This window comes from Methanobacterium alcaliphilum, from assembly GCF_023227715.1.
Taxonomy (GTDB): Archaea; Methanobacteriota; Methanobacteria; order Methanobacteriales; family Methanobacteriaceae; genus Methanobacterium_E; species Methanobacterium_E alcaliphilum.
Genome location: NZ_JALKIF010000005.1, coordinates 1 through 57,478, shown reverse-complemented (window position 1 = coordinate 57,478; position 57,478 = coordinate 1). Strand labels below are relative to the sequence as shown.

General features: G+C 32.8%; 64 protein-coding genes (1 of these 64 cut by a window edge). 30 read left to right on the top strand and 34 right to left on the bottom strand.

Annotated elements, in window-relative coordinates:
- Both MXE27_RS04705 and MXE27_RS04700 read right to left on the bottom strand, forming a co-directional pair.
- Positions 1-119, bottom strand: the beginning of a protein-coding gene (locus MXE27_RS04705; RefSeq protein WP_248611256.1) for a sodium:solute symporter family protein. 1,465 nt of this gene lie to the left of the window's left edge; 119 of the gene's 1,584 nt are visible here — the first part of the coding sequence; the start codon lies at positions 117-119; its stop codon lies beyond the left edge, outside the window.
- 4 nt (positions 120-123) lie between these two features.
- A complete protein-coding gene (locus MXE27_RS04700) occupies positions 124-318 on the bottom strand; it encodes a symporter small accessory protein (RefSeq protein WP_248611255.1) in 195 nt (64 codons plus the stop codon).
- A gap of 402 nt (positions 319-720) precedes the next feature.
- On the opposite strand from MXE27_RS04700, the gene MXE27_RS04695 reads away from it, so the two are divergent.
- Positions 721-2,022, top strand: coding sequence for a phenylacetate--CoA ligase family protein (locus tag MXE27_RS04695; protein WP_248611254.1), 1,302 nt, complete (start codon positions 721-723; stop codon positions 2,020-2,022).
- Positions 2,023-2,080: 58 nt separating this feature from the next.
- Positions 2,081-2,512, top strand: a complete 432-nt coding sequence (locus MXE27_RS04690; protein ID WP_248611253.1) for an ACT domain-containing protein — start codon at positions 2,081-2,083, stop codon at positions 2,510-2,512.
- 38 nt (positions 2,513-2,550) lie between these two features.
- On the opposite strand, the gene MXE27_RS04685 is transcribed toward MXE27_RS04690, so the two are convergent.
- Together MXE27_RS04685 and iorA are read right to left on the bottom strand one after the other, a co-directional pair.
- Positions 2,551-3,183 (bottom strand): indolepyruvate oxidoreductase subunit beta, encoded by a 633-nt coding sequence (locus MXE27_RS04685; RefSeq protein ID WP_248611252.1) that lies wholly within the window; start codon positions 3,181-3,183, stop codon positions 2,551-2,553.
- Between the two features lie 5 nt (positions 3,184-3,188).
- Positions 3,189-5,108 (bottom strand): indolepyruvate ferredoxin oxidoreductase subunit alpha, encoded by a 1,920-nt coding sequence (gene iorA, locus MXE27_RS04680; RefSeq protein ID WP_248611251.1) that lies wholly within the window; start codon positions 5,106-5,108, stop codon positions 3,189-3,191.
- Positions 5,109-5,605: 497 nt separating this feature from the next.
- On the opposite strand from iorA, the gene tfrB reads away from it, so the two are divergent.
- From tfrB to glyS, 4 genes are all read left to right on the top strand, one after another.
- Positions 5,606-7,093: a fumarate reductase (CoM/CoB) subunit TfrB gene (gene tfrB / locus MXE27_RS04675; RefSeq protein WP_248611250.1), complete on the top strand. Its 1,488-nt coding sequence runs from the start codon at positions 5,606-5,608 to the stop codon at positions 7,091-7,093.
- A 43-nt stretch (positions 7,094-7,136) separates the two neighbouring features.
- A complete protein-coding gene (locus MXE27_RS04670) occupies positions 7,137-7,862 on the top strand; it encodes a TrmJ/YjtD family RNA methyltransferase (protein ID WP_248611249.1) in 726 nt (241 codons plus the stop codon).
- 304 nt (positions 7,863-8,166) lie between these two features.
- Positions 8,167-8,763 (top strand): dCTP deaminase, encoded by a 597-nt coding sequence (gene dcd, locus MXE27_RS04665; protein ID WP_248611248.1) that lies wholly within the window; start codon positions 8,167-8,169, stop codon positions 8,761-8,763.
- Positions 8,764-8,904: 141 nt separating this feature from the next.
- Positions 8,905-10,623 (top strand): glycine--tRNA ligase, encoded by a 1,719-nt coding sequence (glyS, locus tag MXE27_RS04660; RefSeq protein ID WP_248611247.1) that lies wholly within the window; start codon positions 8,905-8,907, stop codon positions 10,621-10,623.
- A 57-nt stretch (positions 10,624-10,680) separates the two neighbouring features.
- Here glyS and MXE27_RS04655 read toward each other — a convergent pair whose 3' ends face one another.
- Both MXE27_RS04655 and MXE27_RS04650 read right to left on the bottom strand, forming a co-directional pair.
- Positions 10,681-11,517 (bottom strand): helix-turn-helix transcriptional regulator, encoded by an 837-nt coding sequence (locus MXE27_RS04655; protein WP_248611246.1) that lies wholly within the window; start codon positions 11,515-11,517, stop codon positions 10,681-10,683.
- A gap of 9 nt (positions 11,518-11,526) precedes the next feature.
- Positions 11,527-12,378 (bottom strand): helix-turn-helix transcriptional regulator, encoded by an 852-nt coding sequence (locus MXE27_RS04650; protein ID WP_248611245.1) that lies wholly within the window; start codon positions 12,376-12,378, stop codon positions 11,527-11,529.
- A gap of 100 nt (positions 12,379-12,478) precedes the next feature.
- Between MXE27_RS04650 and MXE27_RS04645 the strand changes: the two genes are divergently transcribed.
- Positions 12,479-13,237: a TatD family hydrolase gene (locus MXE27_RS04645; RefSeq protein WP_248611244.1), complete on the top strand. Its 759-nt coding sequence runs from the start codon at positions 12,479-12,481 to the stop codon at positions 13,235-13,237.
- Between the two features lie 19 nt (positions 13,238-13,256).
- On the opposite strand, the gene MXE27_RS04640 is transcribed toward MXE27_RS04645, so the two are convergent.
- The 5 genes from MXE27_RS04640 to MXE27_RS04620 form a co-directional block, all read right to left on the bottom strand.
- Positions 13,257-14,102: a carbohydrate kinase family protein gene (locus MXE27_RS04640; protein ID WP_248611243.1), complete on the bottom strand. Its 846-nt coding sequence runs from the start codon at positions 14,100-14,102 to the stop codon at positions 13,257-13,259.
- Positions 14,103-14,158: 56 nt separating this feature from the next.
- Positions 14,159-14,938, bottom strand: coding sequence for a cell division ATPase MinD (gene minD / locus MXE27_RS04635; protein WP_248611242.1), 780 nt, complete (start codon positions 14,936-14,938; stop codon positions 14,159-14,161).
- 120 nt (positions 14,939-15,058) lie between these two features.
- Positions 15,059-16,120, bottom strand: a complete 1,062-nt coding sequence (locus MXE27_RS04630; protein ID WP_248611241.1) for a DUF2226 domain-containing protein — start codon at positions 16,118-16,120, stop codon at positions 15,059-15,061.
- 62 nt (positions 16,121-16,182) lie between these two features.
- On the bottom strand, positions 16,183-16,542 hold the full coding sequence (locus tag MXE27_RS04625; RefSeq protein ID WP_248611240.1) for a cell division protein SepF: 360 nt from the start codon (positions 16,540-16,542) through the stop codon (positions 16,183-16,185).
- Complete coding sequence (locus tag MXE27_RS04620; RefSeq protein ID WP_248611239.1) at positions 16,542-17,594, bottom strand: N-acetyltransferase DgcN family protein; 1,053 nt, start codon at positions 17,592-17,594, stop codon at positions 16,542-16,544. Before MXE27_RS04620 ends, MXE27_RS04625 begins: the two co-directional genes overlap by 1 nt.
- A 135-nt stretch (positions 17,595-17,729) precedes the next feature.
- Here MXE27_RS04620 and MXE27_RS04615 point away from each other — a divergent pair, with 135 nt between their 5' ends.
- From MXE27_RS04615 to MXE27_RS04605, 3 genes are all read left to right on the top strand, one after another.
- Positions 17,730-18,077 carry a roadblock/LC7 domain-containing protein gene (locus MXE27_RS04615; protein ID WP_248611238.1) on the top strand — a complete coding sequence of 116 codons (348 nt, stop codon included), beginning with the start codon at positions 17,730-17,732 and terminating at the stop codon, positions 18,075-18,077.
- A 122-nt stretch (positions 18,078-18,199) separates the two neighbouring features.
- The gene (locus MXE27_RS04610; protein ID WP_248611237.1) at positions 18,200-19,195 is read left to right on the top strand and encodes a 3H domain-containing protein; all 996 of its coding nucleotides are present in this window, start codon (positions 18,200-18,202) and stop codon (positions 19,193-19,195) included.
- Between the two features lie 91 nt (positions 19,196-19,286).
- Positions 19,287-19,856, top strand: coding sequence for a ZPR1 zinc finger domain-containing protein (locus MXE27_RS04605; protein ID WP_342765993.1), 570 nt, complete (start codon positions 19,287-19,289; stop codon positions 19,854-19,856).
- A gap of 60 nt (positions 19,857-19,916) precedes the next feature.
- Here the strand turns inward: MXE27_RS04605 and MXE27_RS04600 are convergent, their stop codons facing one another.
- Both MXE27_RS04600 and nadC read right to left on the bottom strand, forming a co-directional pair.
- A complete protein-coding gene (locus tag MXE27_RS04600; RefSeq protein WP_248611235.1) occupies positions 19,917-20,381 on the bottom strand; it encodes a hypothetical protein in 465 nt (154 codons plus the stop codon).
- 223 nt (positions 20,382-20,604) lie between these two features.
- Positions 20,605-21,444 (bottom strand): carboxylating nicotinate-nucleotide diphosphorylase, encoded by an 840-nt coding sequence (nadC, locus tag MXE27_RS04595; protein ID WP_248611234.1) that lies wholly within the window; start codon positions 21,442-21,444, stop codon positions 20,605-20,607.
- A gap of 321 nt (positions 21,445-21,765) precedes the next feature.
- Here nadC and rnz point away from each other — a divergent pair, with 321 nt between their 5' ends.
- From rnz to nadA, 5 genes are all read left to right on the top strand, one after another.
- Positions 21,766-22,674 carry a ribonuclease Z gene (rnz, locus tag MXE27_RS04590; RefSeq protein ID WP_248611233.1) on the top strand — a complete coding sequence of 303 codons (909 nt, stop codon included), beginning with the start codon at positions 21,766-21,768 and terminating at the stop codon, positions 22,672-22,674.
- 35 nt (positions 22,675-22,709) lie between these two features.
- A complete protein-coding gene (locus MXE27_RS04585; protein WP_248611232.1) occupies positions 22,710-23,462 on the top strand; it encodes a mechanosensitive ion channel family protein in 753 nt (250 codons plus the stop codon).
- Positions 23,455-24,051, top strand: coding sequence for a class E sortase (locus tag MXE27_RS04580; protein ID WP_248611231.1), 597 nt, complete (start codon positions 23,455-23,457; stop codon positions 24,049-24,051). Before MXE27_RS04585 ends, MXE27_RS04580 begins: the two co-directional genes overlap by 8 nt.
- 255 nt (positions 24,052-24,306) lie before the next feature.
- Positions 24,307-25,542, top strand: a complete 1,236-nt coding sequence (locus tag MXE27_RS04575) for a roadblock/LC7 domain-containing protein (protein WP_248611230.1) — start codon at positions 24,307-24,309, stop codon at positions 25,540-25,542.
- 270 nt (positions 25,543-25,812) lie between these two features.
- Positions 25,813-26,730, top strand: a complete 918-nt coding sequence (gene nadA / locus MXE27_RS04570) for a quinolinate synthase NadA (protein WP_248611229.1) — start codon at positions 25,813-25,815, stop codon at positions 26,728-26,730.
- 11 nt (positions 26,731-26,741) lie between these two features.
- Here nadA and MXE27_RS04565 read toward each other — a convergent pair whose 3' ends face one another.
- Together MXE27_RS04565 and MXE27_RS04560 are read right to left on the bottom strand one after the other, a co-directional pair.
- Entirely contained in the window at positions 26,742-27,881 is a 1,140-nt protein-coding gene (locus MXE27_RS04565) for a DUF362 domain-containing protein (RefSeq protein ID WP_248611228.1), read from the bottom strand.
- 15 nt (positions 27,882-27,896) lie between these two features.
- Positions 27,897-28,463 (bottom strand): M48 family metallopeptidase, encoded by a 567-nt coding sequence (locus MXE27_RS04560; RefSeq protein ID WP_248611227.1) that lies wholly within the window; start codon positions 28,461-28,463, stop codon positions 27,897-27,899.
- A gap of 159 nt (positions 28,464-28,622) precedes the next feature.
- Between MXE27_RS04560 and MXE27_RS04555 the strand changes: the two genes are divergently transcribed.
- Positions 28,623-29,387 carry a hypothetical protein gene (locus MXE27_RS04555; protein WP_248611226.1) on the top strand — a complete coding sequence of 255 codons (765 nt, stop codon included), beginning with the start codon at positions 28,623-28,625 and terminating at the stop codon, positions 29,385-29,387.
- Between the two features lie 109 nt (positions 29,388-29,496).
- The gene (locus MXE27_RS04550; RefSeq protein WP_248611225.1) at positions 29,497-29,904 is read left to right on the top strand and encodes a ferritin-like domain-containing protein; all 408 of its coding nucleotides are present in this window, start codon (positions 29,497-29,499) and stop codon (positions 29,902-29,904) included.
- 174 nt (positions 29,905-30,078) lie between these two features.
- Here the strand turns inward: MXE27_RS04550 and MXE27_RS04545 are convergent, their stop codons facing one another.
- Entirely contained in the window at positions 30,079-30,972 is an 894-nt protein-coding gene (locus MXE27_RS04545; protein ID WP_248611224.1) for a UbiA family prenyltransferase, read from the bottom strand.
- Positions 30,973-31,128: 156 nt separating this feature from the next.
- Between MXE27_RS04545 and MXE27_RS04540 the strand changes: the two genes are divergently transcribed.
- A complete protein-coding gene (locus MXE27_RS04540; protein WP_248611223.1) occupies positions 31,129-32,856 on the top strand; it encodes a histidine kinase dimerization/phosphoacceptor domain -containing protein in 1,728 nt (575 codons plus the stop codon).
- On the opposite strand, the gene MXE27_RS04535 is transcribed toward MXE27_RS04540, so the two are convergent.
- Positions 32,857-33,330 carry an HIT family protein gene (locus MXE27_RS04535; RefSeq protein ID WP_248611222.1) on the bottom strand — a complete coding sequence of 158 codons (474 nt, stop codon included), beginning with the start codon at positions 33,328-33,330 and terminating at the stop codon, positions 32,857-32,859.
- Between the two features lie 100 nt (positions 33,331-33,430).
- On the opposite strand from MXE27_RS04535, the gene MXE27_RS04530 reads away from it, so the two are divergent.
- Positions 33,431-34,216 (top strand): Fpg/Nei family DNA glycosylase, encoded by a 786-nt coding sequence (locus MXE27_RS04530; RefSeq protein ID WP_248611221.1) that lies wholly within the window; start codon positions 33,431-33,433, stop codon positions 34,214-34,216.
- A 56-nt stretch (positions 34,217-34,272) separates the two neighbouring features.
- Positions 34,273-35,664 carry an MFS transporter gene (locus MXE27_RS04525; protein WP_248611220.1) on the top strand — a complete coding sequence of 464 codons (1,392 nt, stop codon included), beginning with the start codon at positions 34,273-34,275 and terminating at the stop codon, positions 35,662-35,664.
- Here the strand turns inward: MXE27_RS04525 and MXE27_RS04520 are convergent.
- The 4 genes from MXE27_RS04520 to MXE27_RS04505 form a co-directional block, all read right to left on the bottom strand.
- Positions 35,661-35,939, bottom strand: coding sequence for an efflux RND transporter permease subunit (locus tag MXE27_RS04520; RefSeq protein ID WP_248611219.1), 279 nt, complete (start codon positions 35,937-35,939; stop codon positions 35,661-35,663). The two genes, MXE27_RS04525 and MXE27_RS04520, sit on opposite strands and share 4 nt — an antisense overlap.
- Positions 35,940-35,977: 38 nt before the next feature.
- Positions 35,978-36,256, bottom strand: a complete 279-nt coding sequence (locus MXE27_RS04515) for a DUF5750 family protein (protein WP_248611218.1) — start codon at positions 36,254-36,256, stop codon at positions 35,978-35,980.
- A gap of 96 nt (positions 36,257-36,352) precedes the next feature.
- Complete coding sequence (locus MXE27_RS04510; RefSeq protein WP_248611217.1) at positions 36,353-37,333, bottom strand: alpha/beta fold hydrolase; 981 nt, start codon at positions 37,331-37,333, stop codon at positions 36,353-36,355.
- A gap of 70 nt (positions 37,334-37,403) precedes the next feature.
- The gene (locus MXE27_RS04505; protein WP_248611216.1) at positions 37,404-37,643 is read right to left on the bottom strand and encodes a ferredoxin; all 240 of its coding nucleotides are present in this window, start codon (positions 37,641-37,643) and stop codon (positions 37,404-37,406) included.
- 94 nt (positions 37,644-37,737) lie between these two features.
- Here MXE27_RS04505 and MXE27_RS04500 point away from each other — a divergent pair, with 94 nt between their 5' ends.
- Both MXE27_RS04500 and MXE27_RS04495 read left to right on the top strand, forming a co-directional pair.
- Positions 37,738-38,127, top strand: coding sequence for a hypothetical protein (locus MXE27_RS04500; protein WP_248611215.1), 390 nt, complete (start codon positions 37,738-37,740; stop codon positions 38,125-38,127).
- A gap of 92 nt (positions 38,128-38,219) precedes the next feature.
- Positions 38,220-38,657 carry a nuclear transport factor 2 family protein gene (locus tag MXE27_RS04495; protein ID WP_248611214.1) on the top strand — a complete coding sequence of 146 codons (438 nt, stop codon included), beginning with the start codon at positions 38,220-38,222 and terminating at the stop codon, positions 38,655-38,657.
- 3 nt (positions 38,658-38,660) lie between these two features.
- On the opposite strand, the gene MXE27_RS04490 is transcribed toward MXE27_RS04495, so the two are convergent.
- A complete protein-coding gene (locus tag MXE27_RS04490; RefSeq protein WP_248611213.1) occupies positions 38,661-40,085 on the bottom strand; it encodes a M48 family metallopeptidase in 1,425 nt (474 codons plus the stop codon).
- A 241-nt stretch (positions 40,086-40,326) separates the two neighbouring features.
- Here MXE27_RS04490 and nucS point away from each other — a divergent pair, with 241 nt between their 5' ends.
- Positions 40,327-41,076 carry an endonuclease NucS gene (gene nucS, locus MXE27_RS04485; RefSeq protein WP_248611212.1) on the top strand — a complete coding sequence of 250 codons (750 nt, stop codon included), beginning with the start codon at positions 40,327-40,329 and terminating at the stop codon, positions 41,074-41,076.
- A gap of 70 nt (positions 41,077-41,146) precedes the next feature.
- Here nucS and MXE27_RS04480 read toward each other — a convergent pair whose 3' ends face one another.
- Both MXE27_RS04480 and MXE27_RS04475 read right to left on the bottom strand, forming a co-directional pair.
- Entirely contained in the window at positions 41,147-42,295 is a 1,149-nt protein-coding gene (locus MXE27_RS04480; protein WP_248611211.1) for a VWA domain-containing protein, read from the bottom strand.
- A 19-nt stretch (positions 42,296-42,314) separates the two neighbouring features.
- Positions 42,315-43,169, bottom strand: a complete 855-nt coding sequence (locus MXE27_RS04475) for an AAA family ATPase (RefSeq protein WP_248611210.1) — start codon at positions 43,167-43,169, stop codon at positions 42,315-42,317.
- 131 nt (positions 43,170-43,300) lie between these two features.
- On the opposite strand from MXE27_RS04475, the gene MXE27_RS04470 reads away from it, so the two are divergent.
- A complete protein-coding gene (locus MXE27_RS04470) occupies positions 43,301-44,134 on the top strand; it encodes a carbon-nitrogen hydrolase family protein (RefSeq protein ID WP_248611209.1) in 834 nt (277 codons plus the stop codon).
- Between the two features lie 17 nt (positions 44,135-44,151).
- Here the strand turns inward: MXE27_RS04470 and MXE27_RS04465 are convergent, their stop codons facing one another.
- Positions 44,152-44,718 (bottom strand): HEAT repeat domain-containing protein, encoded by a 567-nt coding sequence (locus tag MXE27_RS04465; RefSeq protein WP_248611208.1) that lies wholly within the window; start codon positions 44,716-44,718, stop codon positions 44,152-44,154.
- A 239-nt stretch (positions 44,719-44,957) separates the two neighbouring features.
- Here MXE27_RS04465 and MXE27_RS04460 point away from each other — a divergent pair, with 239 nt between their 5' ends.
- Positions 44,958-45,713, top strand: coding sequence for a metallophosphoesterase (locus MXE27_RS04460; protein ID WP_248611207.1), 756 nt, complete (start codon positions 44,958-44,960; stop codon positions 45,711-45,713).
- Between the two features lie 43 nt (positions 45,714-45,756).
- Positions 45,757-48,345, top strand: coding sequence for an ATP-dependent helicase (locus tag MXE27_RS04455; protein WP_248611206.1), 2,589 nt, complete (start codon positions 45,757-45,759; stop codon positions 48,343-48,345).
- 12 nt (positions 48,346-48,357) lie between these two features.
- Here the strand turns inward: MXE27_RS04455 and MXE27_RS04450 are convergent, their stop codons facing one another.
- From MXE27_RS04450 to MXE27_RS04435, 4 genes are all read right to left on the bottom strand, one after another.
- Complete coding sequence (locus MXE27_RS04450) at positions 48,358-49,038, bottom strand: TMEM175 family protein (RefSeq protein WP_248611205.1); 681 nt, start codon at positions 49,036-49,038, stop codon at positions 48,358-48,360.
- A 42-nt stretch (positions 49,039-49,080) separates the two neighbouring features.
- Positions 49,081-49,449, bottom strand: coding sequence for a class I SAM-dependent methyltransferase (locus tag MXE27_RS11920; RefSeq protein WP_342765992.1), 369 nt, complete (start codon positions 49,447-49,449; stop codon positions 49,081-49,083).
- A 9-nt stretch (positions 49,450-49,458) separates the two neighbouring features.
- The gene (locus MXE27_RS04440) at positions 49,459-49,773 is read right to left on the bottom strand and encodes a class I SAM-dependent methyltransferase (protein ID WP_248611203.1); all 315 of its coding nucleotides are present in this window, start codon (positions 49,771-49,773) and stop codon (positions 49,459-49,461) included.
- A 374-nt stretch (positions 49,774-50,147) separates the two neighbouring features.
- Entirely contained in the window at positions 50,148-50,777 is a 630-nt protein-coding gene (locus MXE27_RS04435; RefSeq protein WP_248611202.1) for a tetratricopeptide repeat protein, read from the bottom strand.
- 117 nt (positions 50,778-50,894) lie between these two features.
- Here MXE27_RS04435 and MXE27_RS04430 point away from each other — a divergent pair, with 117 nt between their 5' ends.
- Entirely contained in the window at positions 50,895-52,226 is a 1,332-nt protein-coding gene (locus MXE27_RS04430; protein WP_248611201.1) for a glutamine synthetase family protein, read from the top strand.
- Positions 52,227-52,237: 11 nt separating this feature from the next.
- Here the strand turns inward: MXE27_RS04430 and MXE27_RS04425 are convergent, their stop codons facing one another.
- Complete coding sequence (locus MXE27_RS04425; protein ID WP_248611200.1) at positions 52,238-53,098, bottom strand: alpha/beta fold hydrolase; 861 nt, start codon at positions 53,096-53,098, stop codon at positions 52,238-52,240.
- 85 nt (positions 53,099-53,183) lie between these two features.
- Here MXE27_RS04425 and MXE27_RS04420 point away from each other — a divergent pair, with 85 nt between their 5' ends.
- On the top strand, positions 53,184-53,654 hold the full coding sequence (locus MXE27_RS04420) for a flavodoxin family protein (RefSeq protein WP_248611199.1): 471 nt from the start codon (positions 53,184-53,186) through the stop codon (positions 53,652-53,654).
- 2 nt (positions 53,655-53,656) lie between these two features.
- Here the strand turns inward: MXE27_RS04420 and tsaA are convergent, their stop codons facing one another.
- The 4 genes from tsaA to MXE27_RS04400 all read right to left on the bottom strand — a co-directional run bounded on the left by tsaA (position 53,657) and on the right by MXE27_RS04400 (position 55,936).
- Positions 53,657-54,064, bottom strand: coding sequence for a tRNA (N6-threonylcarbamoyladenosine(37)-N6)-methyltransferase TrmO (gene tsaA / locus MXE27_RS04415; RefSeq protein ID WP_342765990.1), 408 nt, complete (start codon positions 54,062-54,064; stop codon positions 53,657-53,659).
- A 22-nt stretch (positions 54,065-54,086) separates the two neighbouring features.
- Entirely contained in the window at positions 54,087-54,761 is a 675-nt protein-coding gene (locus MXE27_RS04410) for a cyclase family protein (protein ID WP_248611198.1), read from the bottom strand.
- A 178-nt stretch (positions 54,762-54,939) separates the two neighbouring features.
- Positions 54,940-55,443: a PRC-barrel domain-containing protein gene (locus tag MXE27_RS04405; RefSeq protein WP_248611197.1), complete on the bottom strand. Its 504-nt coding sequence runs from the start codon at positions 55,441-55,443 to the stop codon at positions 54,940-54,942.
- Positions 55,444-55,582: 139 nt separating this feature from the next.
- Positions 55,583-55,936, bottom strand: a complete 354-nt coding sequence (locus MXE27_RS04400) for an ArsR/SmtB family transcription factor (RefSeq protein ID WP_248611196.1) — start codon at positions 55,934-55,936, stop codon at positions 55,583-55,585.
- A gap of 143 nt (positions 55,937-56,079) precedes the next feature.
- Here MXE27_RS04400 and MXE27_RS04395 point away from each other — a divergent pair, with 143 nt between their 5' ends.
- Together MXE27_RS04395 and MXE27_RS04390 are read left to right on the top strand one after the other, a co-directional pair.
- Complete coding sequence (locus tag MXE27_RS04395; RefSeq protein ID WP_248611195.1) at positions 56,080-56,325, top strand: hypothetical protein; 246 nt, start codon at positions 56,080-56,082, stop codon at positions 56,323-56,325.
- 198 nt (positions 56,326-56,523) lie between these two features.
- Positions 56,524-57,003 carry a DUF308 domain-containing protein gene (locus tag MXE27_RS04390; RefSeq protein ID WP_248611194.1) on the top strand — a complete coding sequence of 160 codons (480 nt, stop codon included), beginning with the start codon at positions 56,524-56,526 and terminating at the stop codon, positions 57,001-57,003.
- Positions 57,004-57,478 lie beyond the last annotated feature (475 nt).

Sequence of the window (57,478 nt, the reverse complement as noted above, 5' to 3'; positions counted from 1 at the left end):
GTTCGTCCTGCAACCATGAAATCTTCTGCAGATTCAGTTCGTTTCCAGGCAATATAACCAGTGTAACCAATGAGAATGAGATAAATCAGTACAATAAAAGACAATAATAACGTATCCATAAAATCACATTCCTAATTCCTTCTCTTCCATCTCTCGCTCTTTCTTTTCCCATTCGAGCTCTTCTTTGATTTGTTCTTCTTCTTCCTCTTCACCTTTGTTCCAGTTTAAGACACCGTAAATAACACATAGCAACATAGCAAGAATGCTTAAGATATAGGCACTCCAAACCCACGGATCAGGTATTCCTAATACTTCCATAAAGGCACCTCCATTCTAATTTTGTTACAATTTGAAAAATGCAACAATTGTTAATATTTAATCATTAATATTGGTAGAGTTATCTTATTTAAAAATTCCCAAAAAAGAAAATTCTAAATGCAAATCTTATACTTTAAAATGTATTTAATTTTCAGCAACTCCTCATCAAAAATAAACTATAGATGAAATGTAAACAATAAAAATCTTATAAAATATGTATTATATATCTCCATTAAATCCACAGTTAACAAATAAACAGTAAACATTTATTTAATTAATTTAATAAAAAATCGAACTAAGTTCGTGCAAATATATTTACTAAATATAAGTACTAAACAATTAGAATATCATTTATTAATATCCATTAAAATCAAAAACAAAAAATAATAAATGGCGATAACTATGATCTGGAACAAAGAAGCAGAATGCATGTCTTCAGAGGGAAAAAAAGAAATACAATTGGAAAGACTCCAAGAAATAGTCAAAAAAGCCTATGAAAACGTTCCTTACTATAAAAAAAGATTAGATGAACATGATATAAAACCAGAGGACATTAAAAATTTAAAAGATCTCGAAAAGTTACCATTTACTACTAAAACTGACTTAAGGGATGCTTATCCCTTTGGTATGTTTGCCGTGAGTGATGATGAAATTATAGAAGTCCATACTTCATCAGGAACAACAGGAAAACCAACAGTATCTGGTTACACTCAAAAAGATATCGAAATATGGGGAGAAGTAATGGCTCGAGCACTTTCAATGGCAGAGGCAGGTAGATCCGATCGTATCCAAAATTGTTACGGCTATGGATTATTTACTGGAGGTTTAGGAGTTCACTACGGTACTCAAAAGATAGGGGCTACCGTAATTCCCATATCAGCAGGCAACACTAATCGCCAAATAGAAATAATAAACGATTTTGAAACAAGCATACTGACTTGTACACCATCATATGCCCTTTATTTAGCCGAAGTGTTGGAAAAACAGGGTATTGATATTGAAAAACTCAATTTAAAAGCAGGAGTATTTGGTGCCGAAATGTGGACCGAAGAGATGAGAGCTGAAATTGAAAAACGTCTTGGAATAGATGCATTGAATATCTATGGACTCACCGAGATTATTGGGCCGGGTGTTGCCCAAGAATGTATGGAAAAGAATGGGCTGCATATATTTGAAGATCATTTCTATCCAGAAATCATTGACCCCAAAACTAAGGAAACATTAGAAGAAGGAGAAAAGGGAGAATTAGTCCTTACCACACTCACAAGGGAAGGGATGCCCATTATCCGATTTAGAACTAAAGACATAACAGCTCTGAGAAGAGAAAAATGTGGTTGTGGTCGTACACTAGTAAGAATGGATAGAATTACCGGTAGAACAGACGATATGCTTAAAATAAGGGGAGTAATTGTTTTCCCATCCCAAATCGAAAGAGCGCTGTTAAAAATAAAAGATCTACACCCCCAATATCAAATCATTGTCACCCGCCCAGAACATTTAGATGAACTTGAAGTTCAGGTAGAAGCTTCCCCTGCACTATTTTCTGATGAAGTAAAGCACGTGGAAGAAGTAAAAAAAATGATTGAAAAACAAATTCACAGCGAAATTGGTTTAAGGGTGAATGTCTCATTAGTAGAACCAGAAAGTCTTCCTCGAAGTGAAGGAAAAGCCATACGAGTTATAGACCAGCGAAATTTTGAATGAATAAATATTTAATAAAAATAAATAATAAAAAAAATGAAACCAAAATAAAGGGGATTGTATGAAACTAAAACAAATATCCATATTTCTTGAAAACAAAAAAGGAAGATTGAAAAAAGCAATAAATATTCTTTTTCAGGCAGATATAAATATTAGGGCACTTTCTATTGCAGATACTGCTGATTTTGGAATTTTAAGATTAATTGTTCCCCATACAGATGAAGCTAAGAAAGTTTTAGAAGAAAACAATTTCGTGGTTAAAGTTAATGAAGTAATTGCTGTTGAAGTTCCGGACCAACCCGGTGGTTTAGATGGAATACTAGGGGTTTTAACAGAATCTGATACTAATGTAGAGTACATATATGCATTTGTAGAAAAAAACAGTGATAATGCAGTAGTAGTGATTCGAACAGAAGATATAGATGAAGGGATTAAAGTTTTAGAAGAAGGGAATATTCATATCCTATCTTCTGAAGAAGTTAATCTCCTTTAATATATCATTCTTTTAAAACTTCTAAATTAAATAAAGAATTATTTTTGATTTATCTGGCTTTTAACAGCATCATATCCCTTTAAAAAAGCTTTTAAGTTAATTTTCATTGATTTAGGTGGTAAATTATTCCCCATTGCATCAATAATAGTTTCTTTATTTAGTATGAATCCAGGTATGGCAGTTGCCCCACCAAGCAAAACCATGTTTAGTGATAAAATATGTCCGGCTTCTTTGGCCATATTTTCAGCATCCAATGCATAAATATGATTAGAATGTTTATTTAATTCATCACTAATAGTTTTAATTTCAGGATATGGGTGTTCGCTGCCCAGTATATTAAATGGCATTATTGGGGACGTATTTATTATAATGGAAGTTTCTTCATGGGTTTTTGATAAAGCACGAACTGCTTCCAATGGTTCAAATGCAAGTAAAACATTTGCAGTTCCTTCTTGAATAATTGAACTTTTAGAAGATCCAATTTTAATTTCAGTGGAAACTGATCCTCCTCTTTGAGCCATTCCATGAATTTCACTCATTACCACGTCTAATCCATTGTCCATAGCAGCTTCACCAATTATGATGGATGTTTTTATGATTCCCTGACCACCTACTCCGCAGATAAAAACATTATATGGAGGTTTTTTGTAAGAATATTCTTTAGTTTCCATGAAAATCACTTCCTGGCCCTTATTGCCTTTTTAGAACACATTTGAACACAAATTGTGCATCCTTTACATGCTAATGGATCAATTTCAATTTTCCCTTCATTATTTAAAGATATCGCAGGACAAGCTAGTTCAGAAGCACATTCCATGCACCCCTCACATTTTTCATCTTTTACATCCATCACTGCTTTAGACGGTTTTTTATCTTTAATCAGAACACAAGGATATTTAGAAATAACAACAGAGACACCATCATATTCTAAAGCTCTTTTATAAACATCCACAGTTTTTTTAAGACTTAATGGGTTTATGGTTTCTACAAACTCTGCACCGGTTGCTCTGACGATTTTTTCTATGGATATTTCTGGTGCAGTATCCCCCATCCCATCAACAGGAAGGCCAGGATTTGGTTGGCCTCCAGTCATAGCAGTGGTCCTGTTATCCAAAACAGTTACTACTAATTTATGTTTGTTGTGTACCGCGTTGATTAAAGGAGGTATTCCCGAATGGAAAAATGTCGAATCCCCAATAAAACAAATTATATACTGATCAGTGGCTCTAGAAAATCCACAGCTCGTCCCTATACTAGAACCCATAGCCAATAGATAATCTGCAGCATTATAAGGTGATTCTATCCCTAAAGTATAACATCCAATATCTGTGGGGAAAATTAAATCTTTAAAATCAATACCTAACTCTTTTCTAGCGTTTTTAATAGAGTAATAGATAGCACGGTGCGGACAGCCTGGACAGAGAGTTGGAGGCCTGTTCGGAAGTTTTAAAGCAGAGGATTCAACAAGTGTTGGTGCTTCACCAGAATCATGAATTTTAGTTACACCATTTAAAACATTTTTAAATGACTCTTCAACAATATCTTGATTAAATTCATAAATTAAAGGAAGAGTTCCGTCTAATTTACCATGGACGCCCATTTGAATTTTGTTTTTCCCCAAAACAGCGAATAGCTCTTTTTCCATGATAGGATCTACTTCTTCAACAATTATGACCTTGTCTAAATCCTTGAGAAAATTTAAAACTAGATCTTCAGGGAAAGGATAAGTGAAACCAAGCTTAAGTATAGGTAAATCCCATTCATGCTCATTAACTACATCACACACATAATTAAAAGCACTTCCACTTGATATAACTCCTATTTTAGAATTTGATGCCAGTTCTAATAGATCATCTTTCTGAATTTCCTCATTTTGATAATAAATCTGGTTTAATGGAGAATTATTAGCAATAGATAATAACTTTTCCATTTTTTCAACAAGTTCTTTGTGCATAATTCTAGCAGTGGCAGGAACTGGAACAAATTGTTGGGGATCTTTCTGGAAAAATCCATTGTTTTCTTGCTCAGGAATATCATTTAATTCCACAATCCCTCTCATATGAGACACCCGGGTAGTGGTTCGAAGCAGAACGGGTATCTGGAATTTTTCTGATATTTCGTATCCATATTTCATAAATTCTTTTATTTCCTGAGGATTGGAAGGTTCAATAGAAGGTATATTTGCAATTCGAGCATAGTGCCTATTATCCTGTTCATTTTGTGACGAAAACATGGAAGGATCGTCTGCAGACAATATTATCATCCCCCCACGAACTCCAGTATAAACTGTGCTCATGAATGAGTCAGAAGCGACATTCAATCCCACATGTTTCATAAAAGTCAAAGAACGTAATCCTGAGGCAGATGCAGCAGCTGCCACCTCCAATGCAACTTTTTCATTTATTGAAAATTCAAAATAAACACCGGCATCTTTGGCTATTTTGGAGAATACATCCCCAATCTCAGATGACGGAGTTCCAGGGTATGTGGCAGCAACCGAAACGCCGGCTTCTAAAGCCCCCCTTACAGTAGATTCATTGCCCAATAGAAAGAGTTTATCTCCTTTTTGACCATTAATAATCTGTTTGATATTCATTTGCTCACCTGATCTTAAAATTCCTACATTAACAATCGCGTATTTATAATTCTCAAAAAAAGTTGATTATCCCAAAATATAGTATATGTGATTGATTATTCAAATCCAATAATTAGTTTAAATAACACCTTTAACTTTTTTAACCATTAGGAAATTATTTATTATTTATTTTTTATTGGTATTTCAAGATTATATTGTTTTTTATTGGGCAATCCAAATTAGAAATATTAAATTTATAGTAAATATTATTATTCGAGATAAAACTGAGGCAAAAAATAGATTCGCATATCTTTATATTATATTTAAAACAATACTAATTTGTTATTTATACTAATTTTCAATAAAATATCATGCTACATTTAATTGATTATATATTATTTTAGAGGATATGAGGAAAAATTAGTCCAAAAACAATTAAATAATAAAAATTAAAGGAATTAAAAATTTAAAGATATAATTAATTTTAAAAATATTATAACTTCGTACTGGAGATAAAAATGATAACTATCAGGGTTTTGAGATGTGATGGGGAAAAAGGTTCCCAAAGCCATATTGAAACATATGAAATAGAAGAAAATGAAAAAATGAAGGTTTTGGATGCCCTTAATTTGATTAATGAGGAACATAATGCTAAAATTGCCTTTAGAAGTTCTTGTAGGGCAGGTCAGTGCGGTTCATGTGCTGTTAAAATGAATGGCCAGGTTGTTTTAGCTTGTAAGGCAGAAATTGAGGATGGCGCCTTTATTGAACCACTTGATTTCCCAGTAATGAAAGATTTAATAGTTGATAGGGGCGAAATTGAAGAAAAAGCTTTAAAAATGAAGTTATTTTTAGAAAGAAGTTGTGAAGATAACACCTGCCCTGAAATGATTTCTCCAGATGAATGCATTGATACAAAAAAAATTCGGAGTTGTATTGAGTGTTTTTCATGTTTATCTGTTTGTCCTGTAATTAAAGAAAGTTCCGAATATGCAGGACCATATTTCATGAGATATTTATCTAAATTTGCATTGGACCCCCGAGATAAATATGATAGGGCGTTAAAAGGGTTTGAAGAAGGATTATACTGCTGTACTACTTGTGGAAAATGTAAAGAAGTTTGTCCTAAAGAAATTAGCATTCCAGGCGACGCCATCGAAAAATTAAGAGCCCTAGCTTGTAAAGAAAGTGTAGGTCCCTTGGAGGTTCATAAAGGAATTAAAAAACTCATATCTGAAACCGGGAGATCTGTAGATTATTTAGGAGACAGTTTAATAAAGACAGTTTCCTCAACAAAGTCAGGTGAAAAGAGATCTAATGTGGCATTTTTCACAGGATGTTTAGTAGACTACAGAATGCCCCATATAGGATTAACGCTACTTAAAATTTTAGAAGATCATGGTATTCACGTGGATGTTCCCCCGGGACAGGTTTGCTGTGGATCCCCCATGATTAGAACCGGTCAATTGGATATTATCGAGGATCTTGTGAAAAAGAATCAAGAAGCTTTGAAAGGATACGATATGATAATCACAGTTTGTGCTGGTTGTGGGGCCACTTTAAAGAAAGATTATCCAAAATATGGTGCTAAATTGAATGTTATGGATATCAGTGAATTTCTAGTTCAGAATATGGATTATACTAAATTAAATCCATTGAACATGAAAGTAACCTATCACGACCCCTGTCATCTAGCTCGAAGTCAGGGCATTAAGATCGAACCTCGAGAAGTTTTAAGTAATATTCCTGGGCTTGAGTTTGTAGAAATGGAAGAACCAAATAGCTGTTGTGGGTCTGGTGGTGGCGTTAAAGCAGGAAAACCTGAAATAGCTGCAAGTTTAGGTAAAAAGAAAGCGGAAATGGTTAAAAAGCTGGATGTTGATGCATTAATAACCATTTGTCCATTCTGTCAAATTCACATCAAGGATTCACTGGAAAAAGAAGGTTTAGGTGATATTAAAGTTTTAAATATATTGGAACTACTAGATATGGCCTATAACCAATAATACCATGATTAAGTTAGTATATCTCTAATTTTTTAATGATAAAATGAATTCCACCGACTTTTTAAAAAAAAATATTTCAGTTGTGTTTGTTGAACCTGAATCTCCAGGAAATATTGGTTTTTTAGCCAGGGCTATGAAAAATTTTGGTATAAGTAATTTAATACTCATAAATCCATGTAATTTAGAAAAAGAAGCTTATTATCAAGCCAGTCACGCGCGGGATGTAGTATCTAATTGTCAGATATACAAATCCATTGCAGAATTTTTAAGTGAAAATCCCGTTGATTTTTTAGTGGGTACCACAGGTACACCTGGTGGAAGCTATAATTTAGCAAGGATCCCCATAAAACCCATGGAACTAGGAGAATCACTTAACAATATTAACGGCAAAATAGCCCTATTATTGGGAAGAGAGGGAAATGGTCTGTCCAATGATGAGTTAGCACTATGTGATATTACAGTTAGCATACCTACAGATAAAAATTATCCCATTATGAATATTTCTCATGCAGCGGCCATAATTTTTTATGAAATATTTAAAAATAGACATCAATTTAATTTAGAAGGAATAGAAGAAGCTTCATTAGTAGAAAAAGAATATCTAATTAAGGATATGAGTGAAATTGTATCTAAAATAAATCTTCCACCACATAAACAAAAAACAGCACTTAAATCCTTTAAAAATATATTAGGTCGGGCTTTTGTTACAGGTCGAGAAGCACATACCCTCAAAGGAGTTTTAAGGCGAATAAATAATAAATTAAAATAATAATCAATATTCTAAGACTTAAAATCTAGACAAAATTTATTGGATTTATGAAACAAACTAGTTAAGTTGTGCTATCCACCCAATAAAGTAATATAGAATGAGTTCTTGATTTTTGCTGAATTCTAAAATTCTAAAAAACACAAGAAGTCTTTGAGAAAAAGTCTATTAAAATATCAGGAAATTAATTATTTTGTAGTAGGAAAAATTTTTTTGTAATAATTAATATTAATAGTGATAATTCTCAAATACAGATAAAAAAAATATAAAAGATTCATTAAGCGATTCTAAAAATAGGGGACAATAAATGGCCATTCTAAGTGATATTGATATTAAAAAATATTTGGAAGATGAACTGATAATAATTGATCCTTTAGAAGATCCTGAAAGACAAATTCAGCCATCTTCTGTAGATTTAAGAATAGGTAGTGAGTTTAAGGGTTTTAGAATTATCCGAAAGCCGTGTATAGATCCTAAAGATAAATCAGATATGGAATCGTATATGGAATCGTTCCATATTGAAGGAGATGAATCATTTATTATTCATCCCGGAGAATTTGCTTTAGCTACAACTTATGAAACCGTGCGGCTGCCTGCAAATCTTGTAGCGCGAGTAGAAGGAAGATCTTCCATGGGGCGGCTGGGAATTACCATGCACGTTACAGCAGGATATATAGATCCGGGTTTTCATGGCAAAATAACTTTAGAAATATCCAATATTGGTAAAATGCCAGTAGCTCTTTATCCCGGGCAGCGCGTCTGTCAAATAGTATTTGAAACTATGACTTCCCCTTCTGAAAAACCGTATGGCCATCCAGATAGAGATAGTAAATACATGGGACAGACCCGACCTGAAACAAGTAGAATTAAACACGATTATGAGTTAAAAAATGGTAAAATTTAATCGATTAAACGGATATTATCTAATTAAACTATTATTCTAAATATCCATTATTTATATTTAAATCAAAATTTTTTCAATTTATAAAGAGGAATATTTTATTTGTTTTTAAAAAAATATTAATATAGTTACGGAGATGATTTAATGAAACATGATAAGGTCATGAATATCGCTAAAAAGCGAGGATTCTTGTGGTCTTCATTTGAAATATATTCCGGAGTCGCAGGTTTCTTTGATTACGGTCCTTTAGGAGCTATTTTAAAAAATAATATTATGAGTAAATGGAGGGACTTTTATGTGGTGGGAGAAGGTTTTTATGAAATTGAATCCCCCACCATAATGCCCGAAGAAGCCCTCAAAGCATCAGGTCACGTGGATCACTTTACAGACCCCATGACAGAATGTAAAGACTGTGTGGATGTTTACCGAGCAGACCATATTATTGAAGAAGTTTTAGATGCTGATGTAGAAGGCCTTGAAAATCAGAAACTCAGCGAAATCATTTCTGAAAATCAGATAAGATGCCCAAAATGTGGAGGTCATTTGACCCATGTTTGGAGTTATAATCTCATGTTCCAAACTCTCATCGGTGCAAAAGGAAAAAAAACAGGATATATGCGTCCAGAAACCGCCCAAGGAATATTTATTCCTTTTAAAAGATTATTAAGATTTTTTAGGAATAAACTTCCATTTGGAGTAGTGCAGTTAGGTAAAGCTTATCGAAATGAAATTTCTCCAAGACAGGGAGTCATTAGATTGCGTGAATTCACCCAGGCAGAGGCAGAGATATTTGTTAACCCTCAGGATAAATCTCACCCCCGATTTTCGAAAATCAGTTCAGAAATACTTAATCTTTATTCTTCTAACAGTCAAATAAACAAAACGGAATCATTAAAGGTTACCGCTCAAGAAGCTTTAGATCAAAACATAGTGGCCAGCGAAATGCTGATTTATCAGCTTTATCTTGCCCAAAAATTCCTTAGAGAATTAGGAATACCCGATAATGCATTAAGATTTAGACAACATTTACCTACTGAAATGGCCCATTATGCAATTGACTGCTGGGATGTAGAGGTTTATCTTGATCATTATGGCTGGATTGAAATCATAGGAATTGCAGATAGAACTGATTATGACCTTAAATCCCATAGTACTTACAGTAAAGAAGATTTAAGAGTATTTATTGAGTATCCTGAGCCTAAAAATATTAAAAAAAGCATAGCAAAAGCTAACATGAAAACATTTGGCCCTGCATTTAAACAAGACGCGCCAGTATTAATAAAAGCCCTTGAAGAAACAGATGCATCAATTATCCAAACATCATTTAATGAGAAAGGCTATTTTGAAATTGAACTTGAAACTACCCATCGAATACTCCCAACCCATGTCAAATTTGAAGAAATAGAAGAAGTGATTAGAGGAGAAAAAGTATTCCCCCATGTTATTGAACCATCCTTTGGAATTGATCGTATTGTATACTCCGTTTTAATTCATTCATTCTATGATAAAGATGATACAAACTACTTCAAACTTGCCAAAGATATTGCCCCTGTGCAAGCTACAGTCTTGCCCCTCATGAATAAGAAAGAATTAGTGGATGTAGCTATAGATATACGGGAAAATTTAAGAGAAAATGGTTTTATTGCAGAATATGATTCATCTGGAACTATTGGTAGACGTTATGCACGTGCCGATGAAATCGGTGTTCCTTACGCCATAACAGTTGATTATGAGTCTATCGAAGATCAAACTGTGACCATTAGAAATAGAGACAACTCACAACAAAGTAGGATTGCAATTTCTGATATAAGCAATATTTTAGAGAGTCTCATGAATTCTAAAATAAAATTTGAAGATTTATAAATCCAACAAGGATTATATATTTCTTTTTTAATTAAATAATATTTGAATGACTTATTTTTAATTATTCTTCTTCAAAAGAGATTTATAATTTACTTTTTGTGCTGACTGTAAATGATATGCAAATAAATCGTTACCCCATTCTAAAATCTCATTATCCTGACCCATAAGAAGTTTAGTAGAATCGTATTCTCCATTTTCAAAAAATAAACCTATGGACATGAATTTTTCAGATATTACATAAGCAATGTCCAGTCGTGCAATTAGAAATATTTTTAAATTTCCTTTTTTTAAATATTTTTTCAGTTCCATATAGCCGCAATGATCAATTAAAGTTTCAAATATTTCACGAGTTAAAATTAGATCTACTTTACCTCCTCGATTCAAAGTAAGTTTAATATTATCAAGGTGCCGGGGAAAACAAACAGGTAACGCAGCTTTAATATTATTTGCATTGGAAAGCATATCCAGATATGTGGTAAATGGTTTTTCAACATTTTCCAATATAGATTCAATCAAATATGCATTTTTCAGCCTATGAAATCTATTTTTAAGATGCTTAGGAATTCCATCCAAACAATGATCCTTCCAAAAGATATCATGCCTATTCAAAATAGTGAACGTCTCAATCAAATTAATCAATTTTAAAGCAACCAAACTACCTTTAGATGATAAAAAAGATAAATCCCCACGCCGTGAAACTAAATTTCTCTTTTCAAGTTGAGTTATAGCATGTAAAACAGTTGAGGATGAAGTAAATGTTTCTTCCCTTAAATCAGCTGACTTTTTTGGAGAGTCATATAAACTCAACATTATTTTCATTCGAATATTGGAAACCAATAAAAATTTAACATCGTCATATGTTTTTTCTAACAGGTGCGACTCTTTATTTTTCAACACTACCACCTATGATACTAAAATTTTTGCAAGAGTTTTGACATTTAATTTTTCAGATTTTTTATAGTATTCCCTATATAATCTCATTCCCCAATCCACTGCTCGGGGATCATAACTCACCAAGTCACGATTTTGATCATAAATACCGTCTGATCCAAATAGGCCTATTGAAATAAATTTATCAGTAACTGTAAAAGCTATATCCAGATTGCCCCCTGCATAACGTCGAATATTAAGGTTTTTATTGGTAATAGCCTTGCTGAGATCTCTAAAATCGGCGGAAATAACTGTTTTTTTTATTATTTCATCTGATAAAATTAGTTCAATATCGGTATCACTCTGGATCAATTCGTCGAATAATTCAATGAAATCTGGATGAGAGATTGGAGAAACACCATAAATCACAGTAGATCCTATGACAATGTCTTTGTAAGTATTATGGGGTTTGTAAATATCAACTGCAGTAGATCTTACAAGTTCAGCCGTCATGAAAACATCGATTTCATTTAAAAATTTATCAGGAATACCCTTTAAATTATGGTTTAACCATAAATCTTCGAAATTATTAGCGACATACATATATCTATGGAAATCCCAAATTCGATCTAACTTCAGGACCCCCATTTGTGATAATTTATATTTATCATCAAATTTTTGAACGAGACCTTCTTCTTGTAGACGTTTCATGTTATTAGAAAGTGTAGCAAAGCTCAAATCATACTCTTCTTTGATTTCTTTCATACTTTTTAAACCATCACTTAAGCTAACTAATATTTTGAGCCTGATCCCTGATTTTACCATGAATTTCAAGTCTTCTTGAACAAAATCATACAAATCAAAGAGATTATCATGTTCACTCATATTTTAACCCCGAATTGAATAGATATATTTTCTATTAATTACTTAAAAAGGATAGTACAAAAACTCTTCTTAAATGCATAAAAATGTTAAAAGTGATAATATGATTGATGGACATATACATGCCGACACCAGGCCATATGAAGATTTTGAAAAAATGGCAATCTCCGGAATAAATGCTGCTATTTCTTGTGCACATGACCCTCTAAAAATGAGCACGTCTGCAGTTATTTTCGACCATTTTGACAGGTTAGTTAATAATGACCGAGAAAGGGCTGCAAAAAATGGATTAACATTATACTTTGCCCTGGGTATTCACCCTAGAAGCATATCATCTGATTTCGAGAAAGTGCTTCATAAATTACCGAAAATTTTAAAAAATGAACGCGTAGTGGCAATTGGAGAGATTGGATTAGAAACCACGTCACCAAAAGAAATCGATGTGTTTATCCAACAATTAAGAATTGCAGATGACTTAAAAGCAAAGGTTATTGTACACACACCTCGTACTAACAAAAAAGAAGTAACTGAAATTACCAAAAACATTTTACTTGAAAATATAGAACCGAAAAGGGTTTTGATTGATCATGTAGATTTCACTATTGTAGATTCATTAATAGATGAACAATTTACACTTGGGTTAACAGTACAACCTCTGAAAATGAGCCCTAAGGATGCTTTTATTCTTTTAAATGATTATGGTCTTGAAAAATTCGTTTTAAATAGTGATATGAGTTCATCACCATCTGATCCATTATCCGTGCCTAAAACGGTCCATGAACTCAGGATGAATGGATTTGATGAAAAAGATATCCAATTAGTTTCTGAAACTAATGCCGCTAAATTCTTTAATATATCTTAAAGAATTAATAGTTGTAGTATCACAGCGGCCCCATTTTACCAACACATTTTTTTGCATAGTCATTGGCAAAATGTAAACACTCAACCCATGGTTTATTACTAATCCATTTAGCTACAAATCCTGCTGCAAAAGCGTCTCCGGCACCAGTAGTATCTACTACTTTTGCTTTGCCTACAGGATCATGAATTTCCTTATTTTCAACAAAAAGTGTAGCGCCATTAGCGCCCTGTGTAATTATAACTGCGGAAACTCCTTCATCTATCAGGAGTTTAGATCCTTCCATAATATTATTCCCTGTTAAAATTTCAACTTCTTTCTCATTTAAAAATAATATATCTGTGTTTTGAAGCACGGGTTTTAATTTTTCAATTCCATAAGAAGAAAGTAAAGCACCCGGTGCAAAAGAAAGTTTTTTAGCATATTTTGCAGCTTTTTGTGCTACTTCCCAGTATATTCCAGTTAAATGCAGCATTTCAGAAGATTTTATATACTCAGTATCCTCAGGAGTTAATTTAAGTTTTTCATTAGCCCCTAGAAAAGAATAAATAGAACGTTTTCCACTGTTATCCACACTTATGAAGGCCTTACCTGTGGGATATTCTATTTTTTTAAGGCGTTTGCTATTTATTCCCCTATTTTTCAAATCATTCTGGATGATGTTTCCCCAATAATCATTCCCAATCCATGTAATCAACCCACTGGGCAGGCCCAGTTTAGACATATTAGCCGAAAAATTAAATGCAGACCCTCCAGGTGACGTCTGGAGATTTTCAATATACATTTCCCCATCTACTTCTACAAAATCAGGAACTTTCATAATAAAGTCCATATTGCAAGTTCCTAAACTTACAATTTCTAAAGGCAACGAATCACATCTTTAAATAAAGAATTAAAAAGAAATAAAAAAAATAATTAAATTAATTATCTTCGACCCATTAAACCACTAATGAGTTTAGTAATAACTCCTTTCTTATCCGGTTCAATTGGTTGATATTCTTCACCAATTAAATCAGCGGCCAGCTTCATGATTGCATTGGTGGTTGGAGATTTTGGATTTTTAAGAACAATAGGTTCTCCAAATGCAGCAGCACGGCTTACCTCATGATCATCAGGAACCACTGCAATTACTGGAACTTCCAGAATAGTTTCAATTTCATCGACAGTTAAGAATGTTTTATCGTGTTGTTCCCGATTAATTACAACACCAATAATATTTACCCCTAATTTAGATGCGATAATCTTGGTTTTTAAGGCATCACTAATTGAAGGAACTTCAGGAGTAGTGACTAACAATAATTCATCAGCCGCTGCCAAAGCAGATAGTGCATCTTTTTCCAAACCCGCAGGAGCATCTATTAATAATATATCTGTGTCTTCAACTAATTTTGAAAGTGCTTCTTCTAAACGATCCATTTTGACATTTCGAAGGCCTTCTAAAGATATACCTGCCGGGACAACTCTAACCCCACTGGGTCCTTCGTAAATTGCATCTTCAATTGATGCTTCGCCAGCTAGAACTTCATGTAAAGTAACGGATTTACCTTCCATACCTAGAATAAGTTCTAAATTAGCCATAGCAATATCTGCATCAAGCACTACAGTTCGCTCACCATAAGTGGATAAAGATACTCCTAAATTAGCCGTTATAGTCGTTTTTCCGACTCCTCCTTTTCCTGAAGCAACAGTGATAACTCTGGTCATTTAATACCTCCTAAAATAGATCCTACAATAAATCTGAAATTCTAATTATTATTATTTATTATAATAAATTTTGTTTATTATAAATATAATTATTTATGTCCCCTATATTAAATTATATTATTAATGAATTTCTATACTGATATCAAAATTGTCTACAATCTGAGGGTATTCCCTGAAGCTCTTTCTAATTTCCATTTCAGAAATTTCTAAAATTTGATATCTCAAATTTTCAACAGCTTTTGAATCGCCCATTATTCTGGAAAAAATACCTTTTCCTTCGTATTCGCAGATTATTTTTATTTTTCCACCTAACTCACGATTATTTTCTAAAAATACAATGACTTCCGTGCCTCTGATTTTTGGAATACCCATAACAGATTTTTTAACTCTATTCATAATCGTTAATTCAATTCCTTCCAGTTCAGAATTACTTACTGTACCGCCTTTATATGTTTCAAGAACTTTATCTGCATCTTCTTCTTCAAAGTCTTTCAAACCATATTTTTTCATAAGCTCTAAACGATCAACGGGTACTGTGAATTCTTCTTCATCCATAACCTCTTCCGATTCAACCTCAAGTTCGGGTTCAAGAGTAGGCTCAGGCTCAGGCTCAGGCTCAGGCTCAGGCTCAGGCTCAGGCTCAGGCTCAGGTTCAGGCTCAGGAATAGGCTCAACCTCAACAACAGGTTCTACTTCAACTGGAGTTTTTTCAGCAATTCTCTTTTTATAAGCTAATTCCTCTTCAGCTTTAAGTTCTTCAACTGATTTTCTATAGCTGGCTTCTTTAGGATTAAAGTAAGTATCCTCGTAGCCCCCATAATCATCTTGTATTTCTTCTTCCCTAACTTGTTCAGTAATATCAAAGATAGGATCCAGTTTGTATGCCTTGTTTAAATCAATAAGATAATCAACTTGAGAAGGTTTTAATTCGAAAACTTCGAGAAGAGTATCGCTTTTGTCCATTGAATCAATAATGCTTTCCAATGCATCATTTTTGATATGCCGATCATATGATGCAGCAACCTGAGATCCCTCTTTAAATAGAAGATATCCCTCTTCAGAACCATGAGTAATTCTGATAAACCCATTGTATTCCTTCTCAGACATTTTCTCCATAAGTTCTGAAAATTCCAGTTCATCTGCATATGAAACTTGAGAAGGTTTAGTTATTGGTAATTCCATTTTACATACCTCAAACAAGGCCTGTTCGACTAAAATAGTAATATATTGAATAAAAAATTATTTTAATCTTTTCTTATTAGTTTAATCTCAGGAGGAGTTATTATAACAATATTTTTTCCATTCTGACATAGCAATATTGCTTCTACACCTTTTTCTTTACGAAGAGCTTTGAGTTTTTCACCAGCTATACGTAAATCATCTGGTGACTCATTTTCTAAATAACTAAGATCTAAAATAATAGGATTTTTTTCTTCTGTGATTTGAGCAATTGCGTAATCAATATCCTCGGAATTTTTTGCTTTCATTAACACTATTTCATAAAATGAATGTTCTGGAACTATAATTGGTTCTTGTTCTTCTTTTTGTTCTTCATCTTCATCAAGACCCAGGTTTTTCTTTACAAAATCCATTACGTCTTTCATCAAATCTCCCCTATATAATCCTTAATTACTTTAAGTAATCTTGAAGAACCCCCATTCCTCACATCTGCAGTTGGAAGCCCGTATTTAGACTCATATTCTGCGATTAAATTATTTCCTTCCACATTTCTTAAATTCAACGAAATCCCTAATACTTTTGTGGGTTCAACTGATTCTATTGCATTAATTTCATCCAGTATTCCTCTTGGTTTCCTATATGGATGATTGGGCCTGTGACATAGAATAGTTGCATCAGGTGATGAACCAATAAGTATGGATGCAGATAAACCTCTGGGATGAGGATTTCCCAGTTCTGTTAAACTGGATTGGCTTTCCACAAAAATTATATCGGGGTCTCTCTCTTCTTCCATATAACGTATTGAACCCATCAGGGCAGACGCAACATCCATTACTGAGAGACTACCTGCGCGAAAATTCAAATCTACTGGTTGTTCTAAACCCATTTCATCAGTAGAGATAACAGCTACTTCCAATCCCTCTTCTTTTGCCTGTTTACCAAGTAATCGAGTAGTTGTCCTTTTTCCACATTCTTGTGATGTTCCACCGACATATATTACTGGATTTTTATGTTTATAATCAATTTTAGGTAATAGTTCACAGCATTTCGATGGAGCTATGCCAAAAATTTTGTCGATATTATCCAATCTAGGACTTATCTCCTTGATTGAAACATTTTTTTGTTTTGCAAATAACAGTAATGATGGATTTTCAGATAAAGGAAGCGATCTAAAAGATGCAACTACATTTTTCCCTTTATCTATGGCTTCAACAGCATATTTAAGTGCAGAACCTTCAGCGCCTATTGGTAACATTATGGCCACACTATTAGCATCAGTTCGTTCTATCAAGTTAATAAGATCGGGTGATACAGAACATCCACAGAAGGGTTTCCCATGCTTTGAAGAGTCATCATCTACAAAACCAACTGTTTCCACACCTTCAAAATTAGCGAACTTTTCTCCTCCTCCTCCGCAACCAATGACAATAAATGGATTAAGCTCTTGAAGTTCTTCAACAGAAGATACTATATACAAAGAATCACTCCTTAATAGTAATTGTGGTGAAATCAAATAGAAAGTTTAATTACTTATTTATACTTATTTAATTAATAAATGATTAAAGCATATATACTTTAGGTTAAATACTCTATTTATTGATGGAGGCATAATATGATAGCAAGAATACTTAAAGACTTAGGTAGGATCAACGGGGTAAATGGTTCTTTAGTGGTAGGAAAAGATGGTTTAATTATCGAAACCGAAGTGCCTTCAGACATAGATGCCGAACTAGTGGCAGCAATGTCCTCAGCTGTATTCGGTACTGCCGAAAGATCAGCAGAAGAAATGAAACATGAGCCCCTTGAGCAAGTGATGATTGAAGGAAGTAGAGGTAAGACTTTAATGATCGATGCAGGTGAAGGAATTTTAGTTCTCATCACAGATATCGATATAAATCTAGGTCTTATCCGTATTGAGATGAGGAGAAGCGCTGAGCGTGTTAAAGACTTATTAAGTTAATTAAATTTTATTATCTTAACTTTTATCACAAGATAATAATTTTTATTAAATTAAAAGAATTTATATCGATAATTTAGCGTTAGCCTTATTTAAATCATAAAATCGAACTGGGGAGATAAAGCTTGAAAAAGCCTTATGTGATATTGATTGGGAGTGCTTCTGGAATAGGGAAATCCACCATAGCTTCTGAACTCGCAAAAGAATTAGGCATAAAACACCTGATTGAAACTGATTTTATTAGAGAAATAGTTAGAGGTATAATTGGTCCAGATTATGCTCCTGCTCTCCATAAATCTTCCTTTGATGCATACACTACCTTAAGAGACAAAGAAAGATTTAAAGATAATAAACGTGCCTTAATTAATGCTGGTTTTGAAGAACACGCTTCTTTTGTTATTCCTGCAATCGAAAAAGTCATAAAAAGAGCTGTTGACGATTCTGATGACGTGGTAATAGAAGGTGTGCATTTAGTGCCAGGATTAGTAAATATGGATAAATTCAAAAACGACGCATCTATCCATTTTTTTATATTATCTGCAGATGAAGACGTGCATAAAGAAAGATTCGTTAAAAGAGCCATGAAAATCAAACGTGGCGGTAAGCATTTAGAATATTTCAAAGAAAATAGAACTATTCACAATTATTTAGTTGCTCAAGCCACGGAACACAATATTCCTGTTATCAACAACCAGGATCTTGAATCCAGTAAAAAAAGGATGCTTTCACTTATTAGAGAGATCTGTAAAGTGATGATTTTAAAGCATCCAGTGGATAGTTTAGAAGATGAAATTGATATTGTGCTTGAAAAATATGGTGGTAGAATAGTTGATGTTTCTTATTTTCTTCCAGGTTCTGGAGAGCCCCTTAAAAGGAATGTGAATGTTTACGATCCCCTGGAAGCAAAGAGATTTGTAAAACATCTGAAAGAAAACCCAAAACGAAAAAAAGATTTAGAAAAACTCTACGAACTATCAGACAATGTTCACAGCCATAAGATTTGTGCTCCGGACAAGGAAACATTGCAGAGAATGATTGAAGATTTGGGTAAAAGTGGATTTATTTTTAAAAAAGATGGAACTATTCCACCCAAAGCAGCAAATGACAATCATAACGCTTAAATTTATATATTCCTATTGTTTTTACCATTATCATTCCATTAATTAATTTTTTTAAGCGACCTAAAATCAAGGAGATAAAATATTGAATAATATGAAAATGGATTGTCCAGTTTGTCATGGGCAAAAATGTATGGACGTGATTAACCGTACAGAAGAAATACCTTATTTTGGTGAAATTATGGAGTCTTTACTACTTTGTAGCTCCTGCGGATATCGCCATACAGATGTTATATGTTTAGATCAAAAAGAACCCGTCCATTATTCCCTTCAAACAAATGTCCAACGACTTAATGCACGTGTGGTCAAATCTCAATCCGCAACTCTCACCATACCTGAATTGGGATTGAAAGTAGAACCCGGCCCCAAGTCATTGGGATATGTTTCTAATATAGAAGGAGTATTGGAAAGATTTCAGACTGCAGTTAAAACGGCTATGAATTTATTTGATGACGAAACCTCTCAAAAAAATGCTACTATAATACTGGAAGAATTAGATAAAGTCCGCAGCGGAGAAAAATCCGTTGAAATAATACTGGAAGACCCATTTGGCCAAAGTTTTATTGCCCATCCTGATGCTTCAAAAAGGAAATTAGAAGAAGATGAAATAAAAAAATTAAAGACTGGTTTTATAACCATTGAAAATGATGAATACTGCGAATAGATTAATTAAATAGATAATTAATTTATAGATAAAAAAAGAATAGGAAAATTGAGTTTCAGATTATCTGAAATGTTCATCCTCTTCTTCTTCGTCCACATCTTTCAATTTCAAAGTCCTCTTTACATCCATGCTTAATGCATCACAATCTGCTTTAATTGCATCCATGTGCATTAAAATCCTTTCTTTTTCTTGATTGATTCTTTGAATATTTTGATAAGGATAAATAGATTCTTTTAGCATTTCATATTCAATTGTGGTGTAAGGATATTCATTTAATTGTTTGCATACATTTACTAAAACATCACCTAAAAACCGGTTCATCTCGACTTTTACTCTTTCCCGGATCATTTTATCACTATCCAGGTTCTGTTTCATTAATCGTACAACTTCAGCTTTAGCAAAAGGCAAACTTTCTTCTTCATCTTCTTCAATAAATTCTTCTGAAGTTTCATCTAAAGATTCTTCATTTTCTTCCGCTTCTTCTGAGTTATATTCTTGATCTTGCATCTCATTTTCATCTATCATTCTTAGCCTCCAATGAATTAATTATATTGTTCAATAAATACTATTGTTTCTATCAATATAATTGAATAACAAAGTATATAAATGTATTCAAAATTAAGAGAGTTATCCTAATTTTTTTTAATAGTGAATAATGCAACCTACTGAAAAATTGAAGGGAAATTGCATATAATGATTAGGTCCTCACTAAAAAAAATCAGTTATATGGAAATAGTTTAATATATTTTTATCCAATCTGAATTAATTCCAGAGAAAGATCAAGAATAGGAGCAGAATGTGTAATGAATCCCATAGAAATAACATCAACTCCACTTAAAGCATAATCCACCATATTATCCGGGTTTATTCTCCCTGAAGCCTCAATTATAACATTTTCTCTTAGATCTAATTTTACTAATTCATTTAGAATTTTTTTAATGTCCTCCGGTGACATATTATCCAGCATAATAATATCTACACCCATCTGAGCAGCTAAAATAGCATCTCCTAAAGATTCAACTTCGACTTCTATTTTTTTGGTGAAGCTAACATTTTTCTTGGCTTTATCAATGGCCGCCTTTAGATTGCCAACCGCCGCAATATGGTTATCTTTCACCATTACGCAGTCATCTAATCTGAACCTATGTGTATCCCCTCCCCCAGCCTTTACAGCTTGTTTTTCAAAAAATTGAATTCCGGGAGTAGTTTTTCGAGTAGCAGCGATTATAATATCAGGATTTGCTTGTAAAGCTTTATTAACCATTTTTGCAGTTAAAGTAGCTATTCCACTCATTCTCATCATTAAATTAAGAATTGTGCGCTCCACACTTAATATTGAACGAACATTTCCTTCTATTGAGATAATAATATCATTCTCAGTTACTGTATCCCCATCTAAGTAATTAACAGAATAATCTAAATCAAAATCAGCAAGAATCATCTCTGCAACATCAACACCTGCAATGACTCCTTTTTCTCTGGATAAAATTTCGGCACGGGCATGCATATCATGATCAATAAGTGCATTGGTAGTGATATCCTCAAACCCAATATCCTCTCTTATCATCTGTCTAAGTGCATTTTTCATATATAATCTCCATATAACTATATCTAAAAGGAAGTTAAAGTTTTTATGCAAATTAAATTATAATAGCTTAGAAAAACTTAAGTAACTTAATTTAATATCTAATCTCTGAGATTTTGTATTGTAAATATAAACAATTAATATAATACAAAACTCAATGAGATTATAGTATCTCCCATATATAATTAGCATGAAATTATTTCTGTGTATATTCTCAATTTCATAATAGGAATACTTCAAAGGACTAATATGAAATTATAATTATACTTTCTATAAAAAATAATTATATACTATTCTAATTAATTATTTGTAATTGTGATTCAAATGGAATTAATATTCTTAGGAACATCCTCAGCGGTCCCATCCAAATATAGAAACCATACAGCTATAGCTTTAAAAGCATTTGGTGAGGTTTTTTTATTTGATTGTGGAGAAGGCACCCAAAGGCAGATGTCTCAAATAAAATTGAGTCCTATGAAAATAAATAAAATTTTCATAAGTCATTTGCATGGAGACCACATACTAGGAATACCTGGAATAATTCAGTCCATGGGATTTAGAGGTAGAAAAGAACCTTTGCATATTTACGGTCCACCCGGGTTAAATGATGTCCTGAAATCAGCGCTTAATCTGGGTTATTTTTCAATGGACTTTGAAATCCACAGCCATGAATTAGATGAAGGACTTATAATAGAAAAAGAGGATTATAAAATAGAATGTGTTAAAACCCAGCACAATGTTCCTAATTTATCATATTCCATTCAAGAAATAAAAAAACCGCGATTTATTAAAGAAAAAGCTATTGCATTAGGTTTAAAACCAGGCCCTGATTTTGGTAAATTACATAGAGGCATATCCGTACATTTTAAAGATCGTATGATAAAACCTGAAGAAGTTCTTGGTGATGAACGAAAAGGTATAAAAATTACTTATTCCGGAGATACTCGCCCCTGCGAAACTATGATTAAATTAGCAAAGGATTCGGATATTCTAATTCACGAATCAACTTTTGAAGCGGGGCAAGAATCCAAAGCCTCGGAAACCGGCCATTCCACAGCTCATGATGCTGCAAATATTGCTAAAAAAGCAGGAGTTAAATCTTTAATTTTAACCCACATCAGCACCAGATATAAAAAATCAAAACAATTAAAAACTGCAGCACAGGAAATATTCAAGAATACTATGATTGCTGAAGATTTAATGGTAGTTGAGGTAAAAACTGAGAAATTTTAACCATTAAGAACTCGAAATAAAACTGGAGGACAATAATGAGTCTAAATCTTATTTCAAACCCACTTATTAAGAATTTACTATTAATAGCCACTACATTTTTAGTGGCCATTATTATCATAAAATGGGCCAATTATTTCATTAAAAAAATGGGCCAGCGTTGGGAAATTGATCTTACAGTTATCCAGGTTTTAAATGATTTAGTTAAGTATGGAATTTATATTATTGCATTAGTTATAAGTTTAAAAGAACTAGGAATTGATATAACTGCAATAGCTTTAAGTTTAGGAATAGTAGGTGTAGCTGTAGGTTTTGCTGCTCGGGACACGTTATCTAACTTTATCTCAGGAATGTTTATTTTAGCAGATAAAAGTTTTAAAGTAGGGGATACAATTGAAATTTCAAACCAAAAAGGAAAAGTGACCAAAGTAGGATTTAGAACCACTACCCTAACCACACCAGATAATAGTGTGATAACCGTGCCTAACTCCACTTTTTCTAAAAATCCTTATTTGAATTATACATATATGGATCGTAGAAGAGTTGATTTGCGAGTCAATATTCCCTATGACTTTGAGCTTGAAGAATTAACCGAAAAAATTGAAACTCTTGTAAATAACTTTGATTGGGTGAGAAAAGAACCAAAACCCAAGATATTAATACTTGAACTGAAAGATGTAGGAGTTCAAGCTAAAATCACCGCATGGACTGATGATCCGTGGGAAGTAGCCCAGTACAAAACTTTAATGGCTGAAAAAATCAAAAAAATATTGGTAATTGACAATGAATAAAAGTAAAACATTTTTTTTAATAATCATTAGTTTATTTATTATTTTTTCTTTTAGTGTATTATTTACCAGTTATTCTGGATTAAATCAGCTAAATAATACGTCCCAAGCAGAAAAAAATAATTTCCCAGTTTTAAAAACTAAAATAGGTCTCCGTGCGGATATCACTGAGCCAACCCAATCTTTAGCAAATTCCCGGCTAATTATTCCTAAAATCAATGCAGATTATCAAATCAGAACAGATACAGTTAATAAATATAATTCTGTTTATCATTATCCTAATAGCGTTCTACCTGGAGAAAAGGGAGAATGTGGATTGTTGGGACATAGAACAACTTTTTCGGCCCCATTTAAAAAATTAAACACCTTAAAAATAGGCGATGAAGTAATAATAGAGGATTTGGTAAGTTCAAAGAAATATATTTATCAAGTTACATCTAATGGGGATGATATTCGCTGGGATTATAAAACAAAGCCTATTCAATTTTCAAAAGGTGGAGAATCTCGTTTAATGTTAGTTACATGTTATAGGCCTGGTAAAAAAACAGGAGCATGGGTGACTCACTGCAAATTGGTTTCAGTTTCTAATTAAAACTATTTTTTATCTTCCACCCCACTCATATCCTTTTTATTTTTAAAAAATAAGCAGTTTTTCGATTTTTATCCAGAAAATATAATAACAAAATATATCAAAAGAAATAATAATAGGTATAACTGAGAAAATATTAAGTTCCTTTTAATCAGAATTACTTTAGAATATAATTAAATATTTAAAAGTTAAATAAATGGATGTAGCCCAAAGAAGAAATTTTATTTAGAATATCACGGGAAACGGGCAGGTATTCAAATGGGGTCTGAACTCAAGATTAAATTAAAAAAAACCTTAGAAAAAATAGAAAGTATCCGTGGCGTAGATGGTACTTTGGTTGTAGATAATCAAGGGGAAATTTTGTATAGTAACTTATCATCTGATGATGTTTTACTTTTTGGATCCATGGCCAACATAATCAGCAATTCATCTGAAAAATTACTTGATCTTTCAAAAAAAGGTTCAATTGAAAGAGTACTTGTTGAATCATCAAATGGTAAAGCTTTATTTTTAAATCTTGAAAAGGCACATTTAGTATTACTTTTAGGTAAAAAAACCAATATTGGAATGGTTATACTCTCTTCAAAAAAAGTTGCTGAATCCATAAAAGAAATGGAAGAAATTAAAAAATTACCCGTTTATATTGAAGAAGTGCCAGAAATAGAAATTGAAACCCCCGTTGTAGAAGTAGGTGAATTAGAATCTGTGCTGGAAGATGTGAAACCAGACGAATCTGTGATTCATGCTGAAATTAGTGAAGTTAAAAGCGAAACTACCAATCTAGAATTAATACCACCCGAAAACACTGAAATTATTGAAACCCCTGAAGCTTTAGAAATAACAGAAGAACCAGACATTGATGAAAAATCAAAACCGTTAAACATTGAAGAGGGCATATCTAAAGACTCAGTTCCATTTAAAGTCGAAGAAACGGTTTTTAGTGACGATGAGCTAACTGATAGCGAAGAAAAAATAATGGAACCTCCTGAGACAGGAATTCCTGTAATAAAACCACCATTATCATTTCCCGTTCTTCCTGAAAACGTGGTTATCCCCGAAAACTTGCAGGAAAGATCTGAATTAATTATTGATATTTATGAAGCCATAATGTTAGCAATGTCCATAGGTGCCAGTAAGATTATGGGAGTTTCACCTGCCAGAGGTATGTTGAAAAAATCGCTTCCCTATGATAAGTGTCCTGAAATACTAAATGGTGTCGATGTTAAAAGTAACTCTGCACTTCAATTTGAAGCAGTTCGTACTAATCTAGAAAATTTCCCGGTTGAAAGTCGGGTTGATCAAACTATTAATGATTTTACCACAATAATATCTGCCATAACAGACAACTACGGTCGAGTGATGGGATACGACGCATTTAGAGGTATGATTAGACCAGAATTTAAGAAAATTTATAAATCATTTGGTCCTGCCATGGAAAAACTCGGGATTAAAGAAAAGATCCACCCTGAGCTTAGAGAGATTCTAGTATCTTAAAATCAAATTATTTTTTTCATATTTTCATTACCGTTTAATTAATTATGGCGGTTTATTCCACTCTAAATAAGTTAATTACTCTTTATATTGAAAATATATATTATCTATTGAAAGTTTTTTATAGATGTTTCAAATAATTATTTAATGATGGCCCTATTAAAAAAGATAACATATGTTAAGATTATTAATGTCTGAGCCATCTGCAAAAATTTCAATTCACAGTAATTCTAAAAATTTAAAATAAGATTATACAGTTACGTAGGGAATAATATGTTAAAAAAAATCCAGGAAGAGATATTGCAGCTCAAAGAAGATAAAAATGCAATTATATTAGCTCACAATTATCAAACCAAAGAAATACAGGAAATTGCAGATTTTATTGGCGATTCTTTAGAATTATGTATCAAAGCAACCCAAATCACCGATAAAGACCTTGTTGTGTTCTGTGGTGTTGATTTCATGGCAGAAACCGCATACATCCTTAATCCCGAGAAAAAAATCGTTATACCAGATGCCGGTGCCGAATGTCCTATGGCTCATATGTTACCTGCGGGTGAAATTAAAAAAGCCAAAAAAAGATTTCCTGATGCTGCAGTAGTGCTTTATGTTAATACACTTGCTGAGGCAAAAGCTGAAGCAGATGTTCTTTGTACTTCTGCTAATGCCATTAAAATAGTTGAAAGCTTAAAAGAAAAAACCATCTTATTTGGACCAGACTCTAATCTGGCAGGGTATGTTTCTCAAAATACAGATAAAGAGATAATTCCCATACCTGAAAATGGCCATTGTTATGTACATAAAATGTTCTCTCCAAGCGACATTTTACTTCTTAAAGAAAAATATCCTGAAGCAGAGGTTTTGATTCATCCAGAATGTGATAGTGAAGTTCAAGAAATGGGTGATCAAATTTTAAGTACAGGTGGAATGCTAGATCATATCCACGCATCTAATGAAAAAGATTTCATTATAGGGACTGAAATTGATATGGTAACCCGTATAAAAAGAGAAAATCCTGATAAAAATCCAGTCCCTGCATTTGCAGAAGCGATATGTGAAAATATGAAGTTGCATACCTTAGAAAAAGTCAAAAATTCTTTAATTAATGAAGAATTTGTGGTTACTGTTCCCGAAGATACTATGAAAAAAGCATTGAAGTCTGTGGAAAGAATGCTTGAACTTTCAAAGTAATTAAAAAAAATTCAATCCACACTTATTAATTCATATTTTTTAGCACCAATTCCTAATTTTTCAGCGTATTCTAATTGTTTTTTACCATCCACAGATTTCCAGATCCCCTGGAATTTATCTTCTCCAGGTGAAAAATTTTTTTCAAGGAGATTATTTTCAATTCCTTTTTGTTGATTTACAAGATCATAACTGGCCATGTCAATTGCTACAGGGTCCTTTGAGGCTAGTATCCCAATATCTGGAACAAACGGTGCATCACTCCACCCTACACAGTCACAGTCAGGAGTTATATTGATTAAAAAATTGATGTATGCTGTTTTTTCGGATTTATTCTGGATTGCACCCCAAGCATACTCCATCATTTTTTCAATGAAAGTGGGGATTTCATTCTCCCAATCAAGATCAATAACACTATTAGAACAAGTATCCAGACAATTCATGCATGCAATACAAGAATCGTAGTTAATTATCACTTGGTTTTTCTCATCACCTGTCATCAAATGCATGGCATCCACTGGACATGAGGGTACACATAACCCACAAGCACTGCAGTCATTATTAATAATCGGCTTGGCAGATTCATGTTGATCCAGTTTTCCACCGATAGTTGCACAGCCCATGGCTAAATTTTTCAAAGCTCCACCAAACCCACTCATGCCATGGCCCTTAAAATGAGAGACTACCATCATTGAGTCAGATTTTAAAATATCCCCTGCGATTTTAACTTCTTTAAAATGTTTTCCATTTATTTTCACTAGTTTTTCATTCTGACTTTGCAGTCCATCTGCAATAATTAAAGGCACACCTACAACAGAATAAGAAAACCCATTTAATATAGCTGTCTGTATATGATCCACAGAATTATGCCTGCTACCAAAATACAAAGTATTAGTATCAGTTATAAAAGGTTTAGAACCATTGTTTTTTATCTTATCTATTATGTGTCGAATCATTACCGGACTAACATATGAATCATTTCCCCTTTCCCCAAAGTGAACTTTAACTGCAGTTAAATCATCTTTATTAAATATTTCTCCAAATCCTGCCCTCTCAAAAAGCCTTTCAATTTTATTTGCATTATTCTCAAAACTGCTTCGAGACCTGAAATCTGCAAAATATACTTCTCCCACCATTTTATCTTTTCCTTTCAATTGTATTAGGGTAAATCACTTAAATTTAAAATCCGCAGTGTGCCTTTTTATTGCAAACCAGTATTTAGATAATTCATTATCTAATTCTTTATAGTTTTTATATCTTGAACTGACTAGCTTCCAAAACTGATTAGTATGGCCAAATTCCACAAGGTGTGCCATTTCATGAAAAACCACATATTCAATTAAATAATCCGGGAGGTATTTCATCATAGTATTGAATTTAAGATTACCCTGGCTATCGCAACTTCCCCAGCGAATTTTCATTTTTCTAAAAGTTATTTTGTGGGGAATACTATCTATCTTAATTGCATAAAAATTTATTAAATCATGTACTTTTTCTTTTAATTCCATTTCACAGCATTTTAAATTTAAATTACATGATTTAGAATCATTAATCATGGAAAGTTTTGCATATATCCATTCCTTATTTTTTTGGATGATTTCTTCATGATTTTTAAATCCTTCAGGTAGGATTAAAATCAAATCGCCTGTTTTTATTTCTAATCTAGGATACTTTATGGAACGGTGCACCACTTTATATTCAAACTCCAAATCACCGATTACTGCTTGATTAATCATTTAACTCATAATTATTTTATTTTAATTCTTAAAGTTATGGGGTGGCAGATAACATTAAACGCAGTTATTAATCTGTTAATTATATTTAATATAAAACTAATAAATAGATACAATGCGACGTACCCATATTGTGGAAATGGTTTAAAAAGGAGGTTTTAGATGCTTTTTAGTGTTGCAGGGCATGAAGTTAAAGCAGAAATAGAAAAAAAACATACCTTTAAATCTAAACATTCTGAAAATAGTTTAGAACATCTTAAAATTCATTTTCAAGTATATAATCGGACTAAAGTTCCTAAAATTATTTATTCCGTTGATGACGGGCGCAAGTGGGCCGTGTTAAATTCTTCGTATTATTACACAGAAGGGAATCCCGTAGTACGTTATATTTTTGATATTGAAGAAATTGAAGATCTCAATATCAAATCTCTTTTGATAAATAAGTTAAAAATCACTCCTTACGAATATGAAGAAGAAATAGATAGTTCAAAAGGAGATATATTAATTATTAAAACCCAGCTAGAAATTAATCTGGAAAACTGGGCTGTTTTAAAAAAATTGTATCATGAAAATCAATTTTTAAGTGTGAAAAGACATGGAATCTCTCCTAAAAGAAAAAAGATGAGGTTTGGTAAATTAATATGGTCTAAATTTAATGAGAATCAAATAAAATGTGCAATTTCATTATATGAATACAATTCATCCCAGTTTAGAGAATCCAACCAATTAAAGCCCGAGATGGATAATCTGCAAAAAATAACAGCATATAACTCGGATATAACCCATAACTTGTTAAATCTTTTAAAAGAAAAAAAAATTTTAGATGACGAGGATCTTCAGAAAATAACTCCCCACAAAACACCAGATATTATTAAGTTTGGTGAAGTGGAAGATTTAGATGAGTTTATGAAAATTTATAAATTGTAAATACCACTTCTTATCTCATTTATTAGCATTATTTGTTTATAGTAATGATAATAAATCATATAAACATATTATTAATATAATTAAATAATAAATAAAAGGAGGTATTTTTTTGGACAATAAAGAAATAATACGACTTTTAAATATTGATTTTGTACATGAGTTAGAGGCCACCATGATTTATGCATATAACTCATTTATAATCCAAGACTGCAATGCCAGCCGCCTAACTGAAGCCATATCTGTGGATGAAATGAGACACATGTGGTGGTTAGCCGATTTAATCACAAAAAGAGGAGGAAAACCTACCATGGAACATAAAGAACTTGATTTTGGTGGGGAAGATCTTAAATCACAGCTTAAGCGGCAAATTCAAAGCGAAAATGAGGGTATTGACGAATATGTGCATCAAATTGAGATAATTGATGATGAAGAAGTTGTTGGGGTTTTAAAGCATATTCTTGATGAGGAAAAAAGGCACCGCAAGGAATTTAGGGAAATATTGGGTAAAATGGATTGAATTTCAACCCAACACTCTTTTTTATTTCAGTAGCTCGCCCCAGATTATTTTTAAACCTGAAATAGTTCTTATTTTATGAATTTGAAAATCATTCATGACTTTGAATTAAGAAACATATCAATAATTTTAACTAACCTAAATCTGAAAAAACGAGGCATGAAATAATTAATTGAACTAACTAACAACTGAAATACTGGCCAGAGCTAGAATAAATGGCCATAAAATAAATTCGGAATCAGCCATTCCATGCGAAATTAATCCCAGTTCCTCATTTTCATAATTTTCTGATTTATGAATATAATAAAAAACATAAAAATAAAAAAAAGAAAGTGAGAAAGAGAAAAAAGGTATTAATTGATTATAAATTCCTATAAACAGAGGGAATAGAGAAAATAAATTTAATCCATGTAAAAATAGTATACATTTCTGTTTTCCAAGAATGACAGGTAAAGTTTTTAGAGATTCTCTTTTATCTGATTCAATATCCTTTAAATCAAAAAATATGATATTAATTAAAACTCTCATAAAAATAAAGATAAAAATCAGTATAAATGAAAGTTTTACTTCCATTATATTATAAAAAAGAATGAAAAATGTACCTCCTGAAGACCATGTTAAAGCCGTGTAGATATTTTTAAAAAGAGGTATTTTTTTAGTTATCCCTTTAAACGCTTTTGTATATAAAATACCACTGATAATGATTCCCCCTATAAACAAATTTAGCTTAAAATTTGAAAATAAAAAAAGAAGACTCAGAAGCACCAGCACATAAGAAAACAAAATGAAAGGATAAAAGGATTTTTTTTTGCTTAGGTATTCCGTTCTTTTTGAATTTGATAGTTTGTCGATTTCTAAATCTTTGTAGTAATCATAACTATACACAATCAAGGGCAAAAGATAAGAAATTGAGAGGATGGGAAAATCACATTTTAAACTTAAAATTAAGGATACTGATAAAATAAGGAAAGGGCTGCCTAATGCAGCATAGTAACCCCCGTAAAATATTTCGCTTAAAAGCAGTGAAAGATACTTGTTAAACGGCCTAATTCCGTCCATTACAAAGGTCATTATAGACCCATCACATAATTTTATGTAATGATTTATGTGATATCAAATATATTTTTATGTGAAAATCAACAAAATATATGTAATATTTCAAGTGAAGATTTTAAATATTAAAATTTTTAATCAAAATATATGTGAAAAGGCTTTGTTGGGGGATAAATGAATACTTATGCACTTATTTCGCTTTTAGCATTTATGATCTGCTTTTTTTTAGGTAATTTCATATACCATAAAAACCCTCAAAATGCACTAAATAGAATGATTGCAGTATTGTGTATATTGGTAGGTTTTTTAGCATTTATAGAATTTTTGTATCGTCAAGCCCCTAATTATGAAACTGCATATTTTTGGCTTAAAATAAGTACTTTATGGCCTTTTGTCCCTTCAGTTTTATTACACATCTCCCTCATATTCACTAGTCAAAAAAAGATCCTGAAACATAAAATAACATATTTAGCAATATATTTACCTGCAATAATCATATCTGCAATTGCATTATCCACCAATTTACTTTTAGAGGGGGCACTTCATACATATTGGGGTTGGACTTATGGAATGCCTAATGATCCGCTATTATTCAATATTATGAGCATATGGACTATTCTGGCTGGTTTTTCTGCTGGAACATTGTGTTTTATTTATTATTTGAAATCTACAAATTTAAAAAGACTGCAGGCCAAGTATGTTTTCACTGGTTTATACCTTCCTTTAATTATAAGCATTGTAAGTGATCTTTTTCTTCCATCAATAGAACTCAGAGTTCCTGAAATGACCATGGTCATGTCTACTATCGGGATAGGTGCTATAAGTTATGGTATCTGGAAATATAGATTTCCTGCACTTACAACCGCAGCTGTTGCAGATAAAATAGTGTCCACCATGTCCAATTTCTTATTATTACTGGATCAAGATGGAACCATTTTAACCATAAACCCCGCCACCACTGATCTTTTGGGATACAGTAAAAAAGATCTTATTGGCCAGCCCATAGATTTACTATTTTCAGACTCAAAATATTACAAGAATTTATTCCAACAATCTGATAAAAATTATCATAATAATTCTATAAACAATATGGAAGCGAAGCTTAAAACTAAAAATGGTGGTGAAATACCTGTTTTATTATCCATATCCCCCATTATAGATGATTATTCTAATTTAATTGGTTTAGTATGTATAGGCAGCAATATAAAAGATATTAAAAAAGCTGAAAAAGAAATCCAGGCATCTTTAGAAGAAAAAGAGGTGTTGTTACGTGAAGTCCATCACCGCGTGAAAAATAATTTACAGATAATATCCAGCCTACTAAACTTACAAACAGGTTATATTAAAAATCCTGAAGATGCAGAACTCTTTCGAGAGAGTCAAAGAAGGGTTCGTTCCATGGCTTTGATCCATGAAAGACTATACAAATCATCAGATATTTCTCATGTTAATCTTCGAGAATATATGTCCAGCCTAATTGGCTATTTATTACAATATTACGTGGTTAATCCTGAGAAAATTAAAATAAATCTGGATGTGGATGAAATAAATTTAAGTATGGAAACTGCTATTCCCTGTGGTTTAATTGTGAATGAATTAGTAAGTAATTCTTTAAAATATGCTTTTCCCCCGGATAGATCTGGTCACGTGGATGTTTCACTTAAAAGGAAAGGCGAATTTTTCATTCTAAATGTAGCGGATAATGGAATTGGATTTCCAGCCAAATACGATTTTAATGAAAGTGAAAGTGAAAGTTTAGGACTTAAACTAGTAAAAGGTCTTGTTGACCAAATTGATGGTGAAATAAAATTAAATGCCCAATCAGGAACTGATTTTAAAGTATTATTCAAAGAAGCCGAATATAAAAATCGTATTCCTATTCCTAACGAGTCAAAAGCCTAATCATATATTTTTCTCAATTCCATTCAATTCTTTTAAAATAGCAAGTTTAATATTATTTTTTATTTTTTCAGAAATTGGTTTGGCAGGCCTGGGCCGCATATAACCAAAAAAAGGATCTTCAAATAGTTCTCCATCCAATTCAACCTCATGGTCATATCGAGGGATAAAATGCCAGTGCATATGCGGCTCAAGAGTATCTTCTAAGTAAAAAGAATTCATCAAAGTTCCCCAATTAAACATCGTAGCGTTAAATGCTTTTTTTAAAGACGATTCGAGTTGGTTAACAATTTCTGAAAATTCATCCCATTCTTCTTTGGTTAATGAATTCAAGAAACGTTCTTGGCGTTTTAGAGCTATAACACAAGTTCCAAGATTGCTTTGATTCGGTGCTAAAAAGATTATCCAAGAATTAGTTTCATAGAGAAAATCACCGAAATTGTATTTTTCCAGATTCTTACAGTACTCACATCCCATATTTATTTAATGAGTATTTAGAAATAAATAATTAATGACATATTAAGGGGCTCTGAAAAGGAAAATTTAGGGATTAATTATAGTATATTGGAGTTGTTACATGCCTGAACTTCCCAGTTTAGAAATTTTTAAACGTTACTTTGATTCTACTTCACTAAATCAAAGAATTGAAGAGATTAAATTGAATAACCCTGAAATTTTATTAGATATTAGTTCTAATGAATTAAAGAATAATTTGATTGGTGCGGAATTTATATCCAGCATGAGATATGGTAAATATTTATTTGCAAATCTAAAAAATAGCATGAATCTGATTTTACATTTTGGAATGACTGGTTCTTTAAAATATCATTCTAAAACTTTGGATTATAGTCCTCATTCTAGAATTAGTATTTTATTTGAAAAGGGAAATGTGCTGGATTTTGAAGACCCGAGAAAATTTGGAAAAATAGGGATGACCTCTGATATCAATCAATTTATAGCAATGAAAAATTTAGGTCCTGACGCCCTAAATATCGCAATTAACCCTTTTAAAAAATTGTTTAAAAATAGAAAAGGTAATATTAAACCTCTTTTAATGAACCAACATTTTATTGCTGGAATTGGAAATTTATATGCTGATGAAATTCTCTATCAAAGCAACATCCACCCCCTTACCAAAGCCGGTGATTTAACAGATGATGACCTTAAAATAATCTATGAAAATATGCAAATGGTATTAAAAAAAGCAATTTATTTTCAGGACAACACCAGTAAGTTTCCCCCAGAATTTTTATTGGCCCACCGGTACCCTGGCGGAAAATGCATTGAAGGTGAAAAATTGGACATATTAAAAGTGGGAGGGCGTACTACTTATTATTGTCCCAAAAAACAGATTAAAAAATGAAGCAGATCTTTTAAAAAAACATGGAAAATAAATTTACAGGTAATTTAAGTGATCCCATGAGTGAAGTGCTGGATAAAAAAAATTCTCGTTATGTGCTGGCAGTGGTAATATTAGGTGCATTCTTAATTCCATTTATGGGTGCTGCATTAAATGTTTCTCTTCCATCAATAGGGAATGAGTTTTTAATAGATTTAGTATGGCTTAGCTGGATCCCTACAGCATTTATACTAGCTAATGCTGCTTTTATACTTCCTTTTGGTCGTTTAGGCGACATATATGGGAGAAAAAAAATATTCACTTCAGGAGTTATAATATTTGCGTTAGCTTCACTAATGGCAGCATTATCTCCTTCAGGAATATTATTGATCATTTCAAGTTTTTTACAAGGTTTAGGTTGTTCTATGATTTTTGCTACAGGAGTAGCAATTTTAAGTTCAGTTTTTCCAGTAGAAACACATGGCCAGTCTTTTGGCATTTATATAGCTGCTGTTTATGCGGGTTTATTGGCCGGCCCTATTTTAGGAGGGTTCTTGACCCAAACATTTGGATGGAGATCAATTTTCCTGTTCAATATTCCCCTATGCATCGCAATATTATCTTTAATTGTTCTAAAATTAAATCAAGACTGGTCAGGATCTTATAAAGAAAATTTTGATATTAAAGGAACCTTAATTTACATCCCATCAATCAGCATTTTGTTATATGGGTTTACAAATGTTTTTCAATGGTATGGGCAGTTAATGATAGGTTTAGGAATCTTATTTTTGATATTATTCATTATAATAGAATATAAAACATTTAACCCCTTGATTAATCCCAGAATATTTAAAAAAATAGTTCCGGGGATTTCCAGTTTAACCACCATATTAATGATCACTTCCACCTCTGCCGTGTGGACACTTATCAGTTTATATCTTCAGTACATACAAACATTGAGTCCATTGATAGTGGGAATTATCCTCAGTATACAACCATTAATTGTGGCTATCTTTTCTCCTTTCACGGGCAAATTATCAGATAATATTAATGGAGCATATTTAGTACTTATTGGGATGATATTAATATCAATGGGTCTTTTTTTAGGCATTTTCATTGAATTAAACACGCCTCTTATAGCCATAGTTATGCTGGCTGTTCTTTTAGGATTAGGAAATGCTCTTTTTTCGTCGCCTAATACTAATATTTTCATGGGCTCGGTGGATAAAAAATTTTATGGCTCATCTTCAGCTGTTTTATCCACCATAATATTCACCGGACAGCTTTTAAGTTTGGGAATACTTATTCTGATATTCACCGGGACATTAGGAGGTTTAGAAGTTGTGCCTTCCCAATACGGCACATTTATTATAAGTCTAAAAGATACGTTCACCATATTTACTGCTTTAAGTATAATCGGAACTTTAATTATCAGCTTACTGGTATTGAAAATAGGTAAAAATAAAATTTAATTAATTAATTTTCTAAAAAGATCTTTTATTTCTTTTAATATGCTTTGAACCATTTCTTCAGGAGTTTCATCCTCCCAGGGTTCCATCCTGAAGAAAATACGAGATATTAAAACATTATTTTCATGAAAATCAAAAGAGTATCCTTTAAAATATTCCGATAAAACATTTTTATCTTCCAGCTTAATCTTAGAAAACTCGTTTTCGGTTAAAGTTACTAAAAAATCAACTTGCCACCCATCTGATGTTTTAATCAATTTTTTCTGGGTTATATCCAAATAAAACACCTTTTAAATAATTTCCAAGATTATGCGGATTAGTCTTCCAGCACGCCGGATAAAAATACAGTCATCTCAATTTCTTCTCGGGCAATGAAGTCATCCATCCGGATTGTAGCTTCCTGGGATCCAAAGGGGAAATACTCTTTCTCAAAGTAAACAGTCAACACTAATTCTCCAGAAATTATTTCTGTTTCTTCTTCTAATTCATCCATTAACTTTTTTTGAGAAATAGAATCTATATCTATGACACGATATTTTACATAATTTAATTCTTTTTCTTCATCAAACCCATAATCCAATACTTTAACTTGCAAGATATTCTCTCCACTCTTAACTAGAATAGTTTAATTCCAGCACGATAAACAAATGCAATTGATAATATTATTATATGTTAAAGATATTTAATAATTTTATTTAAACCCATCTAAAAATTCCCTGATATCGCCCCCAACTTTATCCAGTTCACCGGTTCCAATATGGCCCAGTAGGGAATCATAAATTATGAGTTCAGAATTTTTAATCAACCGGGACATTGGTATGGCATCCATAGCTGGGGGAAAATACTGGTCCTGATTGATGCCAACAATAAGAGTACTGGCTTTTATATCTAAAAGTCTATCTTCCAAATCAAAATTCATTGCTGCTTTATTTCTCCATACTGTATCATTAGCATCGTCTTTAGTTCCATCTAATCCCATCTCTTCCATCGCTATAACTATTTCATCGTTATTCATTTCATAGCGATAATATTCTCTAGAAACACCAAACTGGTACGAGTACTCTGAAATAGTTCTGGTGCATTTTTCTGGATTTTTTTTATAGTTGCCACCTTTATAATCAGGATCCCTTTCAATTAAAGAGTTGGTGAAATAAAAATTAGCATAGTTGAGGCCTTTAACCTGATAACTGGATACTAAAATTATCAGAAAGTCCATGAAATCTGGAAACTCCACACCCCATGTTAAAGCCTGAAAGCCGCCCATAGAATTACCAATTACTCCTTTTAGATGTTTTATGGGGAAACATTTTCTTAAGAACGTGTGGTGAAAATTTACCATATCTTTGATGGTGTAATCTGGAAAATCCGGTCCTAAAGATGTACTTGAAGGAGAAGCAGACCCCGGCGATCCCAACGATGATGGAGAAATTATATAAAATTCATCAGTATTTAATGGTTCTCCTGATCCAGTAACAGTATCTAAGCGTTTAATCGATGAATAATCTCCACTGGAGCCATGAAGATATAACACCGCGTTTTCTATTAATCCATTAGAATCTAGTTTGGGAGTTCCTATGGTTTGATATTCAACTTTTAAGTCATTTAACATTTCTCCGGATTCAAAAACAAATTCATCTATGTTAACATATTCTGGTTTAACTATTTTTGGCATAATATCTCCTGATTAGTATAATAAGAATGTGATAATTAATAAAAAGAAAAAAGATGTAAAAATAGATTTTTTAAACTAATTCGTTATCATCTTCAAAAACATGAATACATAGCACCGGGCATCTTTCTGCAGCATCTACACTGCAAAGGAGATTATCCAGATATTTAATCTGCACATCGCCATTTGAATCTGGATCTTTTATAGATGATATCCCATCATCGGCGAATTCCCATATATCCGGACAGGACTCAATGCAATTTCCACAAGATATACACATAGTACGATCCATTTCTACTCTATAACTGGCCATGAGCTCACCTTATTAGATTAATCATATTATAAGTTAAGTTTGGAATTTCAATTATTTATAAATACCCAAAATCAAAGATAAAATGGAGATAATTATGTTAAAACTAAAAGATGTTATTGAATTACAAGAAAAACTTATCATCATTTACAAGTACATCTCTCAAAAGAGACAACTTGCCCTGTTCTATTATTCAGGAATGGAAGATCAGATACCTTCCAAAGACCTCAACAGTAATCCTTTTGTTAAAAAAGTTGTAGAAATGGATCATGCTGAGGATATATTAAAAGAATGTATTTTAGAACTTGAAGATATGCTACCTCTAAAATTTAAAGAAGATTATGACCCTGAAGTTTTTGATAACGAATTCCAATACATCCTTTTTAAAAACAGTTTGGAAGCTTTGGGCATGAAATACAAGATGAAAGATTGTGATGAAATTGAAAAATTGGATATAAGTTCTTTAGTGGAATTAATAGGCTTGTAAGTCTCTAAAAAAGAACAATAAATTTTAAGTGCTCCCCAGAAAACAAAAAAAAATATTCAAACCAATTTACAGAATAACATAGTGGTGAGAATATGCAGGCAGATGAAAAAACGGAAAATGAAATTATTGATGTTTTGCATCAGTATGTGAAATCATATGTTGAGAAAAGTATCACTGATTTAATGGATATTGTTTCTTCGACAGAAGACACAGTTCTTATTGGCACCGGCCCAGACGAATGGGTAAGCGGACCATCTGAGATTAAAAAAGGATTTGAAAGAGATTTAAAACAATCAGATGCCTTGGAGATTGAATTTGGAGACATCAATGTTTCTTTAAATGGAGATATGGCCTGGACTGCTACCACTATGACCATGAAAGCATCTATTAATAATAAAACATTGACTTTGAAAGGTAGGGTTAGCTTCGTATTTGAAAAAATAGAGAATAAATGGTTAATTGCCCATCTACACTATTCCCTGCCTAATGATGAACAGGGCGAAGGAAAATCCTTCCCAGAAGTTAACTAACCATTAACTTCTGAAAGAATCCTTAAATCCATTTATAACATCTTTAGCAGATTTTAATAACGGACTACTAATTTTATCAGCATTTTTTAAATTTTCCAGCCTTTTTATTCTAAAGTATATTGGTGGGTGTGGATCCCATAATGCCCAGCTAGAAATTTTATAAGATCTCATTCTTTCAAACTGCAATTTTTGATATCCTATTTTTCTTAAAGCTTCGGCTAGAACTTGGGGAGATCCAATGACTTTAGCTGATAAGAGGTCTGCCCTCGCTTCAAAGAATTTTGCCACGAAAAATATGAGTCCCATTGCCACAAAAATATAGATTAATGGGGATATGATTACTAAAGGGAACAATATTGTTAACCTCAAAATGAATTCGCCTGAAATTAAACTGAAAAGTATTAAAGGATCTCTACCTTTCAAATGACCCATTTCATGACCAATGACGCTTAATATTTCTTCTTCATTTAATTGAACCAGTAACCCTGTGGTTATGAGAACCAATCCTCTTTTTGGGCTGGGTCCTGTAGCGGCTGCATTAGGCAGCATGTTATTAGATACAACAATTTTTGGAATAGGGATATCAAATAGTTCTGAAGCTTTTTTTATAATCTCATAGACATTTATAACCTTTGAACTTCGCATGGACGGGATGCAGTGCATGCCATATTTAGATAAAACTTCTTCTCCCAGATCGCATGTTGGAGATTTACCTAATGCCAGACTGGCATCATAAATTTCCTTTTTTATTTTAAAGAGTATATTTTCTCCAAAATTTTCTCTGAAGAATTTAAAATCTTTTTCTGGTATTTGATATTGTATTATGTGCACTTTGGGGTTTTCAGGAGTTATTTTCCAATCACCCATCTTCATATAAATTTTATCAGATAATAAAACAATGACCATCTGAATTAACAAAATAAAAATAACTGCATAAAATCCAAGAAATATGAATAAAATAATATTTACTCCAAAGAAAAGAACGTATAATAAGAGCATTCCACTTCCAAAGAGTCTTTTTGAAGCTTTTTTTCTAACAGAAGGTGGTTTTTCAGGGATTATTTTTTGTCCTTCTACCCATGCAAAATAAATAGTGGATTTTCTGATATTTTCTTCAAATAATTGTACCACAATAAAAATATCTTCAGCTAATTGATTTAGTGAATCGCTGGAAACATCCCCTTGTGGATTAAAAGATACTTTTATCTCATCCCCCGACCAAATTCTCCCTTCTATTGTGCCAGTGATATTATTTTTATCTTTAAAAACAAAAGAAAGATTATTTTGGCCTCTAAATTTGTTTTTCTTTATATCTTCAAAAACATCATTTTGGGGAAAAAGATAGTATTTGTAAATAAAGTCCAGAATTTGATCATGATATGCTGGTGAAACCTCGGTTTGAATTGTAAAGTTTTTGGGGTTAATCATTAAATCAACATTCTCCTTCTTTAAATTATAAGATGGCAACTTAACTTACGATTTGATGTTGTGAATTTTTAATTATACTGGCAAATGAAATGAACTAAAATTCAAGTTCAAAATAAGCCATGAGTATAATTATAGTGTGTTTGTATTAAATAAAATATCTTTATTATTTTTGATAGAATTTTCAAAGCGATAATCGATTATTTAGAAATTGTTATTTGTATCTAAAATCTAATGTAATTGCATGAAATTTATATCATGTGAAAATCCATCAACCTCTGAAACATTCAAAATAATTGATGACGGATTGCGAAAAAGAGCTTTAATCGTTATATTCGCATGTTGCAAAGCCATATATGAAGGAAGAGCCCGTAGTCAATTAGGATTTGGTGAAAGGGCCATAATGTTAAAACCAGACGGTGCTTTTCTCATTCACCAAGATAGAAAACTTGACCCCGTTAATTGGCAGCCGCCGAAGTCTCGTTCTAAAGTTAAAATGAGAGAAGGTGTTGTTTTTTTAGAGAGTGTTCGGCGAGCACCTGAAGAAAGACTGGAAGTTGAACTTAGAAACATTCACCTGGTATCATATTATATTCCTCAGGATGCTGAAGACCTGGAAGTGACCGGCCATGAAAAAGATATGGGCGAAATGATATGGAATTCACCAGAATTGATAGAAAAAGGATTTAGGCCAACTGTAAGAGAATATTCAACTTCTAAAGGATTTATTGATATTTTAGGCAAAGATAAAGATGGTTCAGTAATGATTCTGGAGTTAAAAAGTCGTAAAGCAGGAGTATCTGCAGTAAAACAGTTGCGACGTTATTTAAAAGATTTTGAAGAAGATAAAAAGAAGGTTCGCGGCATGTTGGTAGCTCCTTCTGCAACAGAAGATGCCCTAGAATTATTAGAAGAAACAGGTTTGGAATTTAAAGCTTTAGAACCACCCCGCGAATTGAAAATAGACAAAAAAATTACATTGGATTGTTTTTAAAACAATCACCTTAATTTAATTTTCCCAAAAAGATTCGGGGATTGTTTAAATATCCCATTCCACTTTTTTATTACAAACTTTCAATTAATATTGAAAGCTGTCTCAGGTTTCTCACCTCCTTAACCAAAGCCCCTGCATCCTGATAATCAGATACGCAGCTATCTACCACATTCCACTTTTTTTTATCCTCGGGGTTCAAAATAATTACTTTTTTAGACTTATTAACCATTTTTTCAATTAGAAGCGAACTCATAGGTTTTTTATCTTTTTTAGGTCCTGCCCAATCCCTACAATCACTTAAAATAATTACAGAAGACCTTGAATTCAAGCTGGCTTGTTTCAAAAAACTTTCAAATGCTCGGTACATGTTAGAAGTACCATGAATCATAATATTTTTCTGCCTTATATCCCTGACACTTGCAAATGCATTTAATAGATCTTTCTCTTGCATAGCCAACGTAGTCTCAACAGCTTTATTATCAAAATCAAAAAATTTTGAACGATAAAATGATTTTTGAGCCGCATATACTATACAAAAAAACCAGTTACTTATCCAGTCACATGACCCACTGACATCACTTAAAAAAATGTGTTGATTTTTCTTAATATGGGGTTTACTCTTGACAATATCCAGCATGGCCCCACCGTATTTTAAATTTTTTCGGAGCGTCTTCCTGATATCTGGTTTCATCTGTTTTGATCTTTTGAATCTACGTGATCTGCGGTTAGCAATTTTACGACCTAATTTATTGCATAAATCAAATAATTCGGGATCAAAAAAATCCAGGACATTAATATCGCGATCCATTAAAGACAATTCATCCATATTTAATCCTAGATCAATATAATCCTCAATAGAGGGATTATAATCAATATTATCGTTTTTTATCGATTTTATTTCCAATTTGTACTTACTATTATAATCCACACCAGTTGATATTTGATTATGCTGAGGGGTGTTTTTAGGTTTATTGGAATCCTGTGATTGGGATTTTGAATCTTCCTTTTTAAAATCATCCCTAAACAGTTCGTCGAACACTTGATTAAATTTATCTTTAAAACGAATATCTTTAACATAAACAGAGGATAGAGCATCTTTTAAATAAGCATCCTCCCCTTTAAGCAGTTGATATATTTCATAAGCATTTTGAGTACTCCTGATACTGGCGGGAATACCTTTACTTCTTAAGGCTTCAGATAATCGTACAATTTTATGCATAAATCTCCAATTTATAAATTTATTCTTTATTAAAGAACCGGGATTTCACTTTTTCCTGATCGTCCTGATTTTTCACTACTACCCCTAATGATTTCCTGAACTCATTTTCACCCAGTTCATTTTTTCCCAGGGCCAGCAATGTTTTAACCCAATCAATAGTGGCCCGGATAGAAGGTTTTTTAATTAGATTCATTTCCCGTATAATTTGGATAGTATTCACAACCTCTTCAATCAGATTATTAGGGGCTGATGGGACTTGTAGCTTTACAATTTCCATTTCCCTTTCAAAAGAGGGATAGTCAATATATAAATACAAGCACCGATCTTTTGTCTCATCAAGCAAGTTTCTTTGAGAATTAGAAGTTAGAAAAACCATTAAATCATTTTTTAAATCAAAAGTGCCCAAGTCATTTACAGTTATCTGTTGTTCGCCCAGCGCCTGAAGTAAAAAACTCTCTACCTCTTCATCTGCTTTGTCGATTTCATCAATTAGAATTATTGATGGTTTTTTATTTATGAAAGCAGAAAGTAGTGGTCTTTTTATAAAAAATTCATCCTGAAAAACATCCTTATCAACTTCACTTAAACGAGACATTTCCAGATGCAGTAACTGTTTCTGATAATTCCATTCACCCACAATCTGTTCAAAAGTTATGCCCTCGTAACATTGCACCCTGAAAAAATCCTTTCCCGTGGCCGTGGCCAGTTTTTTAGATAGTTCTGTTTTTCCAGTCCCCGGCGGACCCTCCACCAGCAATGGTTTTTTTAGATTTAAAGCTAGGAAAAGAGTGACTAAAGTGACTTCATCCGGTATATATCCTTTTTCCAATAGATCTTTGGAAATCTGGTTCATTTCATCTTTAGGGGATTCCATTTATACACTATCTCATATTTTGTACATATTTAAAATTTAATATAATAGTATTATCTAGCTGAATCTAATTAAATTTTTCAGAAAACCTTCCAGTGGAAAAATTAAATATTTTAAAATATTAAATAAAAACAATGATTCCTAAATTTAAAATTGGGCTATGCCAAATGGAAGTGGTGGATAGCAAGCAAGAAAACATATCAAAGGCATTAAAGATGATAGAATCCGCTGCTTCAAATGGTGCAGAATTGGTAATCTTGCCGGAGATGTTTAATTGTCCCTATGATAACACTAAATTCTTAGAATATGCCGAATCTGTTGATGATAGTGTTACTTTATATTCCTTAAGTGAAATTGCTTCAAAACTCAATATTAACTTAATTGCAGGATCAATTCCTGAGAAAACAGAGCAAGGCATTTATAATACCAGTTTTGTTTTTAACCCCAATGGGGAAATTATAGGTTTCCACAGGAAAATGCATCTTTTTGATATAGAAGTTCCAGGGCAAATATTTTTCAAAGAATCAGACACACTGGAATCCGGAGATATTATAACTGTTATTGAAACAGGACTATGTAAAATTGGGCTGGGAATATGTTATGATATGCGTTTTCCAGAGTTATCTCGTTTAATGGCACTCCAAGGAGCAGAACTTCTTGTGTTTCCAGGTGCATTCAACATGACCACCGGGCCTGCCCATTGGGAGACCTTGATTCGTTGCAGATCTTTGGATAATCAAGTTTATGTTGCTGCTGCTTCTCCTGCACGTAACATTGATGCTTCATATGTGTCCTACGGCCATTCCATGGTTTGTGATCCGTGGGGTAGTATTTTAAAACAAGCAAAATTTGAAGAAACAATCATTTATGCTGAAATTGATCTTAATAGAGAGAGAAATGTAAGAGAAGAATTGCCTTTATTAAAAAACCGGAGAAAAGACATTTATCAATTAAAAAATTTAAAATAAAAATAAGAGTATGTAAGTTATTTTTTCTGTATCTTTTTAAGGGCCTTGTTAGCTGCTTTTTTAAAGTCTTTATCTCCTTTTCTACGTGCTTTTTTTATAGGGTCAACTGCACGCTCATCCCCCAAATCACCAAGAGATCTTACGGCAGCCAGCTGAACTCCCCAATCATCATCGGTTAATGCTTCACACAGATTATCTAATGATTCCACTGCACCTAATTCACCTAATGATCTGGCAGCGACTTTTCTAACGCCCCAATCATCATCTTTAAGTGCTTTGATGAAATATTCTGCAGCAGACGGATCGCCTATTTTTTTTAAGGCAAAAGTGGCGTATCTGAGTGTTTCTCCTTCAGCATCATTTAAAACTTTAATTAATGGTTCAACCGCAGCTTTACCTTTGTTGCCCAATGCCTGAGCAGATTTAAACCTTACCTGAGGATTTTCATCATTAAGGGCATCTATTAATGGTTGAATAGCGGCTTCATCAGATATTTCTGCTAAATCATCCGCAGCTTGCTTTCTTATTTCAGCATCGTCACCTTTAAGTTGTTTAATAAGGTCATTAACATTAAATTCTGTCATTATATCACCCGAAAATCTGTTAAATTCATAAAATACTATTCAATTATCCAATACAAGTATTTTATAGTTCTTTTAAAATTTTAAATAAATATATTTTAACTAGAAATATTTTTATAATCATTTTCTAAAATGACATTAACTAATATATTTCCAAGAATATAATTAATATTGTTATTTTTTATAGGAATCAATATAATTGAATTAAATATTTTTTATAAAGATAAGGAGAATATGGTCCTTTGAAAAAGAATCAATCCCCCGGTACAGTACTTACAGACAATATAAGTATAGTTGATCTATCATTGAAAATTGGCGATTATCTCATAATCAGTGATTTACATTTTGGATATGAACATTCTCTAAATAGAGATGGTTTGATGATTCCTAAATTTCAATTTGAAAAAATTTTAGATCGATTGGAATCTATAAATAGTACCGTGAAATCTAAAAAGATAGTAATCAATGGTGATTTGAAACACGATTTTGGAAAAATAAATCGTCAAGAATGGAAAGAAGTTCACAGTTTTTTAAGCTTTATAGAAGATAATTTTGAAGAAATAATACTGATAAAAGGCAATCATGATAATTTCACCCCTTATATCGCCCGAAAATTTGATCTAGATCTTAAAGAAACATTCCGTTTTGACAATAATTTGATATTGCATGGCCACTTCATCCCTGAAAATATCAATGAATTATCAGATGAAAATATTATTATTGGACATGAACACCCTTGCATTGGCCTTAGAAGTGGTGAAAGGGTGGAAAAAATTAAATGTTTCTTAAAAGGAAGTTTTAATGAAAAAAACTTGATTGTTATGCCTTCTTTTAACTTTGTGAGTGAAGGATCTGATGTTTTACATGAAAAACTTTTATCTCCATTCCTTAAAAAAAGCAGTATAAATGAATTTGAAGCATATGGTGTGGAAAATTTTGAAGTATTTCCCTTTGGGAAAATAAAAAATATTATAAATGCCAGCCAGCGTTTTGTATAACAATAAGACCAAAATTATAAAATGAAAGACTATTTAAGATATTATGATCACCAAACAGAAGAAAATATATTCTGAAAAAGAAATTTATGAAAATTTACATCCCTGGGTTAGGGATTGGTTCCATAAAAAGTTCAGAAATTTCACTCCGGCCCAGCGTTACGCTATAATGGACATCCATCACAATAAAAATGTCCTTATATCTTCACCCACAGGATCCGGAAAAACACTTACAGCTTTTCTTTCAATAATCAGCGAACTTACCACTCTTGCTGAAAAAGGTGATTTAGAAGATAAAGTTTACTGTATTTATATTTCTCCCTTAAAAGCACTGGATAATGATATAGAAAAAAATCTTGAAGAACCATTATCTGAAATTGAAGAGCTGGCAAAGAGCCATAGCAAAGAATTAGGTATCCGAAAAGCCGTTAGGACCGGCGATACCACCCAGTACCAGCGCTCTAAAATGCTTAAGACCCCTCCACACATCTTGATAACCACCCCGGAAACCCTTTCTATCCTTTTAGTGGCCCCTAAATTCAGGGATAATTTATCTCATGTGAAATATGTTATTGTTGACGAAATACACTCTTTAGCTGAAAATAAAAGAGGAGTTCACCTTTCACTTAGTATGGAACGATTACAACATTTAATAGGAAGTTATACCCGTATAGGACTTTCTGCAACAGTTTCACCATTAGAAAAAGTAGCGGGTTTTTTAGTTGGTTATGAGTATGGAGTGGTTAGGGACTGCCTCATAGTTGATATTAATTATCTCAAACAGTTAGATATGGAAGTTATCTGTCCCGTGGATGATATTATAGCTGCAGATCCAGAAGAAATGAATACTGCCATGTATGATATGCTGGATGAACTCATCACCCAGCACCAGACCACTCTCATATTCACCAATACCCGGAGTGGAACAGAAAGTGTTGTATTCAACCTGAAAAAACGTTTCCCTAATGATTATCACAGCGACAATATCATGGCCCATCATTCCTCTCTTTCTAAAGAATTAAGACTAGAAACAGAAAACAAACTAAAAGAAGGTGCCCTTAAAGTTGTAGTTTCTTCCACTTCTCTGGAACTGGGAATAGATATAGGATATATTGATCTGGTAGTGCTTTTAAGTTCACCAAAATCAGTCTCCAGGGCATTGCAGAGAATTGGCCGCAGTGGTCATCGACTACATGATCAATCCAAAGGGAGAATAATGGTTGTGGATAGAGACGACCTGGTGGAATGTTCACTTATTCTTAAAAATGCCCTGGAAGGTAAAATTGATTCTATAAATATTCCAACCAATTGCCTGGATGTTTTATCCCAGCACATATATGGAATGGCCATTGAACATAAATGGGATATTGATTATGCTTATGATGTTATAAAAAAGAGTTATCCCTATAAAAATCTTTCCCAAGATGATTTTAAAAGCGTTTTGAGTTACATGGCTGGAGAATATACCAGTCTAGAGGAACGTTACGTATATGCTAAAATCTGGGTGGACTATGATGAGAACCAGTTTGGGAAAAGAGGTAAGCTGGCCAGAATGTTATATTCTACAAACATTGGAACTATTCCAGACCGTACCGCTGCTGTGGTGAAGTGTGCAGGGAAAGTAGTAGGGAGAGTAGAAGAAGATTTTATGGAGAAACTTCGAAAAGGAGATACCTTTGTACTGGGAGGGAATATTTACCGGTTTAATTATGCTCGAGGAATGAGTGTGAATGTGAGCCCCTCATCAGGACCACCCACCATACCATCCTGGTTTTCAGAACAATTACCCCTTGCATTTGATCTGGCACTCGACATACAACGTTTTCGTGCTATAATGGAAGGGAAGTTCCAATACAATAGAAGCAAAGAAGAATTTTTAGATTTCATTCATGAATATCTTTATGTCGATTACAATGCAGCCCATTCCATTTATCAATATTTTAGAGAACAGTTTTTATATGCTCAGATCCCTAGCAACCGTAAATTACTGGTGGAATTTTACACTGGTTTTGGAGGTCGTAAATTTGTAGTATTCCACAGTCTATTTGGCCGCAGGGTGAATGACGCCCTTTCTCGGGCAGTGGCCTATGTGATTGCTAAAAAATATAAAAGAGATGTTATGATATCTGTTTCAGATAACGGATTCTATTTAAGTTCTGAAGGAAAAATCAGTGGACTTGAAGGTTTTAAAGAATTGAATTCAGAGAATTTGGTGGCTATTCTTATTAAAGCCATAGATAAAACTGAAACTCTGGCTGGTCGATTTAGGCACTGTGCTGGGAGATCCCTGATGATTTTACGCCGGTATAAGGGACAGGAAAAATCTGTGGGTAGGCAGCAAGTAAAAGGTAAAATTTTACTTAAATTTGTTCAGGACCTGGATGAAGATTTTTCCATATTAAAAGAAGCCCGGCGAGAAGTGATCGAAGATTATATGGATGTTAATAATGCCAAAAGAGTTTTAGAGTGGATAGAAAGTGGACAGATGGAAATAAAGCAAATAAACACCAAAATTCCTTCACCATTTGCTTTTAATTTAGTAGCTCAGGGGTACCTGGATGTTTTAAAATATGAAGAAAGAATTGAATTCATTAAAAGGATGCATCAAGCAATAGTAAAAGAAATTGGGGATTAAAATCCAATTTATTTAACCATTACCGCGATTTTTATCAACTTTTTTAATTAAAACCCGCTGGTGGCGGTTAGCTAAAAAGAAAATTATAATAATAAACCCATAAGCTAGATTGCTGAAAAATGGGTTTATAAATGCCAAAAATATGGCAATTAAAGAAGCAACTGGGACTGCTAAGTTACGATAACTAATTATTTTAATATCCTGCGGACTTACATTCTTAAATAGAAGTTTCGGACGTCTTTTAACATATTCCCAGTTAATTAGTAGCATCAAGCTGGCAATCAACATGTTTATCTGGAAAAACAAAACAGCCACTCTAGTTTCGGGATAGTCCGTCCAGATTGATGTAGCAAATGGAACCAAAACAATGAATGATAAAAGAATTATATTTATCCACCAGTTAGTGGTATCTGCACACCGCATATAGCGAAACTGCCTGTGATGTATATTCAGTAAAATACCTAAAAGGAGAAAAGACAGAAAATATCCTAAAAATAAAGGATGTAAATTACTAAAAAATCCAATCAATGCTTGATCAGAGTGATAAACAACAGGAGTAACAAATTCCAATCCTAGAAGGGTAATTGCGATGGCAAATACTCCATCAATAAACGTTTCAAGCCTGTTTTTATCCCTTATCTTAATTTTTAGAGGATATTCATCAAAATATTTTTCCCCATTTTGATTATTCATATTGGTACTATAATCTGCAAAATTTATAAATCTTTTATATATTCATACATTTTTTATTATCTGCATCATTTCATCCCCACCTTTGCGGAATTGATAATCCACTTTGACCACATTTATTTGGTGCTTACTAGAAAATGCATTAATTATTTTTTCAACAAAAGCAGATTTCTCACCTTTATGTTTTACCAGAGGATAAATTCGAACCTCATCCTTTGCTACCCTAATCATTTCTTCCACCACATTTCTATGGAATTCCCAGTCCAACCTATGGTCATAAATAAATAATAGGTGGGCACACAACACTATATCAAAACTATCTTTTGAAAAAGGCAAATCCAATAAATCAGCTTTTAAATATCTTTTTCCTTTTGTTTGAGAATAATCGAGAGTAAAATCTTTACAAGACTGTATTCTACGACTTTAAAGATCATTTAGGTCTTTAAAGAAGTTCCAGACAAATTCATCTTGAATTTCTTTCAGAGCATTTATCAGAGCTTTCAGATGATCATTACACTTTTTATATAAAAATAATGGGTCTTTATCATACAAAATATCAACTGCTACACTATCAAAACCTTTTTTTGACATATATTGTGTGAATGAGCTTGCTCCCGCTGCACAGTCCAAAATACGTTTATCTTGTAGTTTATCCAATTTTAAATCAAACATTTTTAGATATTCCTCCCAACTACGCCCTATAAATATTGGCCCTTGAACTGGATCTGTTTTTTCCATAATTTATCACATTTTATAAGATTAATAAATTTATAGTATGTTTAAATGAATTTTTTTTAACTTGAAACAGGTTTAAGATAATTTATTTTATATTGAAGGCCAGAATAGCAGAATATACAATAGAAACGATAACTTTATATATGATTGCTTGTACATATAGAATTGTGTGTAGTATGCACACATCACCCCCCAATTGATCTTTCAACGTTAAATATTCTTTTTTTGTTGAAAGTTCTGAAAAATTAGCTTCCAGAGATTAGCACCTCCCATTTTCACTCCTAACAACCCCTTTTTTCTAACTCTGGAAGCTTTACTTTTATATTTTACAAGTAATGGGATTTGATTTTTTAAAATACAAATTATTACAGTATTTACTATTCCTTTGTCTGATCTTCTCTTTTTAAAATTAATTTTATATCTAAAAGCATTGCCCATGCTTCTTCGCGAGTATGAGCCAATTCTGGGGGAGCATTCTCCATAAATTTTTCAAGTGCTTCAATGGCTTCTTGATATCTATTTAAAAAGCGTAAAGATGATCCTTTACCAGCCCAAGCTCCCGAATTATTAGGGTTAATTTTTAGGGCCTGGTTAAAGTTATTTAATGCCTCTTCATATTGTGCCATACTGAATAATGCAGTTCCCCGATTATTCCATGCTTCATCATCTTTGGGGTTTAAATCAATAGCATGGTTAAAGCAGTTGACAGCTTCGTCAAATCTGCCAGATGCAGCCAAAGACACCCCCATATCAGACCATGCTTTTGAATTATCTGGTTCCAAATCAAGTGCTATCTCAAAAGACTCTATTGCCTCATTATGCCATCCAAGATCAGCTAAAACAACACCCCTATTGTCCCAAATCTTACTATTCTCCGGATCCAATTCTAAAGCGCGATCATATGCAAAAAGGGCTTCTTTATATTCCCCCTTTATAAAAAAATCATTTCCTCTTTTAATCCAGTTAATTGTCTCATCGAGATTTTCTTTAGAATGGGGCTCCTTCATATCAACACCTGAGTATATGTAATATTTATAAAAAGCAATAAGATTAAATTTTTGTATCAATCCCAGAATAAGTTATCTGAAAAAATATAATATGCATTTAAATCAGATAAGAATACTATGGGTTCATCTAAACTAAACTTTCAAGAGGATTTAGATTTTATACGGATATTATGGTGTGATAATGCTAATATAATCCGTGCCAAAGCAATACATATTAACAAAAAAGTTAATTTTCCATTAAGAGTCGGTATAAGCTCAGCACAACAGGGAGTTCCAGTTATGTATGATGGAGTAGTCCCGGACGCCGGTTTATCACCTGTGGGTGAAATTCAACTTGAAGGAGATATTTCTACGCTGAGCGAACTCCCATACGCACCCCAACAAGGTAGGATGATGGGGAATATGATGTTAAAAGGTGAAATGTGGGATTATTGTCCTCGTGGATATTTAAAGAAGATGATAGAGAAAACAAAAGAGATAGGTATCCAAATAAAAGGATCATTTGAAAACGAGTTTTATCTTTTTACAGGTTCTAAAGTAGAAATAAATGAATTGTTATGTGTGGATAAAACTCCTTTTGCATCAACACAGTCAATGGATATAAATCAGGACTTTGTAATGGAATTAGTCAAATCTCTAGAATCTCAGGGTATTACTGTGGAACAATACTATCCTGAAGCCGGTCCCGGGCAGCAGGAGATAACAATAAAATATTCAGATGCAATGCGGACAGCTGATAATCAGATTGTTTTCAGAGAAACCACAAAGGCCGTGGCCAGAAAACATGATAAAACAGCTTCATTTTTGCCAAAAATATTTCCAGATAAATCAGGTAGTGGCTGTCACCTCCATTTAAGTCTCTGGGAAAATGGGGAAAACATTTTAGGCAGTAGTGAGGATAGTTATGGGCTTTCCCTCAAAGGTAAGCATTTCATTGCAGGAATTTTGAAACACTTACCGGCAATTATGGCGTTAACCACACCCACGTGTAATTCATACAGGCGTATACAGCCCCACAGCTGGAGTGGAGCATATCAGTGCTGGGGAATGGATAATCGTGAGGCCGCGATAAGAGTCATATCTGAAAGAAAAGGAGCAGTTCAACACTTTGAAGTGAAAACTATTGACGCCAGTTCAAATCCCTACCTTTGCATGGGTGCGGTGATAGCTGCAGGAACTGACGGCATAATAAACCAGACGAAGCTACCTGAACCCATCCAGGAAGACCCGGGAGATCTTTCATCAGGTGATTTGAAGACTCAAAATGTTGCAGCATTGCCCTCCGATTTAAAACAAGCCATTATAAATCTTGAAAATGACCAAATCATACTTGATTCTATGGGAAGCCGACTTTCCAAGGCATATATTGCAGTAAAAAAAGCGGAACTGGAATTCTTCAAGGATTTGAGTATGGATGAAGAAGTGGGTTTTCTTCTAGAAAAGTTCTAAAAAAGAGGAGTTTATTTATTTAAAAATTGAATTACCTTTGAATTCACTATATCCGGTTGTTCCATATTCAAAGTGTGGCCCGCTTTCATAATTATCTCTGATTTGAGATTAGGAATATTTTTTCTTGCTCTTTCAACAGCTTTTAATGGAGAGTAAATCTTTTCTTCATCACCCACCAGTAGTAATGTGGGTGTGGTTACGCTCTGCAGTTCTTTATCCGTATAAACGGTTGGGAAAACCATCTTAGGACGGCAATGTTTATTAACAATATCCATAAATGTTATAAATTCATTTGGTGGCTGATAATCGCGGTGGGCCATCATTTTCAGGGTTTTTTCAGTTGAGGGCATAATCGGTAAATTTGGCATTCTTAAAGCTATCTGCATAAATAATTTAAAAGAAGTGATAGAAGCTGCAGGGGCTAAAAGAACCAATTTATCAAGTCTTTCAGGATTGGACATAGCAAAATTTAAAGCCAACCAACCACCGTAAGAATGTCCCATGATATTAATTTTTTCCAGTTGAAAATGATCAATTATCTCCAATAACCATTGATTATATTGTTCCCTGCTTTTAATTTGTTTTTGCGGTCTGCTCCAGCCACAATCCCCCATAGTGTCAATAGCCAGTATATTAAAATGTTGGCTCAATACAGCAGCATTTGCATACCATTCAACAGAGCTTACTGCCGCTGCATGAAGGAGAATTAAAGGAGGTTTAGTATCAGAGCCACTTAAGTTCAGGTGCGTGGTTCCAAAACTGGTTTCAACTTCATATGATTGATATTCCACCCCCCAAAGTTTCATAACCTTGAGGTATGCAGAAAGATATTCTGTTTGCCATTCTTCTGGAAATGGACTTTTTTCAACCATTATTTCATCTCTCCTTTTGAATAATAAATTGGTTTTGATCTCTTAAAATATAATTATAAATTGTATACTTAATAAATAAATTAGTATGAAAGCACTTGTAGTTTATTATTCTAGAACAGGTAATACTCGAGATATTGCCCAGACTATTGCCCGTGAAATGCCCTGTGATATTGAAGAAATTTATGATACTCAAAAAAGATCCGGCATTATCGGTTGGTTAAAATCAGGTTATCAGGCCAATAGGGGTAAGTTAACCATTTTAAAACCTATTGAGAAAGATCCATCAGATTACGATCTGGTGATTATAGGAACACCCATATGGGCTGGTCTTCCTTCAGTTCCTATTAGGACTTATCTTGTAGAAAATAAAGATAAATTCCAAAAAGTAGCATTTTTTGCTACATATGGATCTTCCGGTTTTTCAAAAACCATCGAGGCCATGAGTGAGATTTGCGGTATGGACGCCGTGCAAACTATGGGCATTAAAGAAGAAGATATGAAAAAACAGACCTGTGACTGTAAAATTGACCCATTTGTAAGGGATATTTCTAATTAACTCTAATCAACACAATCAATATCTTTCCAGTAAGGCTTAATATCCACCACTAATGATCCATCCAGTGCTTCTAATCCCTTAACTGTTAACTTCGTATCATCTATCTTAATTAATTCTACAAGCGATAGGGCTATGGGGTTGGGCCTGCTGGGTGCTCTAGTGGAAAAAACTCCTCTTTTTTGAGTTTTACCATGAGGAATTACTTTAAGCAAATTTCTTTCTGATTTATCGCACCAGTAAAGTATATGAATGTTTTTAACATTTTCAATACCATCCAAAGCTTCCTTATACTCTTTAAATACCTCTATCACACTTTCAGAGGTGGTATATATTCCCTGATGCGGTGTTTTTGATTTTTCTTCAAAAGGCGAATGAATTACACCTATTGGTTTTAAAGTCATCTCTTTCATAGTCACCACTGACTTTGATAATTTATTCTAACTGCGCTATTACTGTAGCTGGGGCACTGTCCACTCCTTCAATCTGCCATGGAAAAACCATTAATTTTTTTATTCTTTTTTCAGGAAGAATACCATCTAATTTCATGTCCTCAATCAAAAACAGAGGATCACCATACCCTTCTTTTTTAACAAATGCGGTTTTATGAGCTTTAACTGCAGTTTTTTCATCACCATAGCTTGAAATAGATACACAATCGATCCCTATACATCTTATTGAAGGATATTTTTTGCGAATATGGTGAATTAAATCTGGAGAAATTCCAGGACTTTGGGTTAAATATTTTTCAGGATTGCTATCTCTGTAGTTGCTAAATCCAGTGGAAATTAAAAGACAATCTTTTTCACTTAAATCCCATCCATCTAATTCTTCAAGGCCTATGGTCCCTTTAGGATCTTGAGGAGATTTCAGTAACAACACATTATTGAAAATAAAATCTGAGGCCTCATATTCTGAAATTGTTTTCCCATCATCTAAAAAATGTGCTGGTGCATCTATATGTGTTCCGGAATGGTTTTCAATAGAAAGCATATAGGTATTGTATCCTTCAGTCCCAATAGTATTTTGATGAGTAATTTTTGGCTCTTTCAGTCCTTTATAAACAAGTGATTTTTCATGAATATTATATGAAAGATAAGTATATTGCATGTTTTTCACCAAAATAGTTTCCATTGATTTTTAGATGTCATAATCAGTTCCAGGAATTCTTTAGTTTATATCCGAATAATCTTCTAAAAGAAGCATTAGTCTGAAGATTGTGGTGATTTGATCCCCATCCGATTTATAAATTTTTAATAATAGTTAAAAATAATTAAAAAATAAGTTTTTAGATTAATCTATCTTCAATATCGTCCAGATCAAGCTTCAAGACCATGAAATCTTTAATATCTATTATTTCCCCTTCACCAACCATGAATGTTTTTCTACCTAAGTCTGATTTTGATTTGATTATTACATTTTCAATCAAACATTCTTTAGGTTTTACAATCATATCCTCAACAGTTCCTAGTTCTACTCCATTTTGAGTTATGACTGTTTTTCCAATTAATTTTTGGAAATTCAAGGCAACTTTTTTAACGGAATCAAAATCCTCCTGGCCTAAACGTTCTCCTGCTTCCTCTTGGGATAAGGTTATTATGATATAGTCCCCAATTGCATCTATCTCTTTTTCAGTGACGCTTAAATATTTTTTACTTAAAACACCGCCGCTGGATATGATTACCCTATCAATTAGACATTCCTCAGGTTTTACAATGATATCTGCTATTTTTCCAATTTCTAATCCTTTTGGATCAATTACAACTTTACCTATAAATTCACTGGCCTTCATAAAATAACATCCCCTATTTATTCTACAAGTAATATGTTATAATTGTTTTTTGTCAATTATACAATTATCTTAAAAAAAATCAGCCTCATCAAATATAGATATATGACTACTGGGAAAGATGCAGTTATAAAAGGTATGGTTATTCTTCTGCATGTTCTATGCCCATTTTAATAAAAAGCAGAACATGTTCATCTGCAAGATAATATCGGGCCATTTTACCTTCTTTTTTAAATTTAACCATATTTTTATCCCTTAAAACCCTCAATTGATGTGAAACAGCAGATTGGCTCATTTCCAAAAGCGCTGATAAATCACAAACACATAAAGATGTTTTAGAAAGAGCATGTAATATTTTAAGCCGGGTGGGATCACTTATAGTTTTGAAATTATCTGTGACCTTAATAATCAAATCATCACTTAACATTTGATTTTTAATATCTTTTACTTTCTCCTCATTCACTTTTTCTATTTCACACATCCCTTCTTCTTTCATATGAATATATTTTCAACTAAGAGAGTATAAAAGTTATGGGCATGGAAGGGTGAGGAGTTGATATCCTGGTTTTAAGAAAGGTATTTAAAATATTCCGACAATGAATGTATAAGGAATTAATTAGCTGAACGATGTGGTATATCATGACTGTAGAATGGGTGAGAATAAAAGATATCCAGGGCAAATCTTATACTTACAGCACTAAAAGGCGGCCTAATGCCGAAGAAATCAGAATTACTGAAGAAAAAATTACTATTAGTCTCAAAAGAGGAGAAGACGGAATTCCAACTCATAGAGTTTTTTTAAAGTCCAGTTTAATTTATTATGAATATACGTCTGATCATTTACAGAAAAAAGCACAGCATCACAGCATATTATCCAGAAGATAATTCTTTTTTATTTTAAAATCATTTTAACCGGACTATTCATTTCTATTTTTTTATCAAGTTTATCTGCTGTTTATTTAAATCAAAAATTTAGCTATTTTTTAATATAATCCCATTAAAATCCTCATAAGTTATATAAATCAAAAAAAATATTATTAAACTAATAAGAGTTTGCTGGATATTTTACGGGGGAACAAGAAAATGCAAAAAATAGGTAGCGCTTTAGTTTTGATAATCCTTGGTTTAATTGTCCTGGCTTTCCCACTATTAGGTGTGATACCAGCTAGTGTAATCACCGGATTTATAGTTTTAATATTAGGTTTAGGTCTCCTCTTAGGAGGAATAGTTGAAATGGGTGAGAGTGCAGCCCTTGGAATCCTGGAAGTTGTTCTAGGAATTATAGCACTTATCCTGGGAATTGGATTTATATTCAACCCCGCAATGTTTAGTTTCCTTGCAGCATTTATAATTTACCTTGCAGGTTTCTTCCTGATTATTGCAGGTATTATGGGTGTAATCTCCAATGTTGGAGGAAGCAGATGGAATGGTATTGTAGCCATAGTAATAGGTGTTCTTTACCTGATAATAGGTTCTTTTGTTTCAGATCCTCGGGTCTTAGGAGCATTAATAGGACTATGGTTGTTAATTACTGGAATAATAATGTTATTCCAAAAAGAATAAATTAATTTAAAAAACTGTAAATTCAGCAAAACTCTTTTTATTAATTTTTAAATAATTACTTAAACATCAGCATATGTTTTTAGGATAAACTAAGAATAAAATATAAATAATATCTATTTTAATGGATTGAACAATCCATCATGATCAATTAAATAACAATCAAACCATTAATTGATAAAAGTAACATTAAATTAATCTAATTCATTTAAATTCAAAAATTAGCCAGTTAATTAAATAAACTCATAAAATCGCTAATTCATAATAATATGATATATAAAGGGGGGTTTGGGTGGGTTGTTAATTAACCCACCCAATAATAAAAAGGGGGTGAATGTGAAAATGCGCTAATAAAACAGCACACAAACTAATAATAAACAATACTAAATAAAAAAACCATTTATTTCAATTAATTATATAAACATGAGATGGGCTGGCAGCGTTATGAAATTCCCATAGGAACAAACCCACAGTACCA

Excerpts from the sequence above, each read along its gene's own strand:
- MXE27_RS04560 (WP_248611227.1), bottom strand. The coding sequence starts at position 28,463 with ATGATTAATCAAGCAGTAATCGGTGATTTGGAGTTTGAATATAAAGTG.
- MXE27_RS04615 (WP_248611238.1), top strand. The coding sequence starts at position 17,730 with ATGATAGCAAGAATACTTAAAGACTTAGGTAGGATCAACGGGGTAAAT.
- tsaA (WP_342765990.1), bottom strand. The coding sequence starts at position 54,064 with ATGAAAGAGATGACTTTAAAACCAATAGGTGTAATTCATTCGCCTTTT.
- MXE27_RS04475 (WP_248611210.1), bottom strand. The coding sequence starts at position 43,169 with ATGGAATCCCCTAAAGATGAAATGAACCAGATTTCCAAAGATCTATTG.
- MXE27_RS04435 (WP_248611202.1), bottom strand. The coding sequence starts at position 50,777 with ATGAAGGAGCCCCATTCTAAAGAAAATCTCGATGAGACAATTAACTGG.
- MXE27_RS04495 (WP_248611214.1), top strand. The coding sequence starts at position 38,220 with ATGCAGGCAGATGAAAAAACGGAAAATGAAATTATTGATGTTTTGCAT.
- MXE27_RS04420 (WP_248611199.1), top strand. The coding sequence starts at position 53,184 with ATGAAAGCACTTGTAGTTTATTATTCTAGAACAGGTAATACTCGAGAT.
- MXE27_RS04430 (WP_248611201.1), top strand. The coding sequence starts at position 50,895 with ATGGGTTCATCTAAACTAAACTTTCAAGAGGATTTAGATTTTATACGG.
- MXE27_RS04690 (WP_248611253.1), top strand. The coding sequence starts at position 2,081 with ATGAAACTAAAACAAATATCCATATTTCTTGAAAACAAAAAAGGAAGA.
- rnz (WP_248611233.1), top strand. The coding sequence starts at position 21,766 with ATGGAATTAATATTCTTAGGAACATCCTCAGCGGTCCCATCCAAATAT.
- MXE27_RS04535 (WP_248611222.1), bottom strand. The coding sequence starts at position 33,330 with ATGGGATGTGAGTACTGTAAGAATCTGGAAAAATACAATTTCGGTGAT.
- tfrB (WP_248611250.1), top strand. The coding sequence starts at position 5,606 with ATGATAACTATCAGGGTTTTGAGATGTGATGGGGAAAAAGGTTCCCAA.
- MXE27_RS04580 (WP_248611231.1), top strand. The coding sequence starts at position 23,455 with ATGAATAAAAGTAAAACATTTTTTTTAATAATCATTAGTTTATTTATT.
- MXE27_RS04405 (WP_248611197.1), bottom strand. The coding sequence starts at position 55,443 with ATGAAGGCCAGTGAATTTATAGGTAAAGTTGTAATTGATCCAAAAGGA.
- MXE27_RS04700 (WP_248611255.1), bottom strand. The coding sequence starts at position 318 with ATGGAAGTATTAGGAATACCTGATCCGTGGGTTTGGAGTGCCTATATC.
- MXE27_RS04465 (WP_248611208.1), bottom strand. The coding sequence starts at position 44,718 with ATGACAGAATTTAATGTTAATGACCTTATTAAACAACTTAAAGGTGAC.
- MXE27_RS04545 (WP_248611224.1), bottom strand. The coding sequence starts at position 30,972 with ATGACCTTTGTAATGGACGGAATTAGGCCGTTTAACAAGTATCTTTCA.
- MXE27_RS04540 (WP_248611223.1), top strand. The coding sequence starts at position 31,129 with ATGAATACTTATGCACTTATTTCGCTTTTAGCATTTATGATCTGCTTT.
- MXE27_RS04450 (WP_248611205.1), bottom strand. The coding sequence starts at position 49,038 with ATGAATAATCAAAATGGGGAAAAATATTTTGATGAATATCCTCTAAAA.
- MXE27_RS04455 (WP_248611206.1), top strand. The coding sequence starts at position 45,757 with ATGATCACCAAACAGAAGAAAATATATTCTGAAAAAGAAATTTATGAA.
- MXE27_RS04670 (WP_248611249.1), top strand. The coding sequence starts at position 7,137 with ATGAATTCCACCGACTTTTTAAAAAAAAATATTTCAGTTGTGTTTGTT.
- MXE27_RS04650 (WP_248611245.1), bottom strand. The coding sequence starts at position 12,378 with ATGAGTGAACATGATAATCTCTTTGATTTGTATGATTTTGTTCAAGAA.
- MXE27_RS04575 (WP_248611230.1), top strand. The coding sequence starts at position 24,307 with ATGGGGTCTGAACTCAAGATTAAATTAAAAAAAACCTTAGAAAAAATA.
- MXE27_RS04585 (WP_248611232.1), top strand. The coding sequence starts at position 22,710 with ATGAGTCTAAATCTTATTTCAAACCCACTTATTAAGAATTTACTATTA.
- MXE27_RS04410 (WP_248611198.1), bottom strand. The coding sequence starts at position 54,761 with ATGCAATATACTTATCTTTCATATAATATTCATGAAAAATCACTTGTT.
- MXE27_RS04530 (WP_248611221.1), top strand. The coding sequence starts at position 33,431 with ATGCCTGAACTTCCCAGTTTAGAAATTTTTAAACGTTACTTTGATTCT.
- nucS (WP_248611212.1), top strand. The coding sequence starts at position 40,327 with ATGAAATTTATATCATGTGAAAATCCATCAACCTCTGAAACATTCAAA.
- MXE27_RS04505 (WP_248611216.1), bottom strand. The coding sequence starts at position 37,643 with ATGGCCAGTTATAGAGTAGAAATGGATCGTACTATGTGTATATCTTGT.
- MXE27_RS04630 (WP_248611241.1), bottom strand. The coding sequence starts at position 16,120 with ATGGAATTACCAATAACTAAACCTTCTCAAGTTTCATATGCAGATGAA.
- MXE27_RS04480 (WP_248611211.1), bottom strand. The coding sequence starts at position 42,295 with ATGCATAAAATTGTACGATTATCTGAAGCCTTAAGAAGTAAAGGTATT.
- MXE27_RS04390 (WP_248611194.1), top strand. The coding sequence starts at position 56,524 with ATGCAAAAAATAGGTAGCGCTTTAGTTTTGATAATCCTTGGTTTAATT.
- dcd (WP_248611248.1), top strand. The coding sequence starts at position 8,167 with ATGGCCATTCTAAGTGATATTGATATTAAAAAATATTTGGAAGATGAA.
- MXE27_RS04470 (WP_248611209.1), top strand. The coding sequence starts at position 43,301 with ATGATTCCTAAATTTAAAATTGGGCTATGCCAAATGGAAGTGGTGGAT.
- MXE27_RS04400 (WP_248611196.1), bottom strand. The coding sequence starts at position 55,936 with ATGAAAGAAGAAGGGATGTGTGAAATAGAAAAAGTGAATGAGGAGAAA.
- glyS (WP_248611247.1), top strand. The coding sequence starts at position 8,905 with ATGAAACATGATAAGGTCATGAATATCGCTAAAAAGCGAGGATTCTTG.
- MXE27_RS04625 (WP_248611240.1), bottom strand. The coding sequence starts at position 16,542 with ATGAAAGACGTAATGGATTTTGTAAAGAAAAACCTGGGTCTTGATGAA.
- MXE27_RS04605 (WP_342765993.1), top strand. The coding sequence starts at position 19,287 with ATGAAAATGGATTGTCCAGTTTGTCATGGGCAAAAATGTATGGACGTG.
- MXE27_RS04695 (WP_248611254.1), top strand. The coding sequence starts at position 721 with ATGATCTGGAACAAAGAAGCAGAATGCATGTCTTCAGAGGGAAAAAAA.
- MXE27_RS04425 (WP_248611200.1), bottom strand. The coding sequence starts at position 53,098 with ATGGTTGAAAAAAGTCCATTTCCAGAAGAATGGCAAACAGAATATCTT.
- MXE27_RS04500 (WP_248611215.1), top strand. The coding sequence starts at position 37,738 with ATGTTAAAACTAAAAGATGTTATTGAATTACAAGAAAAACTTATCATC.
- MXE27_RS04685 (WP_248611252.1), bottom strand. The coding sequence starts at position 3,183 with ATGGAAACTAAAGAATATTCTTACAAAAAACCTCCATATAATGTTTTT.
- MXE27_RS04600 (WP_248611235.1), bottom strand. The coding sequence starts at position 20,381 with ATGATAGATGAAAATGAGATGCAAGATCAAGAATATAACTCAGAAGAA.
- MXE27_RS04490 (WP_248611213.1), bottom strand. The coding sequence starts at position 40,085 with ATGATTAACCCCAAAAACTTTACAATTCAAACCGAGGTTTCACCAGCA.
- nadC (WP_248611234.1), bottom strand. The coding sequence starts at position 21,444 with ATGAAAAATGCACTTAGACAGATGATAAGAGAGGATATTGGGTTTGAG.
- MXE27_RS04440 (WP_248611203.1), bottom strand. The coding sequence starts at position 49,773 with ATGGAAAAAACAGATCCAGTTCAAGGGCCAATATTTATAGGGCGTAGT.
- iorA (WP_248611251.1), bottom strand. The coding sequence starts at position 5,108 with ATGAATATCAAACAGATTATTAATGGTCAAAAAGGAGATAAACTCTTT.
- MXE27_RS04510 (WP_248611217.1), bottom strand. The coding sequence starts at position 37,333 with ATGCCAAAAATAGTTAAACCAGAATATGTTAACATAGATGAATTTGTT.
- nadA (WP_248611229.1), top strand. The coding sequence starts at position 25,813 with ATGTTAAAAAAAATCCAGGAAGAGATATTGCAGCTCAAAGAAGATAAA.
- MXE27_RS04525 (WP_248611220.1), top strand. The coding sequence starts at position 34,273 with ATGAGTGAAGTGCTGGATAAAAAAAATTCTCGTTATGTGCTGGCAGTG.
- MXE27_RS04555 (WP_248611226.1), top strand. The coding sequence starts at position 28,623 with ATGCTTTTTAGTGTTGCAGGGCATGAAGTTAAAGCAGAAATAGAAAAA.
- MXE27_RS04645 (WP_248611244.1), top strand. The coding sequence starts at position 12,479 with ATGATTGATGGACATATACATGCCGACACCAGGCCATATGAAGATTTT.
- minD (WP_248611242.1), bottom strand. The coding sequence starts at position 14,938 with ATGACCAGAGTTATCACTGTTGCTTCAGGAAAAGGAGGAGTCGGAAAA.
- MXE27_RS04395 (WP_248611195.1), top strand. The coding sequence starts at position 56,080 with ATGACTGTAGAATGGGTGAGAATAAAAGATATCCAGGGCAAATCTTAT.